Origin of the sequence: Streptosporangium sp. NPDC002544 (assembly GCF_040295965.1) — a bacterium.
Lineage (GTDB): Bacteria > Actinomycetota > Actinomycetes > Streptosporangiales > Streptosporangiaceae > Streptosporangium.
In genome coordinates, this window is record NZ_JBEOWJ010000036.1 from 1 (window position 1) to 53955 (window position 53955).

The 53955-nt window shown below is 66.9% G+C and carries 58 protein-coding genes, 5 tRNA genes and 1 pseudogene; 32 read left to right on the forward strand and 32 right to left on the reverse strand.

Annotated features, from left to right (window positions below):
* Positions 1 to 192: 192 nt before the first annotated feature.
* Positions 193 to 1617, forward strand: coding sequence for a cation:proton antiporter (locus ABT061_RS38835; protein WP_350927613.1), 1425 nt, complete (start codon positions 193 to 195; stop codon positions 1615 to 1617).
* On the opposite strand, the gene ABT061_RS38840 is transcribed toward ABT061_RS38835, so the two are convergent.
* Together ABT061_RS38840 and ABT061_RS38845 are read right to left on the reverse strand one after the other, a co-directional pair.
* The gene (locus ABT061_RS38840; RefSeq protein WP_350927615.1) at positions 1499 to 2539 is read right to left on the reverse strand and encodes a hypothetical protein; all 1041 of its coding nucleotides are present in this window, start codon (positions 2537 to 2539) and stop codon (positions 1499 to 1501) included. The two genes, ABT061_RS38835 and ABT061_RS38840, sit on opposite strands and share 119 nt — an antisense overlap.
* Before the next feature lie 137 nt (positions 2540 to 2676).
* Positions 2677 to 3063 (reverse strand): GntR family transcriptional regulator, encoded by a 387-nt coding sequence (locus tag ABT061_RS38845; RefSeq protein WP_350927617.1) that lies wholly within the window; start codon positions 3061 to 3063, stop codon positions 2677 to 2679.
* 139 nt (positions 3064 to 3202) lie between these two features.
* Here ABT061_RS38845 and ABT061_RS38850 point away from each other — a divergent pair, with 139 nt between their 5' ends.
* The 4 genes from ABT061_RS38850 to ABT061_RS38865 all read left to right on the forward strand — a co-directional run bounded on the left by ABT061_RS38850 (position 3203) and on the right by ABT061_RS38865 (position 6166).
* Positions 3203 to 3730, forward strand: coding sequence for a sporulation delaying protein family toxin (locus ABT061_RS38850; protein WP_502991571.1), 528 nt, complete (start codon positions 3203 to 3205; stop codon positions 3728 to 3730).
* A complete protein-coding gene (locus tag ABT061_RS38855) occupies positions 3727 to 4278 on the forward strand; it encodes an SdpA family antimicrobial peptide system protein (protein WP_350927621.1) in 552 nt (183 codons plus the stop codon). The genes ABT061_RS38850 and ABT061_RS38855 overlap by 4 nt, the downstream gene beginning before the upstream one ends.
* Positions 4272 to 5285, forward strand: coding sequence for a sporulation-delaying protein SdpB family protein (locus tag ABT061_RS38860; protein WP_350927623.1), 1014 nt, complete (start codon positions 4272 to 4274; stop codon positions 5283 to 5285). Before ABT061_RS38855 ends, ABT061_RS38860 begins: the two co-directional genes overlap by 7 nt.
* Positions 5286 to 5440: 155 nt before the next feature.
* Positions 5441 to 6166: an LmbU family transcriptional regulator gene (locus tag ABT061_RS38865; RefSeq protein WP_350927625.1), complete on the forward strand. Its 726-nt coding sequence runs from the start codon at positions 5441 to 5443 to the stop codon at positions 6164 to 6166.
* Here the strand turns inward: ABT061_RS38865 and ABT061_RS38870 are convergent.
* From ABT061_RS38870 to ABT061_RS38885, 4 genes are all read right to left on the reverse strand, one after another.
* Positions 6163 to 7047: a DUF4429 domain-containing protein gene (locus ABT061_RS38870; protein WP_350927627.1), complete on the reverse strand. Its 885-nt coding sequence runs from the start codon at positions 7045 to 7047 to the stop codon at positions 6163 to 6165. The two genes, ABT061_RS38865 and ABT061_RS38870, sit on opposite strands and share 4 nt — an antisense overlap.
* A 77-nt stretch (positions 7048 to 7124) precedes the next feature.
* A complete protein-coding gene (locus ABT061_RS38875) occupies positions 7125 to 9656 on the reverse strand; it encodes an ABC transporter permease (protein ID WP_350927629.1) in 2532 nt (843 codons plus the stop codon).
* Positions 9656 to 10462 carry an ABC transporter ATP-binding protein gene (locus ABT061_RS38880; protein ID WP_350927631.1) on the reverse strand — a complete coding sequence of 269 codons (807 nt, stop codon included), beginning with the start codon at positions 10460 to 10462 and terminating at the stop codon, positions 9656 to 9658. Before ABT061_RS38880 ends, ABT061_RS38875 begins: the two co-directional genes overlap by 1 nt.
* A 99-nt stretch (positions 10463 to 10561) precedes the next feature.
* Positions 10562 to 10792 (reverse strand): hypothetical protein, encoded by a 231-nt coding sequence (locus tag ABT061_RS38885; protein WP_350927633.1) that lies wholly within the window; start codon positions 10790 to 10792, stop codon positions 10562 to 10564.
* Positions 10793 to 11033: 241 nt separating this feature from the next.
* On the opposite strand from ABT061_RS38885, the gene ABT061_RS38890 reads away from it, so the two are divergent.
* On the forward strand, positions 11034 to 11630 hold the full coding sequence (locus ABT061_RS38890; protein ID WP_350927635.1) for a dTDP-4-dehydrorhamnose 3,5-epimerase family protein: 597 nt from the start codon (positions 11034 to 11036) through the stop codon (positions 11628 to 11630).
* Between the two features lie 108 nt (positions 11631 to 11738).
* On the opposite strand, the gene rfbD is transcribed toward ABT061_RS38890, so the two are convergent.
* Together rfbD and ABT061_RS38900 are read right to left on the reverse strand one after the other, a co-directional pair.
* A complete protein-coding gene (gene rfbD, locus ABT061_RS38895) occupies positions 11739 to 12599 on the reverse strand; it encodes a dTDP-4-dehydrorhamnose reductase (RefSeq protein WP_350927637.1) in 861 nt (286 codons plus the stop codon).
* A gap of 393 nt (positions 12600 to 12992) precedes the next feature.
* Complete coding sequence (locus ABT061_RS38900; protein WP_350927639.1) at positions 12993 to 13124, reverse strand: hypothetical protein; 132 nt, start codon at positions 13122 to 13124, stop codon at positions 12993 to 12995.
* Between the two features lie 19 nt (positions 13125 to 13143).
* On the opposite strand from ABT061_RS38900, the gene ABT061_RS38905 reads away from it, so the two are divergent.
* A complete protein-coding gene (locus ABT061_RS38905; protein ID WP_350927641.1) occupies positions 13144 to 13284 on the forward strand; it encodes a hypothetical protein in 141 nt (46 codons plus the stop codon).
* Between the two features lie 212 nt (positions 13285 to 13496).
* On the opposite strand, the gene ABT061_RS38910 is transcribed toward ABT061_RS38905, so the two are convergent.
* Together ABT061_RS38910 and ABT061_RS38915 are read right to left on the reverse strand one after the other, a co-directional pair.
* Entirely contained in the window at positions 13497 to 14102 is a 606-nt protein-coding gene (locus ABT061_RS38910) for a response regulator transcription factor (RefSeq protein ID WP_350927643.1), read from the reverse strand.
* Positions 14099 to 15286: a sensor histidine kinase gene (locus ABT061_RS38915; RefSeq protein WP_350927645.1), complete on the reverse strand. Its 1188-nt coding sequence runs from the start codon at positions 15284 to 15286 to the stop codon at positions 14099 to 14101. The genes ABT061_RS38910 and ABT061_RS38915 overlap by 4 nt, the downstream gene beginning before the upstream one ends.
* Before the next feature lie 419 nt (positions 15287 to 15705).
* Between ABT061_RS38915 and ABT061_RS38920 the strand changes: the two genes are divergently transcribed.
* Together ABT061_RS38920 and ABT061_RS38925 are read left to right on the forward strand one after the other, a co-directional pair.
* Positions 15706 to 16719 (forward strand): CPBP family intramembrane glutamic endopeptidase, encoded by a 1014-nt coding sequence (locus ABT061_RS38920; RefSeq protein WP_350927647.1) that lies wholly within the window; start codon positions 15706 to 15708, stop codon positions 16717 to 16719.
* Positions 16716 to 16997, forward strand: coding sequence for a hypothetical protein (locus tag ABT061_RS38925; protein ID WP_350927649.1), 282 nt, complete (start codon positions 16716 to 16718; stop codon positions 16995 to 16997). Before ABT061_RS38920 ends, ABT061_RS38925 begins: the two co-directional genes overlap by 4 nt.
* Here the strand turns inward: ABT061_RS38925 and ABT061_RS38930 are convergent.
* The 6 genes from ABT061_RS38930 to ABT061_RS38955 all read right to left on the reverse strand — a co-directional run bounded on the left by ABT061_RS38930 (position 16988) and on the right by ABT061_RS38955 (position 23927).
* A complete protein-coding gene (locus ABT061_RS38930) occupies positions 16988 to 17554 on the reverse strand; it encodes a DUF6461 domain-containing protein (protein ID WP_350927651.1) in 567 nt (188 codons plus the stop codon). The genes ABT061_RS38925 and ABT061_RS38930 overlap by 10 nt on opposite strands.
* Positions 17555 to 18536: 982 nt before the next feature.
* A complete protein-coding gene (locus ABT061_RS38935) occupies positions 18537 to 18665 on the reverse strand; it encodes a hypothetical protein (protein ID WP_350927653.1) in 129 nt (42 codons plus the stop codon).
* Positions 18666 to 18809: 144 nt separating this feature from the next.
* A complete protein-coding gene (locus ABT061_RS38940) occupies positions 18810 to 19709 on the reverse strand; it encodes a proline iminopeptidase-family hydrolase (RefSeq protein WP_350927655.1) in 900 nt (299 codons plus the stop codon).
* A 96-nt stretch (positions 19710 to 19805) separates the two neighbouring features.
* Positions 19806 to 21233 carry an amidase gene (locus ABT061_RS38945; protein WP_350927657.1) on the reverse strand — a complete coding sequence of 476 codons (1428 nt, stop codon included), beginning with the start codon at positions 21231 to 21233 and terminating at the stop codon, positions 19806 to 19808.
* 16 nt (positions 21234 to 21249) lie between these two features.
* Positions 21250 to 22635 carry a DUF3089 domain-containing protein gene (locus ABT061_RS38950; protein ID WP_350927659.1) on the reverse strand — a complete coding sequence of 462 codons (1386 nt, stop codon included), beginning with the start codon at positions 22633 to 22635 and terminating at the stop codon, positions 21250 to 21252.
* Complete coding sequence (locus ABT061_RS38955) at positions 22632 to 23927, reverse strand: MFS transporter (RefSeq protein WP_350927661.1); 1296 nt, start codon at positions 23925 to 23927, stop codon at positions 22632 to 22634. Before ABT061_RS38955 ends, ABT061_RS38950 begins: the two co-directional genes overlap by 4 nt.
* Before the next feature lie 117 nt (positions 23928 to 24044).
* On the opposite strand from ABT061_RS38955, the gene ABT061_RS38960 reads away from it, so the two are divergent.
* The 3 genes from ABT061_RS38960 to mltG all read left to right on the forward strand — a co-directional run bounded on the left by ABT061_RS38960 (position 24045) and on the right by mltG (position 26375).
* A complete protein-coding gene (locus tag ABT061_RS38960) occupies positions 24045 to 24683 on the forward strand; it encodes a TetR/AcrR family transcriptional regulator (RefSeq protein WP_350927663.1) in 639 nt (212 codons plus the stop codon).
* 232 nt (positions 24684 to 24915) lie between these two features.
* A complete protein-coding gene (locus tag ABT061_RS38965) occupies positions 24916 to 25428 on the forward strand; it encodes a SigE family RNA polymerase sigma factor (protein ID WP_350927665.1) in 513 nt (170 codons plus the stop codon).
* Positions 25425 to 26375 (forward strand): endolytic transglycosylase MltG, encoded by a 951-nt coding sequence (gene mltG, locus ABT061_RS38970; protein WP_350927667.1) that lies wholly within the window; start codon positions 25425 to 25427, stop codon positions 26373 to 26375. The genes ABT061_RS38965 and mltG overlap by 4 nt, the downstream gene beginning before the upstream one ends.
* Before the next feature lie 332 nt (positions 26376 to 26707).
* Here mltG and ABT061_RS38975 read toward each other — a convergent pair whose 3' ends face one another.
* A complete protein-coding gene (locus tag ABT061_RS38975; protein ID WP_350927669.1) occupies positions 26708 to 27274 on the reverse strand; it encodes a hypothetical protein in 567 nt (188 codons plus the stop codon).
* Positions 27275 to 27382: 108 nt separating this feature from the next.
* Entirely contained in the window at positions 27383 to 27856 is a 474-nt protein-coding gene (locus tag ABT061_RS38980) for an NUDIX hydrolase (RefSeq protein ID WP_350927823.1), read from the reverse strand.
* Between the two features lie 201 nt (positions 27857 to 28057).
* On the opposite strand from ABT061_RS38980, the gene ABT061_RS38985 reads away from it, so the two are divergent.
* The 4 genes from ABT061_RS38985 to ABT061_RS39000 all read left to right on the forward strand — a co-directional run bounded on the left by ABT061_RS38985 (position 28058) and on the right by ABT061_RS39000 (position 30074).
* Positions 28058 to 28288: a UTRA domain-containing protein gene (locus ABT061_RS38985; protein WP_350927671.1), complete on the forward strand. Its 231-nt coding sequence runs from the start codon at positions 28058 to 28060 to the stop codon at positions 28286 to 28288.
* Between the two features lie 188 nt (positions 28289 to 28476).
* Positions 28477 to 28818, forward strand: a complete 342-nt coding sequence (locus tag ABT061_RS38990; RefSeq protein ID WP_350927673.1) for a tyrosine-type recombinase/integrase — start codon at positions 28477 to 28479, stop codon at positions 28816 to 28818.
* A gap of 177 nt (positions 28819 to 28995) precedes the next feature.
* Positions 28996 to 29316, forward strand: a complete 321-nt coding sequence (locus tag ABT061_RS38995) for a hypothetical protein (protein WP_350927675.1) — start codon at positions 28996 to 28998, stop codon at positions 29314 to 29316.
* Positions 29317 to 29612: 296 nt separating this feature from the next.
* On the forward strand, positions 29613 to 30074 hold the full coding sequence (locus ABT061_RS39000; RefSeq protein WP_350927677.1) for a hypothetical protein: 462 nt from the start codon (positions 29613 to 29615) through the stop codon (positions 30072 to 30074).
* Between the two features lie 370 nt (positions 30075 to 30444).
* On the opposite strand, the gene ABT061_RS39005 is transcribed toward ABT061_RS39000, so the two are convergent.
* Positions 30445 to 30915 (reverse strand): hypothetical protein, encoded by a 471-nt coding sequence (locus ABT061_RS39005; RefSeq protein WP_350927679.1) that lies wholly within the window; start codon positions 30913 to 30915, stop codon positions 30445 to 30447.
* 600 nt (positions 30916 to 31515) lie between these two features.
* On the opposite strand from ABT061_RS39005, the gene ABT061_RS39010 reads away from it, so the two are divergent.
* From ABT061_RS39010 to ABT061_RS39020, 3 genes are read left to right on the forward strand one after another with little or no spacing between them, the layout of a single operon-like run.
* A complete protein-coding gene (locus ABT061_RS39010) occupies positions 31516 to 32130 on the forward strand; it encodes a DUF6461 domain-containing protein (RefSeq protein ID WP_350927681.1) in 615 nt (204 codons plus the stop codon).
* A 52-nt stretch (positions 32131 to 32182) separates the two neighbouring features.
* Positions 32183 to 32368 (forward strand): helix-turn-helix transcriptional regulator, encoded by a 186-nt coding sequence (locus tag ABT061_RS39015; RefSeq protein ID WP_350927683.1) that lies wholly within the window; start codon positions 32183 to 32185, stop codon positions 32366 to 32368.
* Positions 32365 to 33744 carry a tyrosine-type recombinase/integrase gene (locus ABT061_RS39020; protein ID WP_350927685.1) on the forward strand — a complete coding sequence of 460 codons (1380 nt, stop codon included), beginning with the start codon at positions 32365 to 32367 and terminating at the stop codon, positions 33742 to 33744. Before ABT061_RS39015 ends, ABT061_RS39020 begins: the two co-directional genes overlap by 4 nt.
* Positions 33745 to 34159: 415 nt before the next feature.
* Here ABT061_RS39020 and ABT061_RS48460 read toward each other — a convergent pair whose 3' ends face one another.
* Complete coding sequence (locus ABT061_RS48460) at positions 34160 to 34615, reverse strand: hypothetical protein (RefSeq protein ID WP_502991572.1); 456 nt, start codon at positions 34613 to 34615, stop codon at positions 34160 to 34162.
* A gap of 693 nt (positions 34616 to 35308) precedes the next feature.
* On the opposite strand from ABT061_RS48460, the pseudogene ABT061_RS39025 reads away from it, so the two are divergent.
* Positions 35309 to 35464, forward strand: a pseudogene (locus ABT061_RS39025) (IS630 family transposase); the annotation flags it as partial.
* Between the two features lie 58 nt (positions 35465 to 35522).
* Here the strand turns inward: ABT061_RS39025 and ABT061_RS39030 are convergent.
* From ABT061_RS39030 to ABT061_RS39040, 3 genes are all read right to left on the reverse strand, one after another.
* Positions 35523 to 36092, reverse strand: coding sequence for a hypothetical protein (locus tag ABT061_RS39030; protein WP_350927686.1), 570 nt, complete (start codon positions 36090 to 36092; stop codon positions 35523 to 35525).
* A 38-nt stretch (positions 36093 to 36130) separates the two neighbouring features.
* Complete coding sequence (locus tag ABT061_RS39035) at positions 36131 to 36685, reverse strand: hypothetical protein (RefSeq protein WP_350927688.1); 555 nt, start codon at positions 36683 to 36685, stop codon at positions 36131 to 36133.
* A gap of 307 nt (positions 36686 to 36992) precedes the next feature.
* On the reverse strand, positions 36993 to 37118 hold the full coding sequence (locus tag ABT061_RS39040; protein ID WP_350927690.1) for a hypothetical protein: 126 nt from the start codon (positions 37116 to 37118) through the stop codon (positions 36993 to 36995).
* A 370-nt stretch (positions 37119 to 37488) separates the two neighbouring features.
* Here ABT061_RS39040 and ABT061_RS39045 point away from each other — a divergent pair, with 370 nt between their 5' ends.
* A complete protein-coding gene (locus tag ABT061_RS39045; RefSeq protein WP_350927692.1) occupies positions 37489 to 37965 on the forward strand; it encodes a hypothetical protein in 477 nt (158 codons plus the stop codon).
* 19 nt (positions 37966 to 37984) lie between these two features.
* Positions 37985 to 38905, forward strand: coding sequence for a tyrosine-type recombinase/integrase (locus ABT061_RS39050; RefSeq protein ID WP_350927694.1), 921 nt, complete (start codon positions 37985 to 37987; stop codon positions 38903 to 38905).
* 109 nt (positions 38906 to 39014) lie between these two features.
* Here ABT061_RS39050 and ABT061_RS39055 read toward each other — a convergent pair.
* A tRNA-Lys gene (locus ABT061_RS39055) sits at positions 39015 to 39087 on the reverse strand.
* Between the two features lie 116 nt (positions 39088 to 39203).
* On the opposite strand from ABT061_RS39055, the gene ABT061_RS39060 reads away from it, so the two are divergent.
* Complete coding sequence (locus ABT061_RS39060) at positions 39204 to 39827, forward strand: 3'-5' exonuclease (protein ID WP_350927696.1); 624 nt, start codon at positions 39204 to 39206, stop codon at positions 39825 to 39827.
* 51 nt (positions 39828 to 39878) lie between these two features.
* On the opposite strand, the gene ABT061_RS39065 is transcribed toward ABT061_RS39060, so the two are convergent.
* Entirely contained in the window at positions 39879 to 41036 is a 1158-nt protein-coding gene (locus ABT061_RS39065; RefSeq protein ID WP_350927698.1) for an acyl-CoA dehydrogenase family protein, read from the reverse strand.
* Positions 41037 to 41155: 119 nt separating this feature from the next.
* On the opposite strand from ABT061_RS39065, the gene ABT061_RS39070 reads away from it, so the two are divergent.
* Complete coding sequence (locus tag ABT061_RS39070; RefSeq protein ID WP_350927700.1) at positions 41156 to 41584, forward strand: PspC domain-containing protein; 429 nt, start codon at positions 41156 to 41158, stop codon at positions 41582 to 41584.
* Position 41585: 1 nt separating this feature from the next.
* Here ABT061_RS39070 and ABT061_RS39075 read toward each other — a convergent pair whose 3' ends face one another.
* Together ABT061_RS39075 and ABT061_RS39080 are read right to left on the reverse strand one after the other, a co-directional pair.
* The gene (locus ABT061_RS39075) at positions 41586 to 42881 is read right to left on the reverse strand and encodes an MFS transporter (RefSeq protein WP_350927702.1); all 1296 of its coding nucleotides are present in this window, start codon (positions 42879 to 42881) and stop codon (positions 41586 to 41588) included.
* Positions 42882 to 43049: 168 nt separating this feature from the next.
* Positions 43050 to 43400, reverse strand: coding sequence for a metallopeptidase family protein (locus ABT061_RS39080; RefSeq protein ID WP_211263868.1), 351 nt, complete (start codon positions 43398 to 43400; stop codon positions 43050 to 43052).
* Positions 43401 to 43435: 35 nt separating this feature from the next.
* Here ABT061_RS39080 and ABT061_RS39085 point away from each other — a divergent pair, with 35 nt between their 5' ends.
* The 4 genes from ABT061_RS39085 to ABT061_RS39100 all read left to right on the forward strand — a co-directional run bounded on the left by ABT061_RS39085 (position 43436) and on the right by ABT061_RS39100 (position 45398).
* Complete coding sequence (locus ABT061_RS39085) at positions 43436 to 44950, forward strand: metallophosphoesterase family protein (RefSeq protein ID WP_350927705.1); 1515 nt, start codon at positions 43436 to 43438, stop codon at positions 44948 to 44950.
* A 92-nt stretch (positions 44951 to 45042) separates the two neighbouring features.
* Positions 45043 to 45115 (forward strand) — tRNA-Glu (locus tag ABT061_RS39090).
* A 106-nt stretch (positions 45116 to 45221) separates the two neighbouring features.
* Positions 45222 to 45296 (forward strand) — tRNA-Asp (locus ABT061_RS39095).
* A 28-nt stretch (positions 45297 to 45324) separates the two neighbouring features.
* A tRNA-Phe gene (locus ABT061_RS39100) sits at positions 45325 to 45398 on the forward strand.
* Positions 45399 to 45890: 492 nt separating this feature from the next.
* Here ABT061_RS39100 and ABT061_RS39105 read toward each other — a convergent pair.
* The 3 genes from ABT061_RS39105 to ABT061_RS39115 form a co-directional block, all read right to left on the reverse strand.
* The gene (locus ABT061_RS39105) at positions 45891 to 46196 is read right to left on the reverse strand and encodes an integrase core domain-containing protein (RefSeq protein ID WP_350927707.1); all 306 of its coding nucleotides are present in this window, start codon (positions 46194 to 46196) and stop codon (positions 45891 to 45893) included.
* 300 nt (positions 46197 to 46496) lie between these two features.
* The gene (locus ABT061_RS39110) at positions 46497 to 47177 is read right to left on the reverse strand and encodes a VC0807 family protein (RefSeq protein ID WP_350927709.1); all 681 of its coding nucleotides are present in this window, start codon (positions 47175 to 47177) and stop codon (positions 46497 to 46499) included.
* Positions 47174 to 48394, reverse strand: coding sequence for an alpha/beta hydrolase family protein (locus tag ABT061_RS39115; RefSeq protein WP_350927711.1), 1221 nt, complete (start codon positions 48392 to 48394; stop codon positions 47174 to 47176). Before ABT061_RS39115 ends, ABT061_RS39110 begins: the two co-directional genes overlap by 4 nt.
* A gap of 92 nt (positions 48395 to 48486) precedes the next feature.
* On the opposite strand from ABT061_RS39115, the gene ABT061_RS39120 reads away from it, so the two are divergent.
* From ABT061_RS39120 to ABT061_RS39135, 4 genes are all read left to right on the forward strand, one after another.
* Positions 48487 to 49065, forward strand: coding sequence for a TetR/AcrR family transcriptional regulator (locus ABT061_RS39120; protein WP_203956329.1), 579 nt, complete (start codon positions 48487 to 48489; stop codon positions 49063 to 49065).
* Between the two features lie 344 nt (positions 49066 to 49409).
* Positions 49410 to 49485, forward strand: a tRNA-Leu gene (locus ABT061_RS39125).
* A gap of 101 nt (positions 49486 to 49586) precedes the next feature.
* The gene (locus ABT061_RS39130; protein ID WP_350927713.1) at positions 49587 to 50381 is read left to right on the forward strand and encodes a barstar family protein; all 795 of its coding nucleotides are present in this window, start codon (positions 49587 to 49589) and stop codon (positions 50379 to 50381) included.
* A gap of 450 nt (positions 50382 to 50831) precedes the next feature.
* Complete coding sequence (locus tag ABT061_RS39135) at positions 50832 to 52118, forward strand: hypothetical protein (protein WP_350927715.1); 1287 nt, start codon at positions 50832 to 50834, stop codon at positions 52116 to 52118.
* 159 nt (positions 52119 to 52277) lie between these two features.
* Here the strand turns inward: ABT061_RS39135 and fmdA are convergent, their stop codons facing one another.
* Together fmdA and ABT061_RS39145 are read right to left on the reverse strand one after the other, a co-directional pair.
* A complete protein-coding gene (fmdA, locus tag ABT061_RS39140; RefSeq protein ID WP_344747056.1) occupies positions 52278 to 53534 on the reverse strand; it encodes a formamidase in 1257 nt (418 codons plus the stop codon).
* Between the two features lie 30 nt (positions 53535 to 53564).
* Entirely contained in the window at positions 53565 to 53693 is a 129-nt protein-coding gene (locus ABT061_RS39145; RefSeq protein WP_350927718.1) for a hypothetical protein, read from the reverse strand.
* Between the last annotated feature and the right edge of the window lie 262 nt (positions 53694 to 53955).

Sequence of the window (53955 nt, forward strand, 5' to 3'; positions counted from 1 at the left end):
GCGGTGCTCTTCGGCCGGGTCGTGAACGTGCAGGCCAGTCCTGGAAACCCACTGCTGTACGGCATGGGGGCCTTCTCAGCCGGGAGATCGCGACCGGTGCCGGCCTCCTGACCCGACCGATGGGCAACGACCCCGAAGGGAGGAAGTGGGCTTCGCCCGGCCGGTGCCGTGGCCGAGGGCACCACGTCCAGCATGACGAGTGTTCCGGGGACCGAGCCCGGTCTCGGCCGGCGTACCTGGCTCGGTATCGGCGCGGGGCTGGTGATCCTCGTCGGCTCGGTGCTCATGTGGGTGCCGGGCCTCTTCCACGCGGAGGTGGCCGTCGATCCGATCACCAGGTTCCTGCTCGCGGTGGCCGTCATCCTGATGGCCAGCCACCTCTTCGGCGAGCTGATGCGCAGGGTGGGGCAGCCGCCCGTGCTGGGGGAGATCCTCGGCGGGCTGCTGCTTGGCCCCTCGGCACTCGGTCAGGTATGGCCGGAGGCGGTGAGCTGGCTCTTCCCCGCCGACGTGCTCGACAGTCTCAACAAGGCCGCGCAACTCGGTCTCGTCATCTTCATGTTCCTGCTCGGCTGTGAGCTGCGGACCGACAGGATCGAGCGCCCGCGTACCGTCACCGCCGCGGTACTCGGCGGCATGGGCCTGCCCCTCGTCGCCGGCGTCGGCGTCGCGCTGGCCGCCGGGCCGATGCTGGCCGGTACCGCGGTGTCGACGTTGACGTACTGCCTTTTCTTCGGGCTCGCGCTCGCCATCACCGCGTTGCCGGTGCTCGCCAGGATCCTCGTCGACCTCAAGCTCGACGGCACCGGCGTCGGCGCGCTGTCGCTGTCGTCCGCGGCGATCGGGGACGGGGTGGCCTGGTTGCTGCTCACCCTGATCCTCGCCGGCACCGGCAGCGGAGGTGCCGGGCAGGTGTCCAAGACAGCGGGTCTGGCCGTGGCGCTGGTGCTCGTCACCTACCTGTGCGTCCGGCCGGCGCTCGCCGCGCTGGTGGCGCGGATGGAGTCCGAGCGGCTCCTGACCGTGGTGCTCGTGATCGGCGCGACCGGGTTCTCCGCGCTGACCCAGATGATCAATCTGCATCCGCTGATCGGCGCCTTCCTGTTCGGTGTCGCCGTGCCGCGCAACTCGTCGGCCACCGTCCGGATCAGCCACCAGCTGCAGGGATTCACACTCATGATCCTGCTTCCGCTCTTCTTCGCCGGGGTCGGGCTGAACACCGCGATCGGGCTTCTCGGCGCGGACCTCGGCCACTGGCTGGTCGCCGCGGGCATCCTGGTGCTGGCGCAGGTGACGAAGATCGTCGGTGCGGGCGGTGCGGCCTGGCTCGCCGGGCTGCCCCGAGGGCAGGCGCTTCAACTCGGCGTGCTGATGAACTGCCGAGGTGTCACCGAGCTCGTGATCGCCACCATCGGGCTCCAGTACGGCATCATCAGCCGGCTCGGCTTCACGATCCTGGTGCTGACCGCCGTCGTCACCACCGCGCTCACCGGATGGTTCATGCGTCGCATGGCAAGTCGTGAGCCGTCGCTCCGAGCCCGGTCGCGGGCCACAGCCGCTGGGGCCTCGGCCTCCACTGGAGCTCGCCGGTTCCGCCGGAGAGGTGGCGGGTCGTGATCCCCCGGGCGGTGGCCGGGCAGGTGGGGGGTTGCCCGCGCAGGGCGCGCCTGATCTCCTCGGCGCCGCCGGCGGCGTCGTCGACGGTCACGACGAACTCGCCGCCCCCGCGTAGCGCCACCAGGAGCCCCTCGCCCTTGCGTATCACGACGGCGTGCCGTCTGATGCTGCGCAGCCGCCAACCCCAGCCCCACTCCTGCGGATCGATCTCGATCTTCTCCGCGGTCTCGATCCGGCTGAGCGGGATGCGCCGGATGAGACCGAACGGGATGTGGCCCCGGACCGAGAGCGTCTTTCCGTCGAAGGAGGCGACGATCCCGCCCCACAGATGCAGCGTGGTCAGCGACAGGAGGGCCGGTACGGCCATCCAGTACGTACCGGTGATCGTGAGCGCGACCATGATGCAGGTGGCCGTGAACGTCTTCCACACCAGGTCGGGATTGCGGGACTGACCGATCCACACCATACGCCCCTGCCGGGAGCGGGCCCGGCCGACGACCGGCTCGGCCGGCAGGTCGGCGGCCTCACACGGGCCCCGCCGCAGCGGATGCACGGCGATCGCGCCGAACACGAAGACCAGCACTCCACCGGCAATCGTGACGATCTCCGAGACCGGCGACGTGGCGGCCTCTCGCCAGGTCGGGGCGTCCAGGTTGGCGCCGACCGTGCCCAGCAGCACGGCGAGCCCCAGCGCGGTGGGCAGGGCCACGGCGCTGCCCGCGGCGACCCTGCGCCCGAGCGAGCCCGCAGGCCGCAGGTAGGCGAGCAGGGCCAGGATCGACCAGGTGCTCGCGCCGACTATCAGGATGTCCTGGATCAGCGGTTGCAGCGGGGCTGACTCATCGGGGTGTCCATCGGTAAAGTGGGCGGCCACCGGGTCGGGCAGGCGCTCGCTGAGGAGGAAGGGGACCGCCAGCGTCAAGACGAACACGCTAAGAGGAGCGAGCACCACAATGAGTAAGAAACGTATTGCTGCTCGCCTGTCTTCCTCCTGGAATTGCATGTTTCCCCCACTATTATAACATTTGTCCAAAAAGCAGACAAATGACACTATCTTGATCAGTCCGAGATGGTGTCATAACTTGTGTTGCTTCGGAAAGCGTGTAACACAAGATTCATCAGAGCGCTCTCCGTGACACCTGCTCGTCGCGCTTCGACGACGAGGCTCACGAGCGCTCTGTCCAGGCGCCGGTCTCCACTTCGCGTCCCGGAGGCGATGACCACGGTTCCCCTGCCGCGGCGTACCTCGACCATGCCCTCGTCGCGGAGTAGCGCGTAAGCGCGCAGCACTGTGTGCAGGTTCACCTGCAGGCTCGCCGCCAGAGTCTTGGCGGGAGGCAGGTGGTCACCGGGTTGCAACGTTCCTGTGATTAGCTCGCGCCGCAGGCCCTGGGCGATCTGGTCAAAAAGAGGGACCGCGGAGTTAGGGTCGATGTTCAGCTGCATAAGGTCTCAAGGTTGGGCGCCTCCGCCGTAGGCAAAAAGGTGGTATGGCGTCTGGCCAGACTATCGGCCCTTTACTGCTTGTTATAGAAATTATAGGATAACTTCCGTCTTGCCTGATGCGGGTTGTTACGGGGTGCCAATGCAGCATAGACAGCTATCTATAGGGCTATTGTGCGCTATAAGCCTTCTGAGCGCCTCCAGTGCGCTGGGGGCCACAGAGGTCAGACGTTATGACGGGGAAGCCCTGTTCCAGGGACTTTTCCTGGGGCAGGGGCAGGTGGCGGAAATATATCCGGACCTGCGCGCCCCATCCTCGACCGGATCCTGGCCCGCAGCCAGGGCGGGGCAGCTGGTCGCCCAGATAAAGCGCGCCGATCCGGGTTTCTTCACCGCCTTCGAGACCGCGATCACCAGCGGCGACCGGATCCGCATCGAGCAGGCCGCGTCCTCCGCCGGCGCGCTGGCCGCGAAGGTGCCGGTCGGCGGCGGCGATCCCGCGTCCGCTCCCAACGCCGCCTACTCCTTCATCGTGGTCGATTCCACGCTGCTCAAGCAGACCAACACCATCTGGAACACCAACCGGATCTGGAGCGTCGTCCCCGAGGGCGGCACCGTTCTGGCCCAGGAACGCTGGGTCGACGACGTGGCGAAGACCCTTGCCCGGTGAACGCCGACGTCAGGCTGGGCGTCTCCACGGTCGCACTCGGCCTCGGCTGGACCGCCCTGATCCTCTATGTCGTCATCGGCCAACTGCCCAGCGCCGCCCTCCGACTGCCCGCGCAGCGAACGGTGAGCGAGACGGCACGGCTGGTCGCTCCCCAGGGGTGGGCGTTCTTCACCAAGTCCGCCCGCGAACCGAGGGAGACCGTGTGGCGCGCGTCCGCCACCGGAGCGTGGCAGCCCGTCACGCTCGGGCCGCACGCCGAGCCGCACAACCTGTGGGGGTTCGACCGGCGTTCCCGCGCCGAGGGGGTCGAACGCGGCATCCTGCTCGCGGCGGTACCCGCCGACCGGTGGCGTGACTGCCAGAGCGAGGTGACCGGATGCCTCGGCCTGCCCGGCGCGGCGGTGCCGGTGCGCAACCCCTCTCCCGATCCGATCCTCTGCGGAACGCTTGAGGTGACACGGCAGAAGCCGCTGCCGTGGGCCTGGGCGGACGCCGCGGCGCACACCCACATGCCGGTCTCGGTGGTGCGATTGGAGGTCGCATGCTGAGTGGACTCGGCGCGAAGGCGCGAGGGATCGCCGAGACGAGCCCATGGACGAACGTGTACGGGCTCGCAAGGACCCTTCTCGCCCTCTGTACCCTGACCACGCTGCTCGCCAGCGAGACCTCCTCGCTCTTCAGGCCCGCGCAGGGCGTTCCCGACTATCCGTACTGTGACGGCGTCGCCGCCTACGGCCTGTTCTGCGTCGTCGACGTCGACCAGGCGCACCTGGTGGCCATCGTGGTCCTCGTCGTCGCCGCCTCCGGGTGGCGGCCGCGGTTCACCGCGCTGCCGCACTGGTGGGTGGCCGTGAGCTTCCAGGCGTCCGCGACGATCCCCGACGGCGGGGACCAGGTCGCCGCGGTACTCGCCCTCCTGCTCCTGCCGATCGCGCTGACCGACGGACGCGCCTGGCACTGGGGACGCCCCCAGGCCGTCGGTGACCCGGTCGCCTCACTGGTCGCGTGGTCGGCCCTGCTGGTCATCCGTGTCCAGGTCGCGGGCATCTACCTGCAGGCCTCGGTGGCGAAGCTGGGCCGGGAGGAATGGGCGGACGGCACCGCCCTGTACTACTGGCTCAGCGATCCGCTGTTCGGTAGTCCCGGCTGGGCGGCGGGGATTCTCGAACCGCTACGCGTCTCATCGGTCGGCGTCACGCTGCTCACCTGGGGGCCGGTGGCGATCGAGTTCGCCCTGGTCATGGGGCTGGTGTCGCGGCGCGCCGTCCGACCGTACCTGCTGGTGGCCGGTCTCACCCTGCACGCCCTCATCGGGCTGCTCATGGGGCTGGGAAGCTTCGCCCTGGCGATGTTCGCCTGCCTCGTCATCTACCTGAGACCGCTGGATCGGCCGTTCGCGTTCGGGGGCGCGACTCTTCCAATGGCTCTTCCACACCGATTGCGCGTCCTTCCCGGCTCCGTCTGGCAGGCGATGGCACGTGTCGCCCGTCAGCCCAGGGACGCGAGTGTTGCCGAGGCCGGCCTCGGCTTGACCGATACCGACGCACGCCGCTGAACACCTGGCGGCCGGCCAGAAGACGGCCGGCGCCGCGGCACCTATTCGAGCTGCGCACATTCGTGGCCTGGCTCCGCGCACGCGGGGCGATCACGATTCGGCCGTTCACGCCGTGCTGATTCGAAGAGCAGCGATACGGCGAAGGAAGGAAAACGATGAGCGAGCCTCTCGTTCGGGGAAAGAAAGGCGGCGAGAGCCGCGTGACACAGGTCCTGTCTCAGGAGAATGGAATCAACCGCCGTCTCGGGCTCGACCGAACGGTGATACCGAGAAGAACCGGCCTGCAGTTTCCGACCCAGATCCCGTTCGCCAACTGGGAGAGCATCGGCCGCCAGCTCTCCCTCATCGCCGACTCCTCCGCGTGGTGGCTGGGCGACTGGCTGGTCTACGGGGAGAAGCAGTACGCCGACCGTTACCGGACGGCCATCGAGCGGACGTCGCTGGACTACCAGACGTTGCGCAACTACGCCTGGGTGGCCCGCCGCTTCGGCCTGCCCCGGCGCAGGGACAAGCTGAGCTTCGCCCACCACGCGGAGGTGGCGGCGCTGAGCGTGCCCGAACAGGATCTGTGGCTACAGCGCGCCGAGCAGCACGCCTGGTCCAGGAACCGCCTGCGCAAGGAGCTCAGGCAGGCGGCCGCCCTGAGAAACGGGGAAGGCGAGGCACCGAGCCCGCCGACGGGCGGCGACGGGGGCGACAGCGAGACCTCGGGCGGTTCCGGGCTCGCCGTGAAGCTGCAGCTGAGCCCGAGTCAGGAGCAACTCGAACGCTGGGAGTTCGCCGCGCGCAAGCAGAACTGCGATCTGGTCAACTGGATGGTCCTGGCGCTGGAGAAGTTCGCGCGGGAGGTCACGCAGGAGGGCGCGGGGGTCCCCGGCTAGAGTTCCATCCGGCGTAGCAGCGACCGCTTGGCCGAGCTGAACTCCTCATCGGTGAGCACACCGGAGCGGTGCAGATCGCCGAGTTCGGTCAGGCGGCGCACCAGGGCGTCATGCTCCTCCAGCTCGGTCAGGCGCTGCCGCCGATCGTCCGGCGGGGTCGGCGGCAGCGCGGGCGGCTCCTCGGCCTGGAGTGACAGCCGGGCCAGCACGGCGGCGGCGACCAGGACGGTCGAGCCGCCGTACCGCTGCACACCCCAGGACAGGCAGTACAGGTCCTTCTCCGGTGCCACGGCGGGGGCGGCGCCCTTGAGACGGAAGCGGAGGCGGCCATAGCCGATGCCGGTCTGCGGGGCCCACTCCACGCCCTCCACATCCCGCAGCAGGAACGTCTGCGGGCCTGCCTCCTCCTTGACCGACTTGGCGAACACACTCCATTCCAGGCGAATCCGCTCACCGTCGAAGTTCACCGTGCCGTCGCCCGCCGAGGCCGACACCGGTACGGCGGGGCCGGACAGCAGGAAGGTCTCGCAGGGACCGCTCGGCACCTGCTCCAGCATCAGGTGGGTGCGCACCTCGTCGGCGAAGTACTCGGCGGCTCCGGTGCGCCCCTTGGGGACGGTCAGCCGGTACGGGTCGGCGGATCCCGACAGCCGCCCGGTGACCACGTCGGTCAGCGGATCGGCTCCGGGCCGCAGGCGGAGTTGCAGGTTGCCGCCCTTGCGCGAGGGCTCGAACGACGCTCCGGAGATCGCCGCGAGGGGGATCTCCAGCTCGCCGAGTGTCTTGCGCAGTTCGTGGACGTCGCTGTCCCCGCCTGGCACGATCCTGAGGATTTCGCTGTCGAACGTCCATGATCCGTCCGGAACGGAGATCTCGGCCATGTCGTCACCCTAGGACATCAGGGAGCGTCGCCGTACGCCCCCGGCAGAGGTCGGTCGTGTCACCGCGCATCGACGGCTCACTGGTGCTGGATGGCCCGCAGGACGTTCATCCGCGAGGCCCGCCGGGCCGGCCAGATCGCCGCCACGACACCGATCAGGACGGCGCTGAGCAGGTAGAGCCCGAGCCGGCCGTACGGGATGTCGAGTACCTCGACGCCGTCGGCCGCCATCACCCGCTGCACCGCCCAGCCGAGCGCGGTCCCGAGAGCCAGACCGGCCACGGCACCGAACAGCGACACCATCACCGACTCGTAGCTGATCATGGACCGGGTCTGGCCGCGGCTCATCCCGACGGCTCGGAGCAGCCCGATCTCGCGGGTCCGCTCCATCACCGACAGGCTCAACGTGTTCACGATGCCCAGCGCGGCGATGGCGATCGAGAGCACCAGCAGGACCACGATCAGGTTCAGCACCTGATCGATCTCCTGGCGGGCGTCGGCCCGTACGGCCTCGCGATCCTTCAGTTCGACGTTCGGGTAGGCGCGCAGCGCCGACCGCACGGCCGCGAGGGCCTGCTCCTCGCCACCGTCGTCGAGGTCGACGAACGCCTTCTGGATCAGACCGGCCGGAGCGTGCGCCTGGTAACCGGCCGGGCTCACGACGAAGGACATGCCCAGGACCTCGTTGGCGGCGAAGAGGCCGCTCACCCGCAGGGTCGCGGTGGACCGATCCGGGTACCGGCCCGTGACGGTGCTGCCCACCTTCCAGCCACGCTCCGCGGCGAGCGCGCTCTGCACGAGCAGCCCGTCGGCGGCCAGGGTGCCGGTGCCATCCTCGATCTTCAGGTTGGCCGGACCCGCCAGTGCGACCGGGTCGGCGACCAGGACGGGCACCTGCCCGCCGGCGATCCCCATCGTCCCGTGCCGGACCGCGGTGACGCCGCGCACGCCCGGGACGGCGGCCACCCGGTCCACCGTCTCCTGGCTGAAACCGGTGAGACCGCGCGGGTCCAGGGAGAGGTCGGCGCCGAACTGACGCGCGATCCTCTGGTCGGCGGACGCGCTCATCGAGCCGGCCACCACCGTCGCCACCGAGACGAGCGCGAGCCCGACCATCAGCGCCGACGCCGTGGCCGCGGTACGGCGGGGATCCCGCCGGGCGTTCTCCCGGCTCAGCCGCCCGACCGTGCCGCCGAGCCGGGAGATCGGCCAGCCGAGCAGCGCGATGACCGGCCGGCTCAGGAACGGGCTGAGCATCGTCAGGGCGAGCAACGCCAGCAGACCACCGCCGATCACCAGGGCCGCGCCCCCCGCCTTCCCGGTCGCCAGGCCCGCGGCCAGCGCTCCCGCGCCCAGCAGCGCCATGACGACGCCGGCGACGAGACGCAGGGTCATCGAACGGCGGGTGAGCGCCACGTCGTCGCGCATCGCCGCGACCGGCGGGATCTTCGCCGCGCGGCGCGTCGGCAGGTAGGCGGCCAGCAGGGTGACGAGCATGCCGACCGCGTACGCCCAGATCACGGTCGAGGGCCCGACCACCGGCGTGCGCAGCGGAACCTGGGTGCCACCGGTGAACCGCTCGAACAGCAGCCTGAGCCCGTAGGACAGTCCCACGCCGGCGAGCAGGCCCAAGGTCGAGCCGAGGAAGCCGATCCCGAGTGCCTCGCCGAGAACCGCCCGGGTCACCTGGGCGCGGCTCGCGCCCATCGCCCGGAGCAGCGCGAGCTCCCGGATCCGCTGCACGACCAGCATGGTGAACGTGTTGAGGATGATGAACGATCCGATGAAGACCGCCACCCCGGCGAACACCAGCAGGAACCGGCTGATCAGCTCGAAGAGCGAGCTCAGCTGGGACTTGACCTCCTCGACCTCGTCCGCGCCGGTCTTGGCCTCGTACTGCGCCGGGAGTGCCGCGCCGACCTGCTGGAGAAGCTGCTGCTGCGAGACACCCTCGCGCGGCCGTACGAAGATCGCCGAATACTGCCCGGGGCCGGTCAGCAGGGCCTGCGCGGTCTCCGGGGCGAACATCACATAGGTGGCGGCACGACCGACCTGGTCGTTGACCGCCCTGAAGACACCGGCGACGCGCATGGACTTCGTCGCCCGCGCGGTCACCACGCTGACCGGGTCGCCGACCTTGAGCTGCCCCTCGGCCGCGGTGCGCTCCTCGACGACGACGTCGTCGGCCGCCGAGGGCTCCCGGCCGGAGAGTATCTGCAGGCCCGCGCCCGGCCGCTCCACGTACGCCGCGCCCAGGTGCGCCGCGCGGTCCTCGCCGACGATTCGCCCGTCCTGGCGGACGAGCGCCGCGTACCCGTCGTACTGTCCCCTGAGTTCCGCGGCGCCGGGCACGCTCTGCTGCAGCGTGCCGACCAGGGAGGCCGGTATCGTGGCCGGTGTCGCGTTCTCACCCTCGGCCGGTTTGGGCCGGACGACCACGGTCGTGGTCTCGGTCCGCCCCGCGAAGATCGGATCGAAGCTCTGGGTGGCGGTGTCCCGGAAGATCATTGTGCCTGCGACGAAGGAGACCCCGAGCGTCACCGCGAGCACGGAGAGCAGTAGCCGGACCCGGTGCGCCAGGAGATTGCGCAACGTGAGTTTCGCCAGCATCAGATCCGCCCCTGCTTGCCGGGGGCCGTGGTGCTCGCCCTCGCGGGTTCGAACCTCTTCAGCCGCTCCAGGACCTTCTCCGCGGTGGGGTTCGGCATCCGGTCGACGACGCGGCCGTCGGACAGGAAGATCACGTGATCGGTGTACGAGGCCGCCACCGGGTCGTGGGTGACCATGACGATGGTCTGGCCGGTCTGCCGCACCGACTTCTGCAGGAAGCCCAGCACCTCGGCGCCGGACCGGGAGTCGAGGTTACCGGTGGGCTCGTCCGCGAAGATGACGTCCGGCTTGCCGGCGAGCGCCCGCGCGCACGCCACCCGCTGCTGCTGGCCGCCGGAGAGCTGGTTCGGACGGTGGTCCAGCCGCTCGCGCAGGCCGGTGGTCTCGATCACGGAGTCCAGCCATTCCTGATCGGGCGTGCGGCCGGCCAGCCGGATCGGCAGGACGATGTTCTCCAGCGCCGTCAGGGTGGGCAGCAGGTTGAAGGACTGGAAGATGAAGCCGATCCGGTCCCGGCGCAGTCGGGTGAGCTGTTTCTCGTTCAGGTCCGTCACGTCCTGGTCGCCGACGAACACCCGCCCGGAGTCCACGCTGTCCAGCCCCGCCATGCAGTGCATGAGGGTGGACTTGCCGGAACCGGACGGCCCCATGATGCCGGCGAACTGGCCGCGCGGGATGTTCAGCGACACGCCGTCGAGGGCCGCCACCGCCGTGTCTCCGGTGCTGTACCGCTTGGAGATGTTCTCCGCGCGGGCGGCGATGGGCTCACCCGTCTCCTCCGCCAGTACCGCCGTCGAGTTCTTCATTTCCGGCTCCTCGGACAGGTGTGTAGTGGTCGTGACAGTTCGTTCATGGCCTCTGCTGATATTCCGGCATTGAATGGGTGGGACGGAGAGCACGGGGCGTTAGGACGCCGGAGCCCTTTCCGCAGCAATGATCACGACAATCCCGAGAACCGCCAGGATCAAGTTCGCGTAGATCTCGTAACCTTCGAGGAAGGCCACGTTATTGACGACGACGCGGTTGAAGAAGTTGAGCACCGCGCCGAGGATGGGCTGGACGGCTATCTGGTCGATGGCCCCGCTTACGCCTTCGAGGATCATGATGAACCCGATGAGCTGTAAGGTTTTACGCACGATTCAACATTAAGGCCGAGCGTGGCGGCGGGAATCGGTCGTCGGCATCTCCCGTCTCAACCGAAGTCGCCGATGCGGATCCTGCTTTCCGACTAAAGTATGAGCCTCGTCGACTTTGGTATCACGACCGTCGGCGGGACACCCGAATCGGACCGTCTGCCGTCAGCATTGGATCGTGGCGGAAAAGGCCACAGCACGTTCTACACGGTCCGGTAAACGGCCGGGATCAGGAGCAGCCGAGATGCAGCCACTGAAAATCGAAGGCGCATGGATTGACGACCCGAAAATCCACATCGACGATCGGGGAGGTCTCCACGAATGGTTCCGCGAGGAGGAGTTCCATGCGGTCACCGGACGGCGGTTGCGGCTCTCCCAGGCCAACTGCTCTGTTTCACGCCGGGGCACCCTGCGCGGGATTCACGTCGCCGATGTGCCACCGGGCCAGGCGAAGTACGTCAAGTGCGTGCGAGGGGCGATGCTGGATGTGATCGTGGACATCCGCGTCGGCTCACCGAGGTTCGGCCAGTGGGAGATGGTGCGCTTGGACGACGAGGACCACCGGGGAGTGTTCCTGTCCGAAGGGCTGGGGCACGGCCTGCTCGCGCTGACGGACGACGCGACCGTGATCTACCTGTGTTCGGAGGGCTACAACCCGACCAGGGAGCACGGCATTCACCCACTTGATCCTGAACTGGGCATCACCTGGCCGGCGGACGTCGAACCGCTCCTGTCGCCCAAGGACGCCGCGGCGCCCACCCTCGCCGAGGCACGCGCAGGCGGTCTCCTGCCCTCCTACGAGGAGTGCCTGGCCTTCTACGCCTCGCACGCCCGCGGGTAGGAACTCGCCGGCCCGTCGTGACGGTTCCCGGCCATCGCGCCGGTGCGCCGGCCGGGAACCGTCACCGGGTCTCCGCGGCCCACCACAGATGGGCGGGCGCGCACCTTCTCAGCGGAAGGGCTTCGCCAGCTCGGGGTGGGCCGTGCGCAGCGCGTCCCGCCAGGGGCGGAGCGGCTCAAGGCCCAGCTCCCGCCACCGCGCGTGGCCCAGGATGCTGAAAGCCGGTCGTTTCGCCGGGCGGACGAAGAACTCGGAGGTCGTCCGGCGTACCCGCTCGGGATCGGTGCCGGACAGCCGGAAAACCTCCTGGGCGAGCTCGAACCAGGAGGCCCTCCCGGAGTTGGTGATGTGGAACACCCCCGCTGCGGAGCCGAGCTCGCCGAGGATGACCAGCCGGTCCGCGAGGTCCACGGCCCAGGTCGGCTGCCCGAACTGGTCGTCGACCACCTCGACGGTCTCCCGTTCCGCCATGAGACGGAGCATGGTGCTCACGAAGTTCGCTCCGTGGGCGCCGTACAGCCATGCCGTCCGGACGACGGCGGCGGAGGGCAGCGCGTCGAGGACCGCCTTCTCCCCGGCCAGCTTGGTCCGCCCGTACGCGGTCCGCGGCTCGGCCGGGTCGTCCTCGTCGTACGGGACGTCCGCGTCACCGGAGAAGACGTAGTCGGTGGAGACATGGATCAGCCGGGCACCGTGCCGCGCGCAGGCCTCGGCGAGCAGCCGGGGGCCGTCGGCGTTGACCCGGTAGGCCTCTCGCTCCTGTTTCTCGGCGTCGTCCACCGCCGTCCAGGCGGCACAGTTGACCACGACCCGCGGGGCGAGCGTCTGGAAGGCCGACTCGACCTGGTCCCGGTGGCAGATGTCCAGGTCCCGGCGGGTTCGCGCGGCGACGTCGTACCCTCGTCCGCGCGCCAGCGCGACCACCTCGTGCCCGAGCATGCCTGTCGACCCCGTGACGAGCCAAGTCATGGCGCCCTCTTCCTGAGCGATCGACCGCGCAAGTGTCTCCCGGTATCGCGGATCTGATCATTCTAAATGTCGATCTGATCAATGACGTTCGCTGTCGCGACGTGCCGTCTTCCGCCGCCGTACCCGCCGCGATGCCGGGTGATGACGGCGCGCGGCGCGCCGCACCGCGTACACGCGAGCGACCACCGAGCAAACATAGGGCCTTTGAGCATTATCCACCATCGCCCGGCACGGGTTCCTGATCCGGCGAATCACTGGATCAGGCCTCGTGAGAGGGGTTTCGAACAGGTGAGGGCGGGGCGCCTGCGGCGAGGTGGTCACCCCCGCCGCAGGCGCGGTCTTCGGCGCGCACCGGCCGGCGAGACGCCGCGGCCGGTCGCCGGGAGACAAGGGTTAGAAGGCGGTGGATCCGCAGGTGAAGGTGGCGCAGGAAAGGTAATCCAGGCAGGTGATGCGACCACACGGATACAGGCTGCTTTCCGCGGCGGCGGGGAGCAGGTCCAGGGCCTTGATGTCGAGTTCCATAAGAGGTGTCCTTTCGTTCATGGAAGACGCCGCGGGTACCGCGGCGGCCTTCGTCCCGCCGGTCCGGCCGGTGGGAGCCTGTGATGCGATCAGCGGCTCGCTGCTCAACGAGCATCTCCCCTCGGCTGTCAGATCCGAGCGCGGCCTCATCGGCGCATAAAGGTCGGGGGTACCGTTTGGATCGTGATGACATGCCAAGACGAGGACCCCGCCGACGGTAGTCCGCGAGTCTTATAGGTCGCTTAACTCTTCTTTTCGCTGGCTTACGGCCGGAACTGAATCGCCCCGCTTTCGAGGGAACCGCCGTGACCGTGTTCACGGGCCGTACTCACGCCGAGTCTCTGCGATCGATCTTCGAGGCCAAGCGGTTCGTCAGATCCAGCCGTGCTTGGCGGCGATGCGCGCTGCCTCGTGCCTGTTCGCAGCGCCGAGCTTTGCGATGGCCGCGGCAAGGTAGTTGCGCACCGTCCCCGGCGACAGGGACACCCGCTGCGCGATCTCATCCACGGGCGCACCGTCGCGCGCGAGCGCGAGGACGTCGGCTTCGCGCGGAGTCAGGGGCGAGTCACCCGCACCGATCGCCTCGGCTGCGAGTTCCGGATCCACGTGCCGCCCGCCCGCGGCGATCTTCCTGATGACTTGTGCGAGATTGCGGGATGAGGTGGTTTTCGGGAGGAATCCGCGGGCGCCTGCTGAGAGCGCGGATTTCAGGTACCCGGGTCGGCCGTGGGAGGTCACGATGATGCTGCGGCACTCCGGCAACTGGTTCGTGAGCCGCCGGGCGACCTCGATGCCGTCGAGTGAAGGCATCTGCAGATCGAGCAGAGCCACGTCAGGGCGCAGGCGCAGCGCGGCCTTCAGCGCTTCGTCGCCCGAGGCGACCTGGCCGACGACTTCGAAGTCGTCCTCGAGTTCGAGCAGACCCGCGATCGCTTCGCGGATCAGATGTTCGTCGTCGGCGATCAGGATGCGGATCATTCGCGTTCTCTCGGTAGGGGGACGGCGGCTTCCAGCAGGAACCAGTTCCCGTCCCGTCGGGTCTCGGCGCGCCCTCCGATCGCGTGGATCCGGTCGAACATCGCCCGAAGTCCTGTGCCGACGTCCGTGGTGGATTGGGCGGGCCCGCTGTCGCTGACTCCGTCGTTCGCGATCGTGAGAAGGACCTCGTCGGCGTCGATCGTTGTGGTGAGTGTCACCTGTGTCGCCGAGGAATGACGTAGGACGTTCGTGATGCCTTCACGGACGACCCACGCAAGCGCCTCTGCGCAGGGCGCTGGTACGGCTTCGCCGGTGACCGTGCAGGTGATGCCGGCCGAACCCAGGAGTGCGCGGGCGCCGGAGACCTCGTTCTCCCACGTCGTCTGGAAGTCGCCTCGGACGACCCTGCGGACCTCCGTGCCCGCCTCGTCGGCCAGCCGTCGCACCTCCCTCAGTTCCGCGGCCGCGCGGTCGTCGCGGCCGCGGCGGATGAGCTCGGAGGCGAGCTCGCTCTTCACGGCGATCGCGGTGAGCGTGCGGCCGAACACGTCATGGAGGTCGCGGGAGATGCGCAGGCGTTCCTCTGCGAGGGTGAGCGCGGCACGGTCCCGGTGCGCGTCCTGCAGTTCGCGGAGGACGCTCAGCATCCACACGCTGGACCAGCAGATCCACAGGACGGCGCTGACCAGCGTCATGCAGACCACGAGCAACGCGATCTGGAAGACGGCCACGAGGGGCACGGCGAGCACGAGGATCGCGACGTTGAGAAGTAGCGTGCGGCGGGCGTTGAGGATGGGGACGATGCTCGCGGCCGCGGAGGCGATCGCAGTGGCCGCCGCCACCCACAGGGCCGGTATGGGGAGGGCGGCGGCCCCCGCCAGGACGACGGTCCCCGCCAGGACGGCGGCGAGCAGGAGCAGCCACGTGACGACGAGAGCGATCGGGAGGCGCTTGCCGCGTCCTTCGAGGGAGTTGAAGCTCCATCGGCTGACCGCGATGTTGCAACACACCAGTGCCACCGTGGCGACGGCCACGGCGCTCACCACGGCGACGTTCTCCCTGGTGATCGGCTGGGCGCTGACGAGGCCGCCGAGAGTGGAGATCGGGGTGGAGACGACGACGTACGTCGACCAGCGCACGTAGCTCTCGAACCGGCGTGCGCTCACCACTGGCCACTCCCCCATGCCTCTCATTGTGCTGCTGAAGCCTTGAGCGAGGGTGAATCCGTAGGCGCGGGCCCGGCGTGGCGCGCGCGCAGCCACACGATCACTGTGATGACGACGAGGAGGACACGGGGGACGAGCATGATGATCGAATTGGAGAATCGGGGAGATCATGAGTCATGTCTCCACACTCCCGTCGCGCGGGTTCGCTCCCCAGTGTCGTCCGTAATGACTTCGTCGGCGTTCCGCACGACTTACGCATGACAAATGTCATGCGGCGACGGGCCACTTCGTCTCCGTCAGGGCGTGCGGGTGCTCGCATCAGACCACCCGGCACCCCTGCTCGTATGGCAAATGTCATGCCCATGCCGTGCGGATCGCACACGAACTCATGAGCGACGGCACTGCTGCCGCAACGAGGCCCGGAGGATGGTGGAAGCATGCACCAAGACAGCTTCAACTCCCCGGCATTCGACCCAGGCACCCTTCCGCCCGACACCGCGCCGACCGTCCTCTACGACGCGTCGCGGGACCGCCGTGGTCCGCGGCCGGTTCCGCCGGGCGTTCCCTATCACCTCGTGCTGGCCGGTGAGAAGCGCCGTATCGGACGCGGCATTCTGGCGCTCGTGCTGCTCCTCGTCGGGCTGTTCGGCTTCGGCGGTGTCTTCGCCGTCCTCGGCTCCGCCATCGACGAGGCGCTGGGCAGGGTCAACCCGATCGCGGGCGGTACGGAGTTCACGCCGATCTTCCACGCCGCGAACCTCATCTCGATCGCGCTGATGATCCCATGGAGCATGTTCATCCAGCGCCGGCTGTACGGGGTGAAGGGGGCGTCGCTGCATTCCGTGCTGTCGGTGTTCCGGCCCGCCGTGTTCGGCCGTGCGGTGCTGGCGCTCGTGCCGATCTGGGTGCTCTACATGACCGTCTTCTTCCTCCTCTCGCCCTACACGGAAGGATCGTGGCGATTCTCCGACCTGGTCGCCGTGTTCGTCATCACGCTCCTGCTGACGCCTCTACAGGGGGCGGGCGAGGAGTACGGCTACCGTGGACTGGCGTTCCGGGTGGCTGCGAGCTGGGGCCGCGGGCCCCGGACGGCGATGGTCCTCGGCCTGGTCGTGTCGAGCATCCTGTTCGCGGTCATCCACCTGTCCACCGACCCGTGGCTGAACCTCTACTACCTCACCCTCGGCGTCACCTTCGGCCTGATGACGTGGCGGACGGGCGGTCTGGAGACGGCGGTCGTCATCCACGCGGCCAACAATACGCTCGCGTACCTCATAGGGATCGTCACGCACGCCGACCCCCTCGCGGGCTCCGACCGCTCGGCGGGGGCCGGGTCGATCGTGATGCTCATTCCCTGCGTCCTGCTTGTCGCGATCACCGCCGTCATCTGGGCGCGCACGCGACGGACCGGTCCGCCCCTGACGCCGGGGAACATTCCGTCCGCCCGGTGATCGTGGAGCGCGACGTCCGCGCCGCGGGGATCACCGGGACGCTTCGGATGATCGTCCCCGACTGGGACACCATGGGCATGGCATGGGTGGAGTTCCAGGGCATCTGCCATGGCAACGGCTTCGGGTCCGGAGGGGACGCCCAATGGGTGCTCTGGGACGTGGCCGACGCCACCCAGGATGTGGTCGTGGAGGCGACGTGGAAGATGTGGCCCGCCTGCCCGGTGCACGACCGGGGCCTGCGAGCCGAAATCTTCATGAGCCAAGGGTGTCAGCGGTAGGGATAGATATGGTCGGTGGATCCGATCAGAGCCGGACCGGCGAAACGGGCGGAAGACAGGTGGACACCCGTGGCACGTTCGGCAAGGGCCAGAGCGCTGCAGACGGGATCGTCGGAGAAATCGACCTGGTCACCGTCGATGTCCACGCCGAGATCCTCGACATCCGCATGGAGCCGGTCGGGGTCGGACCCCTCCCTCAAGGAATAGGCGTACAGGCTGAACGTGGTGATCTGCCGGCGGTCGACGCAGTAGGTGAAGCCGTCGTTGTTGATGGTCATGAACACCGAGGCCGCGGCCGTGCCCACAGACAGGAGGTGGGCCTTGTCGTAGACGGTTCTCGCCCAGCCGTATTCGATCAGGACGGTTCCGCCGCTGGCCGCGTAGGCCGCGACGCCCTGTCCCGACTCGCTCAGAGAGCCCGGGGTGACGTGGATCCGCCGCAGTGCTTCCCGAGGGGACAGGTCCCGCACAAAGGCGGCGCAGAGCCAGGTCTCGTCGGTGCCGTCGGTGAACTCATCGCAGAGCCATTCATAGGTCGCTGCCGTGGCGTCGCCCATTCAGCTGCCTTCCGTGGAAGCCGTATCGCGGTGATCATGGCAGAGGGGGCCGACAACTTCGCTCGTTGTCCATGCGCTGTCAGCGCCGGGGCCCTGAGATCCGGACATGGACGCAATGAATAAACAATGGGATGACTTCCGGATGAAGTACCCCGGTCGTGGGGTCAATGTCAGAGAGAAGTGCATGAGGGAGGACGGGGGGACAGGCGTGAAGGCGCCCTGGAGGTGTGGTCCATTGACGTACAATCCCGCTTGATCCTTCGCGGGTTATTCTGAGACGGTGAGCCAAGATGAGGATGCGCTATCGCGCCAGTGTGGCGATCATCCTGATAGCCGCAGGGGCCCTGTTCACTGTGCACGTTCAAACGAACGGGACCCCCAAGGACGTCTCCGGCAGCTCCGAGCATGGTGGCCGCCGAGGTGAGGACGTCACCCCCTCGCCGACCGCGTCACACAGAAAACCCTGCGAGGCCCCCGCAGCCGAGCACGACGTCTGCGCGAGCGGGAAGCCCCGACGATTTGAGCGGGAAGCCTTCATGGCGGACTGCGTGGCCGCCGATGTCGTCGGGCTCTGGCCGAACACGTGCGCCGAGGCGGCGGAGCCGGTGGCGGAGACGTATTCAACATGCCGATCCGCTCGGAAGACATTGCTGCAGTGCGAGAATTCCGCCGTGTACACGGCGTGCGTCTATCGTGGAGGTGGAGCAATCTGCGGAGATTCCGAGCCTGTTTATCAGGCATGTCGCACTCGTGATGGCACGGACATCCCGCGTAGCGTTTGCATCGAGGGCACCATCGAATACCGAAAGTGCCGGCACGGATGGGGGGTCACCGTGAGCGGCGATGTCTGTGTGCCGGCCACGGCCGCCTACGAGAATTGCAGGACACATTCATCCGTTACTGCTTGCCAACACGTGCGAGATGAGTACGCACGAATTCATTACCGTTGAACCCTTTCATCTCCTTGTGCCTGCCGATAATGTCATCCGCGCAGGTCATCCAGCTTGCCCGGCTCCTCCAGGCTTGTGTCCGCTTCGGGCTCTGGAAGATCGTGGATCTCAACGTACGCCGACGAGATCGGCTCGGCGGAGTCCTCCACGAATATCGACATGCCGCTTGAACTGCATGGATGTAGTTTTCGGCAGGCGCAGTGCCACCACCCCGAACCACCCCCGCCGGGGACATCCCCGCGTGCGCGGGGTCGACCAGATGCCGACCGTACTGGATCTTGTGCACGCCGATGAGCCGGTTCTGCTCAGTGCAGCCCGTCGAGGAACTCCTCGACCACCGAGCGGAAACGCGCCGGCTCCTCGATGTGCGGCATGTGGCTGGACTCCTCGAACACCACCCAGCGCGAATCGCGGATCCGTTCGGCGAAGGGCTGGACGGTCGCCGGAGTCGCCTCGTCGTGACGGCCGCTGATCACGAGAGTGGGAGCGGCGATGGCGGGGAGGCGATCGACGATGCTCCAGTTTCGCAGCGAGCCGATCACGTGGAACTCAGCCGGCCCGTTCATGGTGTGATAAACGGTCGGGTCGGCGTCGATCGCCGCCAGTGTGGCTTCGAGCTCCTCCGGCCAGGGATCCAGCCGGCACACGTGGCGCCGGTAGAACACCCGCATCGCCTCGACGTACTCCTCGCGATCGGTTGTGCCCGCGGCCTCGTGCCGGAGCAGTGCGGCCTGGACATCGGCGGGCAACGCCGCTCGGAGCTCGGCCGCGGCGTCCGACCACAGCCGCATCGACGCCGGCGAGTTAGCGAGGATCAGCCCTCGGAGTCCGGCCGGCCGTCGTACGGCGTGCTCCGCGGCCAGCATCCCGCCCCAGGACTGCCCGAACAGCACGTAGTCCTCCGCGATGCAGAGCCCGTTGAGCAGCGCGTCGAGCTCGTCGAGGAAGCGTTGCACCGTCCACGAGCCAGGCTCGGCACCGGGCAGACGCGTCGACCGCCCGTTACCCAGCTGGTCGTAGTGCACGACGGCCCGGCCCGGCCCGGCGAGCTCGGTGAGCGAGAGCAGATAGTCGTGCGTCGCGCCCGGGCCGCCATGGAGCGTGACCAGCGGCGGTCGGTCGCCGATGGAGCCCGTGACGCGATACCAGCTCCGCTGCTCCCCGACCTCGATGAAGCCCTCTTTCGTAGGCTCGGCGTAGACCATGCCCATCCTTTCGCTTCCTGTGCTCCTGTCGATGTGTGTCGTCTGCGTGCTGCCGTCCTCCGCTGGCAGTTCGGCCACGTAGGCCCGGCATCAGTCTCACCACTGCGGCGGGTGCCGCTCAGGCCAGCCGATCGCCTCCTCGAGCCGGGCGGCCAGGCCGAGGAGCAGCCGTTCGTCGCCGTGGCGTGCACCCGTGAGCTGCACGCCGACCGGCAGGCCATCCGGCGTGACGTGGATCGGCAGCGAGACGGCCGACAGCCCGCTCGTGTTCTGCAGCGGTGTGTACGCCGACCACCGCAGCATGCGCAGCACGGCCGGCTCGGAGCCACCTGTGTGGAAGTAGCCGAGGGGTACCGCCGGTCCGTTCGACACCGGGGTGAGCGCGAGGTCGAACGGACGCAGTCCGGCGATAAGGCTGCTCGAAAGCGCCGCGAGGGCCGTGATGGACCGCACGAAGTCGGCAGCGGACAGGCGGTCGCCACGCTCAAGCATCCAGCGGGTGTCCTCCTGCAGCGCCGAGGTGGCCGACGGCGGCAGCCCGGTGAGCATGCTCGACACGACGCCGGCGATGTAGTCGAAGAGTGCGTCCACGCCGGACGGGTCCCATGGCGCCGGGTTCGCGACCTCGATGAGCTCGTGACCGAGTTCGTCGAGCAACGCGGCGGTTCGCTCGACGGCGAGCACGGTCTCGGGGTGCGGCTCGTCGAGACCGCTGTCCGTCCAGACGGCGACTCTCAAGGACCTGCGCGGTGGCTGCGCGGTCGCAGCGAGGAACGATCGCCCGGCGCGCTGCGGCACCTCGTGGAGGCCGGTCGTGTGCTCGACCGCCATGACGTCGAGCAGCAGCGCGGCGTCGGCGACCGTCCTCGCGAGCGGGCCATCGGTACTGAAGGCGAAGAAGGAATGGGCGGGGGCGGCACTCACGACTCCTCGCCCGGGCTTGATCCCGACGAGTCCGCAGACGGCCGCCGGGGTGCGGATGGAACCCGCACCGTCGCTGCCGTGTCCCACGGGTACGAGCCCGGCTGCGACTGCGCTCGCCGCACCGCCGCTCGACCCGCTCGCGGAACGGCCGAGGTCGTACGGGGTCACCGCGGCGCGGCCGACGACGGCGGTCTCGGTGTAGCAGGGGATACCGAACTCCGGAGCGTGCGTCGTCCCGAGCGTCACCGAGCCCGCCGCGCGGATGAGACCGACGGCCGCCGCATCGATGTCGGCCGTCTGCGTCGGGATCGCCATGCTTCCGTTCGTCACGGGGACTCCGGCGATCGGCTGCAGATCCTTGAAGGCGATCGGCAGTCCGAGGAGCGGCCGATCCGGTCGTGGTCCGTCGGCGAGCAGCCGGTCCGCTTCGGCGGCCTCCCGGAGTGCCAGCTCCGGCGTCGTGACAACGAAGGCGCCGAGCGGGCCGGCCAGGCGATCGATGCGATCGAGGTAGTGCTCTGCGAGCTCGACGGCGCTGATCGTGCGATCGGCCAGGGCTGCGCACTGCTCGACGGCGGTCAGTTCGTGGAGGGCGGTCATCGTTGGGTTCCGTTCGTCATTGGGTGGCCGTCCAGTGCTGCGACTGCTGTGCGGCGAGCTGCGTCAGATCGCCGAGGGCGACGTTGTAGTCGACCACGTGCAGCCCGAGCTCCGAGGTGCTGCTGCCAGAGGGGAAGAGGGCGGCGCCTCCTGTGACCTGCAGCCAGCTCGCCGTACCCGAGCCGTCCGACTGCACCCGGCACTGCCCGGTGAGCGTGTCCGGGTAGCGGACGAAACCGGTTGGCCGGTTCTGCAGTGTGAAGCCGGAGAGCACCAGCGAGAGGTGCCCGTTCGGCAGCACGACGGTGCCCTCGAGGAGCCGGTTCGTCGGCAGGTAGGCGTCCAGTGGCAGAGCGGCATCCGAGGCAGAGCCGGCGAGGAGGGCGGCAGGGTTCACGCAAAGGATGCGATGGTCCGGGGCGGTGTTGCGGCCGAAGAGCGCGTCGGGCGCTGGTGCCTGGCCATCCGGGCTCGCGTAGCTCGAGTAGGCGACGATACAACCGGTGGGCATCGGTGCGCTCGTCGAACTGCGCTCGCAGGACGGTAGATCCTGGAAGGTCGAGGCGGGATCGGGTGCGGGCGCGGCACCAGGTCCGTTGGCGACCTGCACGTTCCCGCCCAGCAGGTAGGCCGCGACGAGCTGCTCGCGTTCCGCCGTGTCGCCGTCGAAGCGCTGCTGCAGCAGGGTGATCAGGTCGGCGGAGCCCTGGGAGTGCCCAAGTAGGATCACGCCTCGACGCTCGTGCGTGACGGGGTCGGTGTTGAAATGGTCCCAGTAATCGGTCCAGGCGTTCGCGATGTCCATCGCCCCGGTGGAGTAATCGGTGGAAGTGCCGGTCAACACGCCGACGGCCAGGTTCAGTAGGGGTGCTTGCCGATAGACGGGCACGAACATGCGGCACAGCCTGGAGAAGCGAGCCACCTGTGTGAGTGTGACCGCGAGGTGCGTGTCGTTCGCGACCGGCGGAAGTGATCCAAGCTGCAGGAGAGGGTTCGGCGTCAGGTCCACCGTCGGGTAGACAGAGAAGCAGTCCACCGCAGGTACGGCGGGGGCGGTGAAGGGCTCGACGGAGACGGCTCCTGCGGTGGTGATCGTCGTCGCGTCGAGCGTCACGTCGTGGCCGCTGCCGAGGTATCGCTGTGTGAACGGCGTCCCGGCGGTGCCGCGCTGCGGGTTGCCGGAGAGGTCCTGGTTACAGGGGTTCGCAGCGACCCCGGGGCGGCACAACCAGACGGTGCTCGCCAGCGGCAGCGCGGCGGAGCTCGATGCGGACGAGTTCGCCGAGGCCGCTGCGGGTGCCGGGACGATGCCGGCGCCGAGGAGGGTGAGCAGAGACAGCGCCGAGGCGACTCGCCCTCGGAGCCCCGTCCGTGATCCGGGCGTGCGTGCGACCGCGCTCATCGGACGCCTCGGATCGGCTGGATCGCGAGCGCCCCGAGCATGCTGAAGGCGGCCGCGCCGATGAAGAGTGACGTGTAGTTGCCTCCGGAGCCCGTGCCGGTCCCGATGGCCAGGAAGATCGGGGCGATCGCCGGTGCCACCATCTGCGGGACCGCGTTGGCGATGTTGAAGACGCCGAGGTCCTTCGCGGCGGTCGCTCCTCCGTTCGGGAGGACCTGGGCCACGAGCGCGAGGTCGACCGCTAGATACGCGCCGAGCGCGAGTCCGCCGATGACCATGCCGATGAGGAACGTGCCCCAACTGCCGGCCGTGGCGATGACGATCATGGCCACGCCGTACACGGCGGCTGAGCCGAGCACGAACACCTTCCGGCGGCGGAGCCGGTCGGACAGCCATCCGCAGCCGATCGAGCTGACGACCACGGTCGCGGTGAGCACAAGCGTCGACTGCAGGATGAGCGAGGGGATCTGCGCTGTCTCGACGCCGAGCTGATCGGAGAGGTAGTACACCTGATAGGTCTGCAGGATCGCGAAGCCGGTAATCATGAGGAACCGGCCGAGCCAGGCCCAGGCGAAGTTGCGGTGACGGATTGGGTCGACCCAGAAGCTGCGGGCGAAGGCGCGCAGGTCGTAGCGCCGGCGGTCCGCGGAGTCGAGGCGACGATCGCGCAGCACCACGGCCAGGACGATCACGGTTGCTGCTGCCAGCGCGCCGGGAAAGAGGAACATGAGCGCGACCGAGCTGCCGACGGACTGCACGAGGAAGACACCGGCGACCACGCCGACCGCCTGACACATGCCGACGAGCCCGGAGACCTTGCCGCGCTGGAGATCGGGGACGTGGTCGATCAGCAGGGCGGCGAGGGCTGCGTTGAGGGCGCTGAACCCGGCCTGGGTGATGCACCAGCCGACCAGCATCACCGGGATCGTCGCCGCGGTCGCGAGGAGGCAGAGCCCAGCCAGACCGACGACCAGTCCGCCCAGCAGCCAGGGGCGGCGCATGCCCCAGCGGGAGGTGGTCCGGTCGCTGAGCTGACCGAAGAACGGGCCCGACAGCAGGGCGACGACCGCCGCGACGCCGAGCACGAGGGAGAGACTGCCCGCCGCATTGTCCGGATCGATCTGCTTGATGCGGATCGCGAGGGTCACGGAGAGGGGAGTGAGGGTCGCGACGGCGACGCCGAGCACGGCGGCCACGAAGGCTGCGATGAAGCCGGTGCTCGCTGCCGGGGGACTGGAGGGCGGGGTGGGATCCGCCGCCGTCGTGATCTGGTCGTCAGCGTTCGTTGCCATCTCTGAACCGCCTTCTGCGGTGGTGCCCTGGTCGATGAGGACGAACCTTACTAACAGCTCAGTAAGTTTGACTAGACCGAAACTGACAGACCACTAACTTTGGCGTATGATCGCCCCGTGGCCCCGAAACCGGCACCCGAGAGCGATCGACAGGTCTCGCCGTCGCCTCGCGGCGTGCGGCGACGCGAGCAGATCGTGGACGTGGCGCTCACCCTGTTCGCGAGCAGTGGCTATCGCGGAACCGGGATGACCGAGGTCGCCTCGCAGGTAGGGATCACCGAGCCAGGGGTGCTCTACCATTTCGGCACGAAAGTAGGCCTCCTGCACGCCGTGATCGAGCAGCGTGCGAAGCTCAGTCAAGCCTTCGCTCGTGACGTCGCCGAGCAGGGTGGACTCGCGGGCATCCGCGAGATCGTCGCCCTCGCGCACCGCAGCGCCCGCGAACCCGACCTGATCAAGCTCTTCGCCGTACTGCTGGCCGAGAACTTCGAGGACGACGGCCCGGCCCACGACTTCTTCGTGGAGCACTACCGGGCCCTCCGGGTGAGCGTCGTCGAGCTCATCGAGGCCGGTCAGCGGCGCGGTGAGCTTCGCGCGGACGTCGATCCGGCGCTCAAGGCCGTCGAGATCCTCGGCACCCTCGACGGCATGGCCAACCAGTGGCTGCTCGACCCGGAGGCCGTCGACTTCGTGGCATGCGTCGAGGCCTATGTCGCGACGCTCGAGCGGGATTTGGCACTCGCGCCCTCGTCGTGATGTGACTGCGGATGATCACCTGACCGTCGTCGAGCAGATGCTTGACCGGCCGGATGTCCGGCAGGGCCTGGTAGGTGAACGCGAGCCTCCCCTTAAAAAGTCGTTTCAGGCTGAGGCCCGCAAGATGATGCAGGCCAGGGCATGCAGCCCTTGATCCAGATCAGTTCGGCCATGCCGGCATAGATCGACGCCCTGTCCGCGTCCTTGCTTGGTGACATCGCGAGGAGGACAGGTGGATCCAGGATTTGAGGCGGACTTCCGGGAGTTCGTCATCGATCGATCAGGGGCGCTGTTCCGTACCGCGTACTTGCTGACCGGTGACCGGCACGCCGCCGAGGACCTGGTGCAGTCGGCGCTGGCGAAGACCGCCGCGAAGTGGCGCGGCCTGCGCGATCCCGCGTCCATCGAGGGTTATGTCCGCCGTGTCATGTACCACGAGCAGGTGAGCTGGTGGCGGCGCCGTTCCCGTGCCGCGGAAGTGTCCACCGGATGGCTGCCCGAACAGATCGGCGATGGGCACGCCGAGGTGGTGGATCTTCGCCTGGTGATGCGCGCGGCTCTTGCCCGGCTGACACCCCGGCAGCGAACCGTGCTCGTGCTGCGCTACTTCGAAGACCTGTCCGAGACCGAGATCGCCCGGCTGCTCGGTGTCAGGGTGGGGTCGGTGCGCAGCCAGATTTACCGGTCGTTGGAGCGCCTGAAGAAGGCGGCGCCTGAACTGAGCACCGTAAGGGAGTTCGGATGAACATCGAGGATCTGCTGCGCGAGACTCTTTCCGACATGGCCCATGAGGAGCAGCCACCCCCACCGGGCCGGTTCTTCCAGGTCAACCGGAGTCGATCCCGTCGCCGCGGCCTCGCGCTGGCGGCGGCGGCAGCCGTCACCGTGCTGGCGGTCGGATCCGCGCTCGCGGTCCAGGGCCTGTCCTCGCGGACGGCGGCCCCCGGGGTTCTCACCGGGCAGGGCTCCGGCGAGACGCCTGCGGAGACCCGGAACACCGTGACGGTGAACGAAGGACTGCGGCTCTCCAGTGTCTTGAAGGATCTGTCGATCGCCACCGGCAAGCCGCTGAAGGAGTTCGAGCGGGCCGCCAAGGACGGTGAGGCGCTCGGCCTTCCCGCCTACGCCAAGGGCGCGCTGGAAGGATTCGCCTCCCCCGCGACCTATGAGGTCTCGCCCACGTCGAGCCCGGAAGAGATCCTCGCCGCGATGGTGACACGCTTCAGGCGCGTCGCCGAGGACACCAACCTGGTGGAAGGCGCCAAGCGTGTCGGCCGTACGCCACTGGAGATCATGACCATCGCCGGCATCGTCCAGGCCGAGTCGACCAACAAGCGCGACATGCCCAAGATCGCGCGGGTTATCTACAACCGGCTGAACCGCACGCCCGAGATGAGGCTGCAGATGGACAGCACGGTCCTGTACGGCCTGAACAAGTTCGGCAGCAGGGCTTCGCACGAAGATCTCCAGAGCCGGACGCCGTACAACACCTACGCGCGCCTCGGCCTGCCGCCCGGTCCCATCTGCAACCCAGGCGCGGACGCCATCGAGGCCGCCCTGAACCCGGCCGCCGGCCGCTGGCTGTGGTTCGTGGCGACCGACCCGAAGAAGGGCGTCACGAAGTTCGCCGACTCCGAATCCGAGTTCCTCAAGCTGGTCGAGGAGTTCAACAAGAACCGCAGGACCGGGTGATGGAGCGGCGCTCCGCAGTCCTCGGTTCACCGATGGGGCACGCTCCCTCTCCTCGTACCTTCATTGGGTCGCGACGACGCTTGGTCTGCGCGGCTGCCGCTGCATCCGTCGCGTCGCCAACGCCGTTCAGGGCGGCGTGGCTCGGTGCGGTGGGTTGCCTGGGTGCTGGGTGCGGCGCGCGGCCCTGAGTCCCGCCGCCGTTCGGGACTGGCCCCCAGGCCGCATGCCCGGACGGTGTTCGGGCGACGGGCCGTGCGGCGGCGCGCCGCGCCGCCGCCTTGATACCCATAAGAATTCGGCAGTGATTGTGATATGACTCCGTGTCTAGTGCGTCAGTCGTAGTCAGTGCACGTCGCATACCAGTCGCCAGTCACATGATCGAATGAGGACACGCCGAGATCCTCCACACGCCCATCCGGAATATGAGCGAACCCGCACTTGATGAGCATTCCACCGGCATTGGCGACACCAAGATGCGTGACCCCCTTCCAGCGCTGTGCCGTGTCGATGGTGAACAGGCCGATACGTTCCCCTCTGAATGACAAACGCTCCTGTTCGGGTAGCGACTGTGCATAGCTGGTGAGAGCAGGCTCGGAGATCAAGAAAGCTGCCCGCATTGGAAACTGAGAGTTCGCCAGGGCGAGTGTGAGTGCCCCGACAAGCGGCGTCGCGATGATCCATGGGCTACGCCTGTGGCTGCTGTCCCGGGTCATGAGAAGCGAGATCCATATGAGGCCGGACAAGAGCCATGCGGGGATGGCGAAGAGAGCCAGGAGGTAGTTACCGCCGGGATAAGCCGCAGCGAAGAGCGTCAGGACGGCACTCACGGTAACGGGGCCGAGAACGAGCACCAATCGCCACCACTGGCTCCTATCGGGTGCCTGATGCTGGAGATCCACGACTGAGGGGGTAGCCATGTGAAGGACCCTAGCCAGGTGGGCAGAATGACGCCTAGGATTTGCTGCGTAGGTTATCCGCATCGGAATGCCCGTCAGTATGACCAGCGATTATTCATGCTTTTGAAGTGATCCGCCGATATGTTCTCGGGCTTCGATCAGGTGGATCCCGTCGTGCTGGCGTATGGCCGGCGGGTGATCCTGGCGCATTGCGTCGAGAACGCGGACGGCGAATGCCTCGGATGCGAGTTCCTGGACCTCGTCCGCGGTGACCCAGCGGAACGCGCGGGCTTCGTCGGTCTCGGTGAGGTGGCCGTCGATGACCTTGCAGCGGAAGACGAGGGCGACGATGCCGCGGGTCATGTTCTTGTAGACGCCGGTCAGGGTGATGGGCTCGACGTGTAGGCCGGTCTCTTCGTGGATCTCTCTGAGTAGACCGGTGGTGATGTCCTCGTCGCGTTCGAGGACTCCGCCGGGTGCTTCCCAGTGGCCGTTGTCTCGGCGCTGGGTGAGGAGTGCGCGGCCCTGGTCGTCGATGATCACGCCTGCCACGCTGACGGAGTGCTGCGTGTCGTGGTGATTCATCGGATGTCCTCCGGGGCTGCTGATCACTATTCTCGGACTGCGGTACTCGTATGTACGAGTTGAGGAATTGGTCGTGGCCGAGCTGCCGTTTCCGGACTTGGACCCGACCAGCGATCGGGCCGTCTTCCGGCAGATCGCCGATCACATCAGGCAGGCGATCGAGCGGGGCACTCTTGCAAGATCACCGAGGAGCGGCCCTCTGTGGGGGTCGCCGGACTGCTCGGGGTCAGCTCGAAAGATCATGTGATCGTCCGGTCGCGCCGGTATCTGATCAACGGTCAGCCGGTGGAGACGGCCGTGTCGTACATCCCGGCGGAGATCGCGCGGGACACGCGGATCGCACAGCCGGACAGCGGTCCGGGCGGGATCTACGCTTACGGCGCGGACGCCGCTCCGGCCGGGATCAGGATGTCGCCGGTCCAGGTCGAGTGACTGTGCCAAGCGCGCGTTTGCCTGCCCGGACCGTGTCGGGGCTGGACGTTCACCAAGCCGAAGGGCAAGGGCAAACGGTCCATCGCCATCCCGCCTCCCTTGGTCGTTCTCCTCAAGCTCCGCAAGGAGTCTCAGAGGCTCGAACGGGGGGCGGCGGGGGCCAGGTGGCGGGACTGGGATCTCGTGTGGTGTACGCCGGACGGAAGCCCGATCGATCCGGGGGCGACTGGAAGGAACTCCTGCGACTCGCCGAGATCGACAAGGATGCCCGCGTTCACGACGCGCGCCACACGGCCGCGACGCTCCTGCTCGAACAGGGGGTGGGCATCCAGGTGATTCAGGCGGTCCTCGGCCACTCCCGGCTGACCACGATCAAGCGATACACCCACATCACGGAGACGCTCGCCGAGGCGGCGGGCCGGATGGGACGGGCGCTGTGGGACGGCTGGCGGCAACGGACCGGTCATAACCGAAACCGGGCAGGCTTCCCGATCATGGAAAAGGGAAGCCTGCCCAGCTCATTGGGGTAGGGCGCCTGGGACTCGAACCCAGAACCTACGGATTAAAAGTGGACGGCTCTTATTGGCATTCGCAACGCTCTGACCTGGCGTTTCGGATGCTGTCTCCCCCTTGCCTGGGGGAGGAAATCCGTGCATGGTCCGGATCTTGATGGTGCTTCCGAAGAGGGGGCTGGGAGACTGTGCGACATGAGCAAGATCGAACGGCCGCTCGTACGTGAGTTGTTCCCCGATCTCGTCGCGGATCTCATCGCGTGTTTGAGAGAAGAAGGGGAGGAAGATCTTGCCGTCTCCACCTGGGACATTCGGTTCTACGGGGAGTGCGGATGCGGTGATGACTTCTGCCAGAGCTTCTATACGGCCGAGCGGCCAGACGGAGCGTACGGTCCCGGGCACAGATGCGTGCCACTGCTTCCGCCGAGAGGTGATCTGATCCTTGACGTCGTTGAGGGACGGATCATGTACGTGGAGGTCCTGCACTACCCGAAGCTGCCACGTCCGGTGAGTTGAAGCCATCAGCTTGGGAATCATCTACTGACCTTGCTGCCCTGAGCTGGGAAAACGGGGGTGCAGGTCAGGGCGGGTCGAGTCCCCGTGATTCCCCGTGAGTGACCGTGGTTCCCCGCCTGTTCTGGCACGCATCTGGCACGCGATCAAGGAGCGCCCGAGGGATGCAGGTCTTCCAGATGGTCATCAGGCGCGGAACGATGGAAGATCGGTGATCATCCCCGGGGAGGATGGTAGCTATGTCAACCGCTTCGCCAGGAGACCCGCAGGACGAATCCCTTCACTCGTCGTCGAGGAACATGCTGCTGTGGGAACGGTGGCGGAAACGGCGATGGATTCGCTGTGCGGTTATCGTCTTCGTGCCGTTTCTTCTGCTCTATGTGCTCGCCATGGCACCTGCATGGATCCACAATCATCAGCTGGACGGCCTTGCCGACCGGTTCCTGAGCCATCCTCTTCCCCCGGAAACCGATTTCTATGATGACGAGATACAAGGCTCGATCGCAATACGGCCCGGCAGCAACAGCAATCATTGTGATTATCGTCTTCGCTTCAACTTAGAGACGGAACTGTCTGTAGACGAAGTCGTGCGCTACTACAGGTCCGCGAAGATCCCGGGCATCGACGGTAATGAGGTCGATGTCATCGCTTGGACCTCACCTGACATGCAGCCTCACCCGGACAACTTTAATCAGCTGTCAATCATTCTCGAAGTCCAGGACTACGGCCATGGGGCCGATTGGGATACTCGTTGCTGGTGAGTTCCTCGAAGCGTTGGAGCGGGTGACGGGAATCGAACCCGCGCTGTCAGCTTGGGAAGTGCATCGAGTACGGCAGGTAGGGCGGCTGAGCTGGGCTTCGGGCCGGTCGTGAGTGACCGTGGTTGACCCCTCGTCACCCTGGTTAATCGCCCGCTAATGGCTCGGCGTTCTCCTCCGCCATACTGCGCTGCCAGGACCATCCCACCCATGATCAGAGGTCCCCGACCCGCCTTCGGATGGCGCTGGACGGATGTGATCGTGAGCTGTTGTGAGGGGCTGTTACAGTACTCGTTGCAGTAGACGACCTCTCGAACGTCTCGAATCGAGATTCTGCGGATTAAAAGATCCCCCTTGGACCCTTCCGGGTAGTTCAATGCAGGTCATGGAGTGTATGCGGTCCATCCTGAACGGCTCTGAACGCCCCTGTATTGCAACCCGAAGTGCAATCCTGGTACCCGGCGACCCCCAGCGGTGAGAACCACCCCCAGCGTTTGGGAACCTCGACTGTGTAGCCGTCCGGAGGCATGACCTTCTGGAGTTCGTCGGCAAGCTCTGGGCCTTGATCGCCGACCTCGCTCCAATAAGAGTGAAAGTACTTCTTGTCCATTGTAGTAATCTCGATTCTACGCTCGGCGTCGATGAGCCTGGCGGTCGAGACATTGCCCGAACGGATTTGATGGAGCACGGTGGACATGTCTGTCTGCTGAGAATCATCATGATTAAGCAAGAACAGGCCGCCGATGAGTACCAAGCCTGCAGTGACGGAGCACACGATGAACGTCCTGAACCGCGATGCTTTTTTCTGGTACTGGTGAGGGGCCTCGGGCTGCTTCTCGATCATGCCTACAGCATGCCAGTCCACTCGTTGCGTTTGAAGGCCGTGGGTTCACTCCCGTAAATGGATATGGCCGACATACATGGCGGTCATGAGAGCAATCTCGATTGCAGTAGCACGTCACCAGTTTGGAAGATTTCGGTACGCGGCTCCCTGAACTGCTGCTGTGCAGGTGAAAGGCGGTCTTGCCCTGTCCGTGAGTCCCCGTGATTCCCCCTTGTTCCCCGGCCTTACTGGCACGCGAGTGGCACGGCCTGAGAACCCCGTGCGGACGCACGCACCCCTCCCGCCGGATCTTCCCGTCGCCGTCGTCCCACCCTCCGGGGAGCGGGCCGGGGCCAGGGCGCCAAGATGGAGCGCCCCAGCGAACGAACGACCTTGGCGCCCTGGCCCCGGTCTGCTCGGCTTGCCCTGGGACGACGGCGACGGGAAGATCCGGTCCCCAGCCACCTACGAACCTGGCTCTTGCCCCTGGCGATCATCCCGGAGCCGAGGTGCCCCCGCCGGAGGCACATGCTGTTCAAGAACCATAGAACCCGGCGGGGCTTACGGATGTCGGAGTTGATCGTTACCGTGGCGGCACGCTAAGGGGAAGACGGATGGGGAGTGTCGCGGGTGAAGATCACATACGCCGATGTCGCCTGGCTGGCCAAGGATTACGGGCTGGGTGAGGTGTGGTGCCTGACCTTGGTGCGGGGGCTGGACGAGGCCGAGGTCCTTCGGCGGATGAGTGCCAGGGAGGAGAGCATCCGGCCGCTTACCTACCGGAAGCTGATGGATGAGGAGTTGTTCCCCGGCACGGTTCTGGTCGGGCGCCTGGACGGGTGGAGCGCGCTCATTGAGGTGAGCGGTTGGCAGGGGACAAAACCCGATGTCTTGCGGGTGCTGTCGGCTGGGACAGAGGTCGTGTCGGTCTTGCGGCACGACTATGCGGCCCATGAGTTCGTGTACGCCGTTGATGGGGAGCGGGTGACGTTCTTCGATCCCGTGATTCCCGCGTGGCGGTATGGGAGTGATCCTGATCGTCTGGTGGACGCGATGAGTGGCGCGGGCTTCGATCCCGGATACGAACCGGTAGAAGAGGGGGGAGCTGGGAACCTCGATCATCCGGTGGTGGATGGGGCTCTGCTGCTCATGGCCCGGCTGACCGGCGTCATGTTGACCCAGGACGTCTTGAGCGGGTCGCTGCTGAGCGGCGTCATCGCGACTCATAGGTCTTAAGGCTTATGCGGCGGCGTGCCGATGGTCGGTGCGTTGGTCGGGTACAGCGGGCGTGCGGGTCGGTGGACGGCCCGGCGCGCCGCCGCTTGACGAACTACGCGATGTCTCCGAGCGCACGCTCTACCGCTGGCGTGAGATCGGCAAGTTCCCCATCGGCATCCGGTTGCCCAACGGCAAGATCCGGCTCTACCGCAGCGAGTTCGAAGCGTGGCTTGAGACGCTCGGGGAGGCGGCGTGACCACCTCGTACAAGGTGAAGTTCTGGGAGATCCGCACCAACACCAAGTCCCAGGGCGCCGGCAAGAAGCCTCGTATCGTCTCGCACACCGTTCGCTGGACCGTGGGCAACCGTGAGAAGTCCTCGACCTTCAAGACCAAGGGCCTGGCCGAGAGCTTCCTGTCAGACCTGCGGCAAGGGGCGAAGAACGGTGAGGCGTTCGACCTGGACACCGGTCTTCCACCTTCGATGATCAAGGCCAAGAACACACGCACCTGGTACTCCCTCGCTGTGGCCTACGTCCACGCCTGGTGGCCTCATGCGGCGGCCAAGACTCGCGAGGGCATGACCGACACCCTGGCCTACATCACTCCCGCTCTCGTCAACGATCTGCCCGGCCGCCCGGACGACGAGGACATCCGGCGGGCACTGCTTGAGCACTCCTTCGTCCCGGAGGAACGTCGCCCGGTGCTCACTCCGAAGATGCGTCAGACCGTGCGGTGGCTGGAGGCGGCCTCTCTGTCTCTGAGCGCATTGGAGGAACCCAAGCACACGCGGACAGCCCTGGAGGTCATCTCCCTGCGACTGGATGGCAAGGCGGCTGCATCGACCTACCGGCGCAAGCGGGCGGTCTTCCATCACGTCCTGGAGTACGCCGTGGAACTGGGGGAGCTTTCGGCAAATCCGATCCACAAGGTCAAGTTCCGCAAGGTCAAAACCGGCGGCGAGATCGATCGCCGGTCGGTGGTCAATCCCGAGCAGGCTCGTCAGCTGTTGATCGCGGTGACCTACGCGGGCCGTACCCGTGGCCAGATGATGGCGGCCATGTTCGCCTGCATGTACTTCGCCGGTCTCCGCCCGGCTGAGGCGGCCGGTCTGCGCAAGGCGAACTGTGAGCTTCCGGAGACCGGATGGGGCACGCTCACCCTGGAGAAGAGCCGGCCGGAGAGCAACAAGCGTTACACCGACTCGGGGGAGTCCAACGACGAACGAGGGCTCAAGCACCGCGACGAGAAAGCCGCGCGGACGGTGCCGATCCCTCCGGAGCTGGTGGCCATCCTGCGCGAGCACATCGAGCGGTACGGAGTCGCCGAGGATGGCTGGCTGTTTCGGACCCGTACCGGCCAGACCTTCCCCGGCTCCACGGTCTCGATGGTCTGGAAGCAAGCCCGGTCCTACGCCTTCACGCCTGACCAGGTCGCCTCACCGCTCGCGCGCAGGCCGTACGACCTGCGGCACGCGGCGGTCTCGCTCTGGTTGAACGCGGGGGTCCACGCGCCGGAGGTGGCGGAGCGGGCGGGGCATGGAGTGGACGTGCTTCTCAAGGTCTACGCCAAGTGCATCGACGGCCAGCACGAGGTGGCCAACAAGCGGATCTTGGAAGTGCTCACGACGTGACATTCTCAACAGCAGGACACGAAGGACTCCGGGTAGCCCTCGGGGTCCTTCGTCGTGTCGGCTACCGTGACCCCGGAACCGCTCCGCGAGCTTCCGAAACCTCTGAGCTGACCTGGGGGAACGTCGTCGATCCCATTCCGCGTATATTCCGGGACCGGTGGCAGACGGCTGCATCTGACTGCTTCTGGCTGCATAGGCGGAGAAAGATCGCCAGGAACGTAGGCCCAGGTCAGGGCCTACGTTCCTGCTCGCGAGTGGTAGGGCGCCTGGGACTCGAACCCAGAACCTACGGATTAAAAGAAGTCGATTCGATCGAGGTCCGAGGCTCCGACCTGCGGGTGCGGTGTCCGTGGACGTCCGCCGAGTTCCGCCGTCGTTCGCTCTCTTGGCTGTACTCGTGGCTGTACAGCTGCAGTCAGCCTTCAGGGGCGAAGGGGTTGATCATTAGCCCCCCGAGTCGTGATGTCACGAACTCAGCTCCGCAGGTAGGGCATCCCGACTCGAAGGAGTGTCGATGCTGCCACCCTTCTAGTACCTTGGGCGTGTCCACGGGGTAGAGCACCTCGTGCCGTGCTCCGCAGCCGAAACAACGATGAGAACGATTGTCGGCAAGCAGGACACCTCTGAGATCCTCGGCGGTCCACGCTTCGACTTCACTCGCCGCGCTGCGTGGTTCGATTCCGGACGGCCACACCGCAATGCATCCTTGTGTAAACCTCGGCCGGTTCGGCCGGTCGATCCGCAGGGCGGCTGCGCGACAAGAGGCCTCGTCGGCCAGCCAAGCCGGAATGGGATCGACATACGGTGGGAGCACGTCACCCGCCTCGTAGACCGTGATGTGCAGCCGATGATCGAAGTGGACAGTTTGCACGGCTGACGACGGTACTCGCAGATGGGGTGTGGTTCGACCGTACGTCTTACCTGTCTGTGTCGCCGATCGCCTTGCTCTCCCTCCTGATCTTTCCGCCGACCTTGGATCGAGCCCGCGCTGTCAGCTTGGGAATTGCATGGATCACGGCCCGTAGTGCCGTTGACCTGGGCGTCGGGTCGGTCATGAGTGACCGTGATTGCCCCCTCGTCCCCCTGTCTAATTGCACGCTAATTGCACGACGCTCAGCTAGCGTCAGGGTGATCGGCAAGCTCACGGCCAACCTGATCGACACGATGTCGTTCGAGACTCTGCTCATGTAGGCGGGAGGCCAGGCATCCGCGATGAGCGGCAACAGAATGGCTTCCCGGTCCGTCGGCGCTTCGGACGTCCATAACAACGCCATCGCCTCCCGGGCTCAGGGTCGTGGGAAGGGCGCAGAAGTCACACGTCCACTGGAAAAGCTCAAGATCGCGCGCGCGGATGGTCAGACGCACCCATGCGGGGGGATACCACCGCCTGATCGTCTGGACAACGGCCTCCAGTTCGGACCCGACTGCGGGGTACTCGTCTAGTGCTGTGACCGGAAACCTTCACCGGTCTCGCGTGTAGCAGCTGGCGTCGGTTGGATGTGTCCTACACGTCCGGCTGGCGCGAGGAGGCGCGGTGGGAGAACCGGTCCGAGTACGAAGACTGATGGACGCCGAAGGGCAGAAGCTGCAGCAGATCGTCCGCCGGGGCAGCACCAGTTCGGTCCGGTACCGGCGGGCGATGATCGTGTTGGCTTCGGCCGGGGGGAACACCGTCGCGGTGATCGCGCGCCTGGTGGCCGCCGATGAGGACACCGTCCGCGCGCAGGCTCTGCCCCTGGCCGCGCAGGAGCAGAGCCATGTCGCAGCGTGGCCTCGGGTCAGTCCGTGAAGACCAGCTTGGAGTACTGGTATTGGGTCTTGCCGTTCTCGTCGCCGTTATGGACCCGGCCCGTCATGACCTGGTTGGAGGGCGCCATCGAGGTGTGGCTGCTCTCCTTGTACTGGTCGCTCCAGATCGGGCCGGTCACCTTCACCTGGCGGTTCTGCCAGTACAGCGCGGCGGTGCGGTACCTCGTGGGGCCGTTCTCGTCCTTCTCGTGCCATCTGCCGACCAGCACCTGGTCGGCCGAGGCGACGATATAGCCCTCGCTCTCCTTGCGGGGCTGGGTCCAGTCACCGGAGTGCACGTAGACCTTCTGCCCGTTGATGTAGATCGTTCCGCAGTAGTACGTGGTCGGGGCGTTCTCATCGCCGACGTGCCTGCGGCCGGTGAGCACCTGGTTCACCGGGCAGATGAACTGGGAGTTCTTCTCGGACGGCATCGTCTTGGTGGAACCGGCCCGGACCTCGATCGTGTAATCGGCGGCCGCTGCGGGAGAACCCATGGTCACGGCCGCCAGCGCGGCGACGGCCAGCGCGGCGGACACGGTCGTGCGGTGATTCGTCATCGTCTTTCCTTCTTTCTCGTGCCAGTACGTCTGTGGGTTCAGCCCGCGAAGGTCACCGTCGAGTACTGGTACTGGGTCTTGCCGTTCTCGTCCCCGAGGTGCAGGCGGCCGGTCATGACCTGGTTGTGTCCAGCGGTCCAGGAGTGGTTGTTCTCCTTGTAGATGCCGCTCCAGGTCTTGCTGATCAACTGCACCTGCCGGCCCTGCCAGAACAGCGTCGCGGGGCGGTACCGCGTCATGCCGTTCTCGTCACCGGTGTGCATCCGCCCGGCGATCGCGACGCTCCCCAGGGTGGGTTCGTAGAAGGAGTCCTTCTCCTTCCTCGGCGTACTCCAGTCGAGCAGCGACACCCTGACCTGCTCACCGTTGATGAAGATGAAGCTGCAGGAATACGTGGTGTCGGCGTTCTCATCGCCGTAGTGGCTGCGACCGGTGAGCACCTGGTTCGTCGGGCAGGTGAAATTCGACCGCCACTCCTTCACCGTCTCGACGTGAGCGCGCTGAACGCTGATCGTCACCGCCGAGGCCGACGCCGCCGAGACGGGCGCCGTCGCCACGATCGCCAGCGCGGCTACCGCCGTCGCGACGGGCATGGCCTTACGAAACATCCCCATACTTGCTGGATCCCCCTGTGTTGCCGCGAATGGATCTCATCCGCCCCACAGGTCTAAAAGATCACGCTTGGAAACGTCTAGGACTTGACTTGGGCGGGTGAGGGTCAGCCCCTCTTACCTGAGCGCTCCTGTTCGATCCACTCCCGCAGAGCGGCAATGCATTGGTCGTCCATCAGTCTTCGTACTCGGACCGGTTCTCCCACCGCGCCTCCTCGCGCCAGCCGGACGTGTAGGACACATCCAACCGACGCCAGCGGCTACACGCGAGACCGGTGAAGGTTTCCGGTCACAGCACTAGCCATGCCCGATCGTGGCCGGAGGCACTATCGATTGCTGCCCCGTCGATCGAGGCGCCGATGTCCTCATGACCGATGATCGTCACGATGACGCCCCACGGCTGCTGACTGGTCACCCGGACTCGTACCCTCTGTCCAGGTACAAGGTCGGCTCCGGCGGAATCGAAGCGAGGCACGGGCCAATTGTGCCTTGCGCGCAGCGGCCTGCCTGATCACCCCGTATGCCGTCGACCCGCCCGAAGGGGAAGCGGGCCAAGGCCACCGGGTCCAGGTGCAGCGCCCCACGGACGAACGACCTGGACCCGGTGGTCTTGGTCTGCTCGGCTTGTCCCGGGTCGATAGCGGGCGGGTGATCAGGCTTCCACCTCAGCCATCTACGGCCCTGCGTGTGTAATACGGCGATCATCCCGGAGCCGGAGCGCCCCCACCGGAGGTGCGTTCGTTAATGGTTAGTCGCAGGTAGGTCCCGCAGAGAAGATGGGTGCCATGCCTGACCTGTTGTGGGATGACGTAAAGCTCTTCTTCGATCTGGAGTTCAATGGGGCGTTGCCCGATGTGGTGATTGAAGGAACGAGCGTTGAGGACTGGCAGACCCTTCTTGATCTCATTCAGTCTCAAGGCTGGCAGTACGCCTACGAGCTGTACGACGGGCCTACAGAGCTTCCCACCGCCGTCCAGATGATCGCGATGGGAGCCGGCTCAGCCCACTTGCGGGTGCGGCCGGTGCCCGAGATTGAAGCGATCTTTCGCGCGTATCAGGCCGAGTCAATTGACTTCGATGTCGACCTGAGGGAGTTGCAGGGGCAGGAGCGCTTGGATGTCCTGTTCGATTTCTTCAGGGTCATCGGGCGGCGACTCAGGAAGTCCGTGCTGATGTGCTCGGAGGGATCTGATGGTCCTCCGCTCCTGGGGTTTGATGTGGAGATTGACCGGGTGGTGCTTTTGGCCGATCCGGGTGTGTAGGGATTGCGGGATCTCTGGGGTGGGTGTGCGACCCGCGTGGACGCGGCCCGAGCTGCCGGCGGCCGGGACCGGCCCCCAGGCCGCATGCCCGGCCGCCGAGCGGGCGCAGGGCCGCGAGGCGGCGCGCAGCGCCGCCCTTGACAAGCTCGCGCCCACCGATGTCCGCAGGCTCGTCGAAGCCAAAGCCGAATCAGGGCTCTCGGCCGCCACCGTCAAGCAGATTCACGGGCTGATCCGGAACGCACTGGCCGATGCCGAGCGCGAAGAGCTGGTGCATAGGAACGTCGCCAAGCTCGTCAAGTCTCCGGTGGTGCGTCGGGAGGAAGCTCGGGTGCTCACGATCGAAGAAGCCAAACGGCTGCTCGACGTGATCAAAGACGATCGGCTGGAAGCCTTTTGGATCTGCGCGCTGACCCTCGGCCTACGTCGCGGAGAACTTTTAGGGCTTCGCTGGGATGACATCGACTTCGCCAACGGCCTGCTCGCCGTACGGCAGACGCTTCAACGGGCGGACGACTCCCTTCAGTTCGTCGATCCTAAGACGGACAGGTCTCGTCGAGTTGTTCCCGCGCCGGAACCGACCTTGGCGGCGCTCCGCAAGCACAAGCGGGCTCAAGCGGCCGAACAGCTCGCCGCGGGCAAGCGGTGGCAGAACCTCGGGCTCATCTTCCCTTCCACGATCGGAACGCCCATCGAGCCGGGCAACCTCAGTACCCGGTGGCGGGCTACCCGGAAGAGAGCGGGGCTCGACTGGCTGAGGCTTCACGATCTGCGCCATGCCTGCGCCTCGTTCCTGCTCGCCTCTGGCGCCTCGCCTCGAACCGTTATGAAAACGCTAGGTCACAGTCAGATCGGGCTGACCATGAACACGTACACGCACGTGCTCCCGGACATCGAACGGGCAGCCGTCGACGCGGTCGCCAAGAAGCTTTTCGGGTGATCAAAGACATGCTGAGGGCCGGACTCCTGACGGGGTCCGGCCCTCGTGGCTGTCAAAGATGGCTGTCATCGACCTTGAAAGCAAGATCGACAACTGCTGTTTTCGCAGGTAGGGCGCCTGGGACTCGAACCCAGAACCTACGGATTAAAAGTCCGCAGCTCTAACCATTGAGCTAACGCCCCGCAGGTGACAGCGTACCGAGGATAGTGTCCACTAACGTCCGTCGCCAGGCCCATTCGCGGTCACCTGTTTGCGGAACGGCAGGTGAAGGGCGGGAGCGGCTCCTAGAGTGGCGGGCATGACGAGCTCGGGGCTTGAGCCCGCCCGCAGTGCACATGTCTCCACGCGGCAAGGGTATGTCGTGGTCGACGTGGAGACCACGGGTTTCTCGCCCTCCAGGGGCGACCGGATCTGCGAGATAGCGCTCATCTCGCTGAACGCCCAGGGCGAGACCGTCGACGAGTGGCACTCGCTGGTCAATCCGAGGCGCGGCACCGGGGCCGTGCACGTCCACGGCATCACCGGCGCGATGGTCGCGGGCGCGCCGGTGATCGAGGAGTTGCTGGACGAGGTCTGGCAGCGGATCGCCGGCCGGGTTCTGGTGGCCCACAACGCCTCCTTCGACCTGCGCTTCCTGCGGCACCTGCCCGGCAGCGAGTGGGTGACCGAGACCCTGTGCACGCAGCGGCTGGCACCGGGCTTCATCCCCGACGGCAGGTGGACGCTCGCCGCCTGCTGCGAGCGCGCGGGTATCCCGCTCCTCGGAGCCCACGCCGCGCTGGCCGACGCCCGCGCCACCGCCGAGCTGCTCCGGTTCTACCTGCGCACGGGAGTCTCCTGGGCGGAGAAGCTGGAGCGGGCGGCTCAGGCCCCCGAGTGGCGCCCCAGCGGCCTGCCCCAGCGCCACCCCCGCCGGAGGTAGCCCGAGCAGGCCGGACACGGGCAGGGCGTACGTCAGGGCCCTGTGGGACCTTCAGCGGTAGGCGGGGATGCCGGTCAGCGCCTCACCGAGCACGAGCGTGTGGATCTCCTGGGTGCCCTCGTAGGTCAGCACGCTCTCCAGGTTGTTCATGTGCCGGATCACCGGATACTCCAGCGTGATGCCGTTGCCGCCCAGGATGGAGCGTGCCTGGCGGGCGATGTCCAGGGCGGCGCGGACGTTGGCGAGCTTGCCGAAGCTGACCTGGCGGGGGGTGAGGGTCCCCGCGTCCTTGAGGCGGCCCAGATGGAGCGCGGTGAGCTGTGACTGTCCCACCCCGACGTACATCCAGGCGAGCTTCTCCTGGGTCAGCTGGAAGCCGCCGATGGGCCTGCCGAACTGGATACGGGAGGTGGAGTAGTCGACCGCGGACTCCAGGCAGGCACGGGCGGCCCCCACCACGCCCCACAGGATGCCGAAGCGCGCCTCGGACAGGCAGGACAGCGGGCCCTTCAGGCCGCGCACCCCGGGCAGTACGGCGGAGGCGGGCAGGCGGACGTCGTCGAAGTAGAGCGACGAGGTCACCGAGGCCCGCAGGGACATCTTCCGGTGGATCTCCGGGGCGGTGAAGCCAGGGGTGTCCGCGGGCACCACGAAGCCGCGGACGCCGTCCTCGGTCTGCGCCCAGACCACCGCGACGTCGGCGATCGAGCCGTTGGTGATCCACATCTTGGCGCCGTTGAGTATCCAGTCGCCCGAGGGGTCCAGCTTGGCGTGGGTGCGCATGCCGGCCGGGTCGGAGCCGTGGTCGGGCTCGGTCAGGCCGAAGCAGCCGATCGCCTCGCCCGCGGCCATCCGGGGCAGCCACTCGTCCTTCTGCTCGGCGGAGCCGTACTTCCAGATCGGGAACATCGCGAGCGAGCCCTGCACGGAGACGAACGACCGCAGTCCGGAGTCTCCCGCCTCCAGCTCGCGGCAGGCCACCCCGTACGAGACGGCGTCGAGGCCCGCGCAGCCGTACCCCTGAAGGTGCATGCCCAGCACGCCGAGCGAGCCGAGCGCCGGGGCGAGCTCGCGGGCGGGGAAGGTGGCCTCCTCGAACCAGTCGCCGATATGAGGAAGCACCCGGTCCGCGACGAAGTCCCGCACGGTGTCGCGGATGAGTCGCTGTTCCTCGGAGAGCGTGTCGTCGATACGCAGGAGGTCGTCCATGGGTTTTCCTCTCTGTTCGGCCCTGTCAGGGTATTGCCGGGCCGAACAGGGTGGATGTCAGGGTTGCGCCAGGGGAAGTCCCGATGTGATGAGGACCCGCCACGGGGCAGTCTTAATACATGAACGAAAACGACTTTTCCGGCGTCAAGCAGCTCCGCAGAACCAGGGACGGGCGCATCATCGCCGGTGTGGCCTCCGGCCTCGGACGCTACATCGGGGTGGACCCCAACATCATCCGCGCGGCCCTCGCCGTCGCCACCTTCTTCGGTGGTCTCGGGGTGGCGGTCTACGCGATCGGCTGGGTGCTCCTGCCCGAGGAGAACAAGGACAGGTCGGTCCTCCAGGACCTGATCGACAAGAACAAGGACAACCCGATCTGGGTGGACGCCAAGACCAAGGCCGAGCAGGGCTGGGCCAAGGCCACCAGCCAGCACCGCGCTCCGCACCAGCAGGCCCCCGAGTATCCCCCCTACCAGGCTCCCCAGCCCCCTTCGGCCCCGTACGGCACGGTGCCGCCGCGTAGCGACGACCCCCGCACCCAGGGGTGAGTCAGGAGTTCGCCTCGGCGCGAACCCTCTCGATGATCTCCCTGCGGGATGCCCTCCAGAGCACGGCCAGCGCGGCCGCCACGGTGAGTCCGGTCGCGCCGGCCAGTGCCACCACCATCTCGGGGCCGAGGTGGTCGGCCGCGGCCCCGCCTACCAGGATCCCGACGCCCTGGGAGGCCAGCAGGCCCGACTGGACCAGCCCGAATGCCTGTCCCCGCCGCTCGGCGGGGACGCACTGCACGAACGCGGCGTTGGCCGCGAGTTGGTAGGCCCCGCCCAGCCCCGAGACGAACCAGAGCAGCAGCACCACGGGCAGCGGCGGCCGCGCCGCGCACAGGATCAGCGGCGCGCAGGTCAGCATCGCCATCCAGCCCATCGACCGCAGCCGGTTCGACGGGCTGACGTAGCGGCTGAACAGGAACGCGCCGACGACGGTACCGGTGGGCATGGCCCCCATCAGCAGACCGGTGACCAGGGAGAGCTGCCGGGGATTTCCGGTCAGCTCACCGGCGTACGGGGCCGCGATCCCCTCGGGGAGCACGTAGAAGCCGCAGAGCCAGGCGAAGAGCACCAGCGTCCGTAGCCGGGGGTCGCCGAAGACCAGCCTGGCGCCGGCGCGGGTCATCGTCCACATCGAGGGCCGGCTCTCGTCGGCGGAGATGGGGGCGGGACGCCGCCGTACGCCCGAGACGATGATGAGCGCGGAGGCCAGGTAGGTCGCCGCGTCCAGGGCCAGCGCGCGGTACGGCCCCATTCCCATGATCAGGAAGCCGCCGGCGGCGAAGCCGAGCATCTGCGCGCCCTGATTGGTCATGTTCTGCAGGGCGGAGCCCGCGACGTAGCGGTCGCCCGTGAGCAGCTCCGGCAGGAGCGCCGCCCGCGCCGCCGAGAACGGCGCGCTGAGCAGCACCACGCAGAAGACCAGCGCGCACAGCATGGCGAACGAGGTGCCGGGGATCGCCATGAGCGCGACCAGGAGGGCCCTGAGCACGTCACAGACGAGCATGATGCGCCGGCGGGCGTAGCGATCGGCGAGTCCTGCGAGGAGCGGCCCGCCGATGATCGGTGGCAGGTAGGTCAGGGCATAGACCGACGCCGTGGCCAGGGGCGAGTCCGTCCGCTCGAAGACCAGGACGGACAGCGCCACCCGGGAGAGCTGGTCGCCGAGGAGGGAGAGCCCCTGGCCGATCCAGAGCGCGCGGAACTCGCCGATGGCGATGACCTCGCCGTAGGTCGCTTGGCGTTCCGCCGGACGGCGGTGCCGCCCGGGTAGTCGGCCGGACTTGGTCGCCGCCATAGGACTCCGCTGAGCTCGCAGGCACACTGACTGTGGGTGTTCACTGTGTAACCTACGGTGCCTGCTGCAGGGCCGACGCGCAACCGAAAGCAATCAAGCGCATGCAAACCGTAATGATAAGCTGTGATATTTCAGGAACGGGGGTTTTGATGTGTTGTACGGGGCTAGTTACCAGCCCAGCTCGTGCAGCCGATCATCGTCGATGCCGAAATGGTGGGCGATTTCGTGGACGACCGTTATCTGCACTTCTTCGATGACCTGCTCCTCGGTCTCGCAGATCGAGCAGATCGGCCTGCGGTAGATCTCGATCCGGTCGGGTAGCACTCCTGCGTACCAGTCGCCACGTTCGGTCAGGGGAATGCCGGTGTAAAGACCCAGGAGATCTGGTTCGGGCGGGTCGTCGACGACGACGAGCACCACGTTGTCCATCACTTTCGTCAGCTCGGGGGGAATGGTGTCCAGAGCCTCGGCCACAAGCTCCTCAAACTTCTCCCGCGAGATCTCGATCACACCTGTCATTCTGCCCCGGTGTTCCCGGGGCGAGGTGGAGGCCCATGAAATTCGCTGATTGGACCCAGAGGACCCGCCGGCTCGCCACCGGTCGCGCGGGCAGGCGGATCGCCCGCACCACGGCCGTCGCCGCCGTCGCACTGGCGGGTGCGTGGCTCGGCATCATGCTCGGCGGGGCGGTACGGTCCAATGTCGGTCCGGTGGAGCTCGGCCTGTCCGCCGAGCCCTCGTGGACCGGGGAGACCGTGTTGGATGCTCACCCTTTCGGCACACTTTTGTTCGACACGCACAACGCCCCGGTCGGCCTCCGGGTGACCCTGGAGAACATCAACCCCGACCGAGCGCGCGGGTTCCTGGACGACCCCAGGCTCTCGGCCGACCGGCTCCCCGCGCTCCTGGAGGAGGAACTGGGCAACGGAGTCAGGACGCTGATCGTGCGTGCCGCCTTCTGCGGCCTGGCGGGCGCCCTGGTCACGTCCCTGATCGTCTTCCGCCGCCCAGGACCTGCCCTCGCGGGCACGCTGGGCGTCGCCGTCGCGATCGCCGGCACGGGCGCCGCCGTCGCCCTGACCTTCCGGCCGGACTCCGTGGTGGAACCCAAGTACACCGGCCTGCTGGCAGGCGCTCCGACGCTGGTCGGCGACGCCGAGTCGATCGTGACCAGGTTCGAGTCCTACCGGGTCCAGCTCGCCAAGCTCGTCAACAACGTCTCCCAGCTCTACGACGTCGTCTCCGCGCTGCCGGTCTATGACGCCGACCCCACCTCGATCCGGATACTGCACGTCTCCGACATCCACCTCAGCCCCATCGCCTGGAACCTCATCCGCTCGGTCACCACCCAGTTCAAGATCGACGCGATCATCGACACCGGCGACCTGACCGACCACGGCACCGGCCCCGAGGACAAGTTCGTCGAGGAGATCGGTACTTTCGGCGTCCCGTACGTCTTCGTCAGGGGCAACCACGACTCCATGACCACCCAGCGGGCCGTAAGCAGGCAGAAGGGCGCGGTCGTCCTCGACGACTCGGCCAAGACCGTGGCGGGGCTGCGCGTCTACGGCCTGGGCGACCCCCGGTTCACCCCCGACAAGTCCGTCTCCGTCGACTCCAACCTCGAATCCCTCGACGCGCTGGGCCGCTCCCACGCCGCAAAGCTGGCCCGGCTCCCCAAGCAGGTCGACCTGATCGCCGTCCACGACCCGACGATCGCCAAGGGGTTCTCCGGCGCGGCCCCGATGATCCTCACCGGCCACTCGCACGAGCGATCCACCGAACTGCTGCCCTCCGGCAGCCGCCTCCTGGTCCAGGGGTCCACCGGCGGCGCCGGGCTGCGAGCCCTCGAGCACGACGAACCCACCCCCGTCGCGGCCTCGGTTCTGTACTTCGACGCCGACACGCACCGTCTGAGGGCCTGGGACGACATCACCCTGGGAGGGCTCGGTGAGCAGTCGGTTCAGATCCAGCGTCACGTTGAGACCGAGCCTGGCCGTACAATTTCTCCTGTGCCGACGATTACCCCGTCTCCAACGGGGTCCATCACCGTCACACCGACGCCGTAGGCCGGAAAGCCGCTTTGGCAACGGGGCAAAAGTCCCCTATGCTTCAGAGGTCTCCAGCGGAGCACGGCGAAGGAACGGGACGCGAGTCCCGAGCCCCCATCGTCTAGTGGCCTAGGACACCGCCCTTTCAAGGCGGCGACACGGGTTCGAATCCCGTTGGGGGCACCGGCAGAGCCAAGGCTCGCCAGGGAAACGGCAGGTCGAAGACCTCCGAAGAACTGGTAGGCTGGCAAAGCCAGAAAGGCCGGGGACAAAAGCCCCAGCCAAGCAAGGTCCTGTAGAGCAGTTTGGAGTGCTCGCCACCCTGTCAAGGTGGAGGTCGCGGGTTCAAGTCCCGTCAGGACCGCTCAGGTAGGTGTTCGATCCACCACCAAGGTCAGGTAGCTCAGTCGGTACGAGCGTCCGCCTGAAAAGCGGAAGGTCGGCGGTTCGACCCCGCCCCTGACCACAGCAGCTGAGCAGCACAAACGCCCCGAGCCGATCACGGCCCGGGGCTTTTTGATGTCCAGTGACAGCAACGCTGACAGCAACGTCACTCGCGATCCATCTCGGACTCATACTCCGATCGAGCATGTCGCAGATCCCGGTTTCTGCTGCGTCTAGGAAAGATGCCACCTCTTCCATCGCCTCCTGGAAGAGCCGTATATGAATCCGATTCACATTGTTGAGTGTCTCTGCTCCTTGCTTGTTCGCTGGATAGCGGAAGTGCTGCGATGTTGGGTCAAGGTCATGCAGCTGTAGCAGCACGCGCTGTACGTGTTCCAGCTCGTCTGCCTCACCCACATGGTTAGCCTCTTGAAGGAGGCCGCGTGTCACACGCCAGAGTTCATCGATGCGATGCGTCCCGTGTATTTTGGCAGGCTTGCCCACGTATGGGCTTTCCCCCCAAAGCGTGGAGACGCTCTTATGCCACAGCAGCCCTCAGCAGGGCCGTTGACGCTTACCTCTTCTCGATCATCTGACTCTCGCATGTGACAGGCGGCAGCCCGTCGTTGGCGCTGTGTCGCCTTCTGGTGTTGTAGAAGTCGGTGATCCAGGTCGCGATCTTCAGCCGAGCCTCGGCACGGGTCCGGAAGCGGTGTCGGTAGACGTACTCGACCTTGAGCGTGCTGTTGAACGACTCGGCGGCGCCGTTGTCCAGCGCACAACCCACCCGGCCCATCGACTGGACCACTCCGTGTCGACGGCAGGCGGCCTGGTACTTCGCGGCGGTGTACTCCGACCCGCGATCGGAGTGGAAGATCACCCCGGTCCACGGCACCGCCGCGGGTGGCCACTGCCATCTGCAGCGAGGCGACCGTCAGCGCTGTGCCGCCCCAGGCGGCTGACCAGCGGGCAAGGCATGTGGAGCGCCCGGTGCGTGGAGACACGCACGCCGGGTGCGGCGGGCGGGCCGGGGAAACCCACCGTGAGCAATCACGACAGGGCGCCCCGGTCCGACCCAACACAGCAACGTCCCCAGACGCCAGCACATCTGCCCCACCGTTTGCCTCGGTGGTGGCTCCGCGTCCGCCGTGTCCTCCCAGGCCCCGTCATCATTCGCGGCTCAGTCGTCGGACAGTGTCCTGGCGGGAACCGCGTCCCGGGAGCCGGCCTCCGAACTGGAGGCCTTCTTCGCCGCCTCTTCGCCGCGCTTGCCGTACCAGGCGCTCCATGCTCCGAGCAGGCCGATGGTCGCCACCAGGAGGATCGACGACAGCCCGGCCATGACATCGGTCGGCAGCCAGTAGACCAGGGGGAGGCGGACGGCCGACTCGATCAGAAGCGCGATTCCCCAGACGAGGGTCATCACCAGGTAGGTCCGGCGGAACATCGGCTCCGCCGCGTACAGGACGTCCCAGCGCCGCGCGGTGTCCGCGTCTTCGGCGCCGAAGCGCTTCGCCACGGCGAAGGCCGTGGGACGGCCTGCTACGCAGGAACCCAGGAAGATCAGGCCCGCGACCGCGGTAGTGACGGACTTGATGGCCAGGAGGAACTTCGCGTCTCCCGTCAGCAAGGAGAGGATCATTCCCACGCCGAAGACGACGCCCATGAAGGCGGCGAATCCATCGAAGCGACGCTGCCGGACGGCGACGTAGGCGACCCGCAGGAATCCGATGCTCGCCGCCGTCAGCATGGCGGCGTACTCGCTCACGTTCAGCGCGCGGCACACATAGTAGGTGCCGATCACCGGCACCACGTCCCACAGCACGACCGAAACGATCTGGTTGTTACCTGAACGGCTCATTTCTCACCCCTGAAGGTCTCGTCGAGCCAGTCACTGATGCGGGCCATGGCCAGTCGCTGGGCGCCTGATTGGCAATGGGCGTCGGCACCCTCCTCGGCGGTGAACTCGAGGAAGGTTCTCGGGCAGGTCAGGTGATCGTGGAGCGCCTCGGGCTGGCCTTGGAAGGCGAAGTCGCCGGGGGCCGAGCAGACCAGGGTGGGGCACCTGATCCGCTCGGCGATGCCGTCACGAAGGTGATAGTCGAGCATCTTGGCCGCGTACCCGCGCGGTGACCGGGCGCCGGTGACCCACATGCCGTGGGTGAAGGCCCACCGCATGACGGGGTCGTTCGCCATGAGGCCTTGAATGATCTCGTCGACCTCGGGCGCGGACTCGGCGCCCAGCATGGCCCGCGCCTGATCGCGGTCCTCGCCGAAGTGGCCCGCGACGATCGCCCCCATGTCGTAGACGCCGTCGAAGGCGATGAGCGCGTTGATCCGCGGTTCGAAGGCGGCGGCGCGTGGCGCCAGCAGTCCTCCCATGCTGGCGCCCAGCAGCGCGACCCGCTCAGGATCGACCTCGGGCAGCGCGAGCAGGTAGTCGAGCACCGGGCCGACCACCTTCTCCCAGTCTGGCCGGAACACCAACCCTTCGCGGTGCATCGGCCCAGGCTGCCCGGGGCCGTCGAAGGTGAGGACGTGGTAGCCGCGTTCGGCGAACGCCGCCGCGCCGAAGAAGTGCATTTCCTCTGCGCTGCCGTCGAAGCCGTTGTGCATCACGATGGTGGGCCGGGGTGTACGGCTGTCGCCCGCCCGGTAGAGGTAGCCGGTGAGAGCGGTGTGCGCGTACGGGATCAGCACCGGTTCGATCCTGATGTCCGACAGCCGGGCCGCCGCGCGAAACGACTCCACGCCGAGCGCGTAGGACTGGTCGACGCGCGGGTCGGACGGGTCGCCGTGCAGGAAGAACTCGGCAGAGCGGTAGTAGGTGGACGCCCGCAGCAACCCGTCACGCGCGCTGACCTCGTGGCCGGCCGCCAGGCTCCGCCGAGCTTCGCCGGCGACGCGGTCGGCCGTCGCCCGCCACTCCTTGTGCCAGCTGTCGTAGTCACTCTCGGTGATCCGCTGTGCGGTGGTGATCACTTCACCGAAGTCCGCGCCGCCGTAGGCGATGTGGCCGAGCAAGCGCAGCGTCTCGTACCAGAACATGACGTCCTTCTCAAAGATCAGCGCATCCACGCCCGTCCCCTTAATGCGAAATTATTCGCTTCAAGAGGAAGTTAGCGCGGCGACGCGCTTAAAGCAAGATTATTCGCGTTAAGATGTCGGCCATGGCAGCACAGGAACCCGTACGCCGGCCCGGGGGGCGTAACGCCCGCGTCCGCACGGCCGTATGCGAGGCCGTCCTCGACCTGCTCCACGAGGCGGACTGGGACGATCTGAGCATCGCGCAGGTGGCGGAGCGATCCGGAGTCCACCAGGCCACGATCTACCGGCGCTGGGGCACGTTGGGCGCGTTGGTCGATGACGTGGTGACCGAGCAGCTCACGCGCTCGTCCCCGGTTCCCGACACCGGGACGCTCCGTGGGGACCTGGAGGCCTACGCGGTCCAGGTGGCCGAGGACGTGGCCGGCCCCCTCGGTCCCGTCTTCCTCCGTGCCGCCCTGGTGGGCGCGCGCCCGGAGGGAGAGCCTTCCAAGCATGTCTATCTTCTGGAGCGAGGCACGCAGCTCCAGAAGATGCTCGACCGAGCCAGGGATCGCGGGGAGAACCCCCCCACGTTGCTGGAGCTGCTGGAGGTCATCCTCGCACCGCTGTACTTCCACGCGATGTTCTTCGAACGGCCGACCAACGCGCACCACGCCCGGACACTGGTGGACAGGCTGCTCGCCCTCAGCGAGAAGAAATGAACGCCGTCGTTCTCGCCCGTGGCAGAGTTCACGGCCCCGGGAATGTCCCCGTACGAGCAGCGAGGCCGCGTGTCTGGGAAGACACGCGGCCTCGCTTGCTCAGGTGGGCGTTACTTCGAGACGTAGAGGCGGCGCGGTTGTCGGTCATGTGGGTTCTCCTTTTCGCTGGTGCTGTGACCGGAAACAATCACCGGGTTGGGTGGTCAGGCCGCGGCTGATGGGTTTGTGGTGGTGGGTGTGGTAGTCGGTGGCGACCTTGCGGACGTTGTAGGTGACAGCAGCAATGACAGCAACGTCCCCTTACGGAAGCATTCTTCGACAGTCGCTCACAACCCTCTGACCATGGTCTCGGGTACGCCAGCAGGGTGATTGGTCCGCCTGAGAAGCGGAAGGTCGGCGGTTCGACCCCGCCCCTGACCACAACAACTGGGCAGCACAAACGCCCCGAGCGAATACCGTTCGGGGCTTTTTTGATCTTCAGTGACAGCAATGTCATCCGATTACCGGTGAGCGTGAGACACGTGGATGATGTCCAGCCGAAATTCCTCCTGATTGACGCAGACGAGCAAATCTGTGGCTCCTGCCTTGATGCCGAAGGCGTCTTCGTCGAGGCGCCGGAGGACGACGAACATGTGACCGTCGAAATCCTGGGCTGCCTTCCCTCCCAGCGGATGCGTGACTACCTCAGCGGATCCAAGCGCTACCGCCAGAGGAACCCGCTGGGGCTGGAGGCGCTCCGGATGCTCGATATGGCAGGGAGTCCGCTCGCGGAGTTCTGGGTGGGCGAGATCATCGATTGGCGGCCCTCACCGCTCGGTCGTGAACGGGTGGACCTGGTCGCCCGCTGGGGGGAGGACAATCCCTCCGCTCGTGCACGGCATGTCTGGGAGCGTTGGCGTACGGCCAGGCCCGACCGGATCAACCAGTGGGCCGGCTACGTGGGGACAGACAGAGAGGAATGGTTGACCGTCGCCCGCCACAACAGTCGCTGGCGGACAGGGCACCCCGATCGCCCATCGGGACGCACCTGTGATCTCGACGGAACGTACGTCACCGATGAAGCGAGCTTCTACCTGGCGATCGGGGAAGCGATCAACGGACCCGGGGGTTACTTCGGTTGCAACCTCGATGCGCTGAACGACTGCCTGAGGGGGAGATTCGGGGCGGAGTTACCTTTCACGCTGGTCTGGCACCATTCGCACATTGCTCGGGAATCTGTCGCCTTCTCATTCGAGGGAGCGGGTGCCAACTCGACCTACTTCGATGTCATCCGTGCCATCTTCGAGGAGCACGGGGTGGACATCGTGCTGAGGTGATCCTCTGTCGCCTGGATGTTCACCACCTTGCGGGCCGATTCGGGATCGCCGTCCAGAGGACAGGGTGTCGAGGTTCGGTTGATTCGACGTAGGGCGTCTTCGAGCTCGCCTTGCCACGTCTTTCGGCCCGTGCGGTGTGCCGCCTGTCGTGGCTCCGGGGAAGGGGCCCGGCGGGATGGCGGGCATTCGCGGAGCGGCCGGTGAGGCATGGTCCCGATGCCTGTCAAGACGCTGAGAACCTCGCTGATTCGCCCTTTTATGTCCTCCTTGAGTGATCTTGTCACGCTCCAATGCGGACGTTTGGATCGAGGGAGTGATCTTCTGCGGCGCGTCACAGGCGGCGGGTTCCGGGTACCTCACCCGTCTCGCCGCCTGTCCTGCCCGGCCCGGTCCTCTCGCAGTGGGCGGGTCGCCGGCCCGCGCCGTCCTCCACGAGAAGGAGTCGTGACCATGACCATGCTGACCTACACCGTCCTCACCGACCCGGCGCCCCTGGAGGCGTCGGCATCCGGGCGGTCCCCGTCCACGGGGACGGTGTATCTGCTCGTCACCAACACCGGGCCGCAGGCGGCGTACTGGTCCACGATCACGGTGGAGGTGCCCGTCGGTAACGGCGCCGGTGATCTCACCTCGGACTTCAGCACGATCAGTCCCAGGGGTGAGTACGGAACGCGGTCGGGCGCCCGGTCGCCGGTGAACGTCCAGCCGGGGTCAGGGGGTTCCAACTCCTTTCAGGTCACCGCCTCCGGCGGCAAAGCCTCTTTCGTCTCCGGTGACCACCTGGTGCTGACGCTGGAGAACGTCACCGTCACCGCTGCCGCCGGGCTGGCCGTGCTGAGGGTGACCGAGCACACCGGCAGAACCAGGACCGGGCGCCTGACCGACGGCTTCGCGGCGGTGGCGCTGGTGAAGACCGCTCCGAAGGAGATTCCGGCGCCGCGCGACTTCCGCCCGGACAACGCCATGGTGGACGCCGGAACAACGATCACGCTGAGCTGGGAGGGGTCCGACGACTTCGAGTACAGGATCCTGTTCCCGGGTGGGCAGGAGACCGTCCCCCAGGGTGCGCGCTCCTGGTCACCGGCCGCGGCCCCGAGGCGGGCCACCACCTACACCCTCGCCGCCACGTCCCGCAGCACGCCCGGGCGGGAGCACTTCCTCACCACGACCGTTCAGGTGCGCAATCCCGTTCTGGAAACCCTCACCGTCACCACCGGTGTCACCACCCCATGGGTGCAAGGGGCGAACGGCAGTGACGGAACCATCACCTTCTCCCAGGGCGCGGTGAACGTATGGAGCGCGTTCGGCTCCCAGGAACGGGGGACGGTGTTCGCCGGAAAGGCCGACCTCACCGGGGTGAACACCGAATGGGTGCAGGGAAGAAGCACCGATGACGGATGGATCAGCTTCCCCAAGGAGGGGCTGAACGTGCGCCATGGAAGCGGAGCATGGGGAACCGTGTTCGCCGAGAAGGCCGACCTCACCGGGGTGAACACCCGATGGGTGCAGGGAAGGAGCACCGAAGACGGATGGATCAGCTTCCCCAGGTTCGGGATCCAGGTATCCCGGGGCGGGACGGACAGTGCCAAGGACGGCGTCGTGTACACGGAGAACATCTACGCGAACGACAGGGACGACAGCTCGTTCGTCAACCTCCACAGCGAGGGGATAACCGTGTACTCGCCCAACGGGAGGAACCGGATCGGGAGCGTGACGGCCCGCATCGACGGGCAGTGAACGGGGGGTGAGGCGCGGGCGCGCGGATCGCCGCACCCGGCGCCGAGGCCCGTGCGTCCGCACTCCCGCGGTTCCCACGGGTCCGCGGTTACCTAAGCCGTTGAGCTGCATAAATGCCTGCTCCTACGTCCTGAGGGCCAACAGGGCGGGCAGCGGTTCTCAGTCGAAGCCGGCGTGCGGTGCGCTGGTGCCCTGTGGCACGCGGAGCGGACCGGAGGCGCCGGGACGGATGTCGAAGTCGAAGATCGCGGTTGGAAGGTAGATGGTGGCGCAGGAGTTGGGGATGTCCACCACCCCCGACAGCCGGCCCTCGATCGGCGCGGCGCCGAGCAGTAGATATGCCTGCTCGGGGCTGTAGCCGAACGCCGTCAGGTAGTCGATCGCGTGCAGGCAGGCACGCTGGTAGGCCAGTTGCGAGTCAAGATAGCGCTGCTCGCCGTCCAGGGTGACGGACACCCCGGAGAAGGCGAGCCACTCACTGTACTGAGGGCCGGTGCGGCCCGGCATGAAGATGGCGTTCTCGCCGACGCGGTACGTTTGCATACCGTCCTTGATGACTTCGACCCGCAGGTCGATGAAGCCGCCCATCTCGATGGCACCGCAAAAGGTGATCTCGCCGTCGCCCTGCGAGAAGTGCAGGTCGCCGACCGACAGGTTCGCGCCGGGTACGTACACCGGGTAGAACACGCGGGAGCCCCGGGTGAGGTTCTTGATGTCCTGGTTGCCGCCGTTCTCTCGCGGCGGCGCGGTGCGGGCCGCCTCGGCCGCGATCCGGTCGAACTCGGATGGGGAGACAGAGCCGAGAACGGCGTCCCGGGGCTCGGGAGGCAGGGCCAGCGGCGGCACTCTCTGCGGGTCCGTGGCTATCAGCGCCGATTCCCTCGCGTTCCATTTCGACAGCAGCGCCGCCGACGGCGCGGTGCCCATGAGCCCGGGGTGGGTGATGCCGGTGAACGACACCGCTGGGATATGACGTGATGTGGCAGTCTGGCCGGAGAAGTCCCAGATCGCCTTGTAGGCGTCGGGGAACTGCTCGGTGAGGAACCCGCCGCCGTTCTTGGTGGGGAAGATCCCGGTGTAACCCCAGCCCTGACCGGCCAGCGGGCCGCTGTCCTCCTGGGGGATGGGCCCCAGGTCGAGGATGTCCACGACCAGCAGGTCGCCCGGCTCGGCCCCCTCGACCGCGAACGGGCCGCTGAGCGCGTGCACCGTCGTCAACGGGGCGTCACGGATGTCCTCGGCGGAGTCGTCGTTGTGGATCGCACCGTCGAACCACTCCCGGCAGTGGACCCGGAAGCTGTCGCCGGGTTTGACCCATGCCACAGGCGGGATCGCGGGGTGCCAACGGTTGTGACCGATCTTGACCTGGTCGGTGAACTTCCTCTTCGAGTCGAGCGGGAAAATCAACTCTGGCACGGCTGGATTCCTTTCGGCGCTGCGAGACGGTCACGGCCGCGGCAGGCGGCTGGTAGCGGGATGGGCGACCGTCGCACCTCCGGTACGGCGCTGCGGCAGGGACGTGACGACTTCGGGCTCGAAGGCGCTGCGCTCCGCGCGCTGCAACCGGGGGGACATGGCGGCCGGAGTACGCGCGAGCATCGGCGCTGAGAACGCCCGAACCGAGGCCGCGCCGCAGTCTGGGCACGGCACCGCAGCGGGTGCGGTGCCGATCGGAAAGGTGATCTCAATTTCAGAGCAGCACGGGCACCGATAGACATATACCGCCATAGCACGCGCCCTTCGAGTGAATCCGAAATGGTTTTCCCCGGTCGTGACCCTCTCTGCCGACGTGATCTCGGGGAATGGTCTCAGATTCGGATGTATCCGCAATTTAACG

Coding starts and splice junctions, on each gene's coding strand:
- ABT061_RS38835 (WP_350927613.1), top strand. CDS start 193: ATGACGAGTGTTCCGGGGACCGAGCCCGGTCTCGGCCGGCGTACCTGG.
- ABT061_RS38845 (WP_350927617.1), bottom strand. CDS start 3,063: ATGCAGCTGAACATCGACCCTAACTCCGCGGTCCCTCTTTTTGACCAG.
- ABT061_RS38850 (WP_502991571.1), top strand. CDS start 3,203: ATGCAGCATAGACAGCTATCTATAGGGCTATTGTGCGCTATAAGCCTT.
- ABT061_RS38860 (WP_350927623.1), top strand. CDS start 4,272: ATGCTGAGTGGACTCGGCGCGAAGGCGCGAGGGATCGCCGAGACGAGC.
- ABT061_RS38865 (WP_350927625.1), top strand. CDS start 5,441: ATGAGCGAGCCTCTCGTTCGGGGAAAGAAAGGCGGCGAGAGCCGCGTG.
- ABT061_RS38870 (WP_350927627.1), bottom strand. CDS start 7,047: ATGGCCGAGATCTCCGTTCCGGACGGATCATGGACGTTCGACAGCGAA.
- ABT061_RS38875 (WP_350927629.1), bottom strand. CDS start 9,656: ATGCTGGCGAAACTCACGTTGCGCAATCTCCTGGCGCACCGGGTCCGG.
- ABT061_RS38880 (WP_350927631.1), bottom strand. CDS start 10,462: ATGAAGAACTCGACGGCGGTACTGGCGGAGGAGACGGGTGAGCCCATC.
- ABT061_RS38890 (WP_350927635.1), top strand. CDS start 11,034: ATGCAGCCACTGAAAATCGAAGGCGCATGGATTGACGACCCGAAAATC.
- rfbD (WP_350927637.1), bottom strand. CDS start 12,599: ATGACTTGGCTCGTCACGGGGTCGACAGGCATGCTCGGGCACGAGGTG.
- ABT061_RS38900 (WP_350927639.1), bottom strand. CDS start 13,124: ATGGAACTCGACATCAAGGCCCTGGACCTGCTCCCCGCCGCCGCGGAA.
- ABT061_RS38905 (WP_350927641.1), top strand. CDS start 13,144: ATGGAAGACGCCGCGGGTACCGCGGCGGCCTTCGTCCCGCCGGTCCGG.
- ABT061_RS38910 (WP_350927643.1), bottom strand. CDS start 14,102: ATGATCCGCATCCTGATCGCCGACGACGAACATCTGATCCGCGAAGCG.
- ABT061_RS38915 (WP_350927645.1), bottom strand. CDS start 15,286: ATGGGGGAGTGGCCAGTGGTGAGCGCACGCCGGTTCGAGAGCTACGTG.
- ABT061_RS38920 (WP_350927647.1), top strand. CDS start 15,706: ATGCACCAAGACAGCTTCAACTCCCCGGCATTCGACCCAGGCACCCTT.
- ABT061_RS38930 (WP_350927651.1), bottom strand. CDS start 17,554: ATGGGCGACGCCACGGCAGCGACCTATGAATGGCTCTGCGATGAGTTC.
- ABT061_RS38935 (WP_350927653.1), bottom strand. CDS start 18,665: ATGTCGATATTCGTGGAGGACTCCGCCGAGCCGATCTCGTCGGCGTAC.
- ABT061_RS38940 (WP_350927655.1), bottom strand. CDS start 19,709: ATGGTCTACGCCGAGCCTACGAAAGAGGGCTTCATCGAGGTCGGGGAG.
- ABT061_RS38945 (WP_350927657.1), bottom strand. CDS start 21,233: ATGACCGCCCTCCACGAACTGACCGCCGTCGAGCAGTGCGCAGCCCTG.
- ABT061_RS38950 (WP_350927659.1), bottom strand. CDS start 22,635: ATGAGCGCGGTCGCACGCACGCCCGGATCACGGACGGGGCTCCGAGGG.
- ABT061_RS38955 (WP_350927661.1), bottom strand. CDS start 23,927: ATGGCAACGAACGCTGACGACCAGATCACGACGGCGGCGGATCCCACC.
- mltG (WP_350927667.1), top strand. CDS start 25,425: ATGAACATCGAGGATCTGCTGCGCGAGACTCTTTCCGACATGGCCCAT.
- ABT061_RS38980 (WP_350927823.1), bottom strand. CDS start 27,856: ATGAATCACCACGACACGCAGCACTCCGTCAGCGTGGCAGGCGTGATC.
- ABT061_RS38995 (WP_350927675.1), top strand. CDS start 28,996: ATGAGCAAGATCGAACGGCCGCTCGTACGTGAGTTGTTCCCCGATCTC.
- ABT061_RS39000 (WP_350927677.1), top strand. CDS start 29,613: ATGCTGCTGTGGGAACGGTGGCGGAAACGGCGATGGATTCGCTGTGCG.
- ABT061_RS39005 (WP_350927679.1), bottom strand. CDS start 30,915: ATGATCGAGAAGCAGCCCGAGGCCCCTCACCAGTACCAGAAAAAAGCA.
- ABT061_RS39030 (WP_350927686.1), bottom strand. CDS start 36,092: ATGACGAATCACCGCACGACCGTGTCCGCCGCGCTGGCCGTCGCCGCG.
- ABT061_RS39035 (WP_350927688.1), bottom strand. CDS start 36,685: ATGCCCGTCGCGACGGCGGTAGCCGCGCTGGCGATCGTGGCGACGGCG.
- ABT061_RS39045 (WP_350927692.1), top strand. CDS start 37,489: ATGCCTGACCTGTTGTGGGATGACGTAAAGCTCTTCTTCGATCTGGAG.
- ABT061_RS39060 (WP_350927696.1), top strand. CDS start 39,204: ATGACGAGCTCGGGGCTTGAGCCCGCCCGCAGTGCACATGTCTCCACG.
- ABT061_RS39065 (WP_350927698.1), bottom strand. CDS start 41,036: ATGGACGACCTCCTGCGTATCGACGACACGCTCTCCGAGGAACAGCGA.
- ABT061_RS39070 (WP_350927700.1), top strand. CDS start 41,156: ATGAACGAAAACGACTTTTCCGGCGTCAAGCAGCTCCGCAGAACCAGG.
- ABT061_RS39075 (WP_350927702.1), bottom strand. CDS start 42,881: ATGGCGGCGACCAAGTCCGGCCGACTACCCGGGCGGCACCGCCGTCCG.
- ABT061_RS39080 (WP_211263868.1), bottom strand. CDS start 43,400: ATGACAGGTGTGATCGAGATCTCGCGGGAGAAGTTTGAGGAGCTTGTG.
- ABT061_RS39085 (WP_350927705.1), top strand. CDS start 43,436: ATGAAATTCGCTGATTGGACCCAGAGGACCCGCCGGCTCGCCACCGGT.
- ABT061_RS39110 (WP_350927709.1), bottom strand. CDS start 47,177: ATGAGCCGTTCAGGTAACAACCAGATCGTTTCGGTCGTGCTGTGGGAC.
- ABT061_RS39120 (WP_203956329.1), top strand. CDS start 48,487: ATGGCAGCACAGGAACCCGTACGCCGGCCCGGGGGGCGTAACGCCCGC.
- ABT061_RS39135 (WP_350927715.1), top strand. CDS start 50,832: ATGACCATGCTGACCTACACCGTCCTCACCGACCCGGCGCCCCTGGAG.
- ABT061_RS39145 (WP_350927718.1), bottom strand. CDS start 53,693: ATGTCCCCCCGGTTGCAGCGCGCGGAGCGCAGCGCCTTCGAGCCCGAA.